Below are 55,686 nucleotides of genomic sequence, written 5' to 3'. Positions count from 1 at the left end.
TCGTGCTCGACCGGGAACACCGCGTGGCCGCCGTGTTCCTGAAGGAACTGCTCGCCGAGGACCTGAAGCCGGTGGTCGAACGGGTGGCACGGGAATCGTGAGCACCAGCACCACCCTTCTCGCCGGCGGCGTCGGCGACGCCTTCCAGTCCACCGCGGCATCCGGACCGCTGCTGCTCGCGCTCGGTGCGTGCGTCCTCGCCGGTCTGGTGTCGTTCGCGTCGCCGTGCGTCGTGCCTCTCGTTCCGGGATACCTGTCCTACCTCGCAGGTGTGGTCGGCGCGGACGCACCGGCCGTCACCGCGGAGGAGGCGGCCACCCGCACGAAGACTGCCGCCGACGGACGGCTGCGGGTCGCGGGCGCCGCGGCCCTGTTCGTCGCCGGTTTCACCGTGGTATTCGTGCTGGCCACCGCGTCCGTGTTCGGCGCCATCTCGGCCCTCGCGATCAACCGCGACGTCCTGATGCGGGTCGGTGGGGTGGTCACCATCGCCATGGGCCTGGTGTTCATCGGTCTGATCCCGGCCCTGCAGCGGGACACGAGGCTCGAGCCGCGCCGGATCTCCAGCCTGGCCGGGGCGCCTCTCCTCGGTGCCGTGTTCGCACTGGGCTGGACCCCGTGCCTCGGCCCCACCCTGGCGGGTGTTATCTCCCTGGCCGCAGGCACCGACGGTGCCACCGCCGCCCGCGGAGTGGCCCTGATCGTCGCGTACTGCCTCGGCCTCGGGCTGCCGTTCGTGATCCTGGCGCTCGGCTCGTCCCGCGCGCTGCGCGGTGTCGGCTGGCTGCGCCGCAACGCGCGCACCATTCAAATCTTCGGCGGAATCATGCTGGTGGCCGTGGGCATCGCCCTCGTCACCGGCGCGTGGGACCAGTTCGTCGGCTGGGTTCGCGACGCCTTCATCTCGGAAGTGACTCTCCCCATATGAGCGATACCCAGACCCCCGAGGCCCCGGAAGCCGCACCGGTGCCCCGTCAATCGCTGCCGGGTCGCGCGTTCGCGCTCGTCCGCAACACCTGGCGTGGCCTCACGTCCATGCGCACCGCGCTGGTGCTGCTGTTCCTGCTGGCCCTCGCGGCCATTCCGGGCGCCCTGCTCCCGCAGCGCAGCCTCAACGCGGGCAAGGTCGACGAGTACATCTCGAACCGGCCGACCCTCGGCCCGTGGATGGACAAGCTCGAGCTGTTCGACGTGTTCGGCAGCTTCTGGTTCACCGCGATCTACGTCCTGCTCTTCATCTCCCTCGTCGGCTGCATCCTTCCGCGCTGCGTCGACCACGCCAAGGCGCTGCGCACCCGTCCGGTGCCTGCCCCGCGGAACCTCGCGCGACTTCCGCACCACCACGAGGACCGTGTCGACGAGACACCGGAGGAACTCGCCACCCGCATCCGCGCTCACCTGAAGGGGTGGCGGGTCGAGACCCGCGAGGGCGGGGAACGCGCCGCACACGCCGGCGAGATCACCATCTCGGCGGAGAAGGGGTACTTCCGCGAACTCGGTAACCTCGTCTTCCACCTGTCGCTCGTCGCGTTGCTCGTCGCGATCGCCATCGGCAAGCTGTTCGGCTACGAGGGCAACGTCATCGTGGTCGCCAACAACGGTCCCGGCTTCTGCACCACGTCGCCCGCGGTCTTCGACTCCTTCAAGGCGGGCAACACGCAGGACGGCACCGGCATGACGCCGCTGTGCGTCAAGGTCAAGGACTTCGCGGCCGACTACCTCGACAGCGGTCAGGCCGAGATGTTCACGTCCAACATCGCCTACCAGGCCGGCGACGACCTCGAGACGAACACGTGGCGGGACGGACAGTTGCAGGTCAACCACCCGCTGCGCGTCGAGGGTGACCGCGTCTACCTGCAGGGGCACGGGTACGCGCCGACGTTCACCGTCACGTTCCCGAACGGGGAAACCCGCACGGAGACGCTGCAGTGGCGGCCCGACGACGCGACGACGTTCCTCAGCAGCGGCGCGATGCGGTTCGACCCGCCCGGCGGCTTGTACACGGACACCGACGAGCGCCGGAAGAATCAGATCGCGATCGAGGGACTGTTCGCCCCGACCGCGCTGTTCCACGGCAATCTGCTGGCGTCGAGTTACCCGGCCATGAACGACCCGGCCGTGGCCATCGACATCTACAAGGGCGACACCGGCCTCGACACCGGCAATCCGCAGTCGTTGTTCTCGCTGAACACCGAACTGATCAACCAGGGCCGGCTCGTGAAGCAGGACCGGGTGAATCTGAAACCGGGGGAGAGTTCGACGCTGGCCGACGGCACCCAGGTGCGGTTCGACGGTGCCGTGGACTTCGTGAACCTGCAGGTGTCGCACGACCCGGCGCAGCAGTGGGTGCTGGTGTCGGCGCTGACGATGATGGCCGGATTGCTCGTCTCGCTGCTGGTCAAGCGTCGCCGCGTCTGGGCTCGCATCTACCCCGCGGGCGCTTCCGATCTTGACCCACGACGTACTGTAGTAGAGCTTGGTGGACTCGCCCGGACCGATCAGGCCGGCTGGGGCGACGAGTTCGGCCGACTCTGCACCCGTCTGCTCACGGACGACACGAAGCCTGACGCGCAGGAGAGCCAACGATGACGACCAACGAGACACTGGCGCAGTACAGCGACTGGGCCTTCCGATCAGCCTTCACCGTGCTGGTGCTGGCACTCGTGCTGCTCATCGTGCAGTACGCGTCCACCCGGGCGCAGGCCGTGCAGGACCGGGAACTCGTGTCGGCAGGCTCCGGCACCCGCCCGGCCGATGCGCCCTCGGTTCCCGGCCGAGTGGTCGAGCAGCCGAAGAAGCCCATGTCCGAGCGCTTCGGCGGGATGGGCGCGGCCGTGCTCGTCGTCGGCACGGTGCTGATCTTCGCGTCGATCGTGCTGCGCGGATTCGCCACCGAACGGTTCCCGCTCGGCAACATGTACGAGTTCGTGACCATGGCCTGCGCGGCCGCACTCGTCGTCGGTCTCGCACTCCTGTCGAAGCCGGCGTACCGGTCGATGTGGGTGTTCCTGCTCGTCCCCGTCCTGATCCTGATGTTCCTCGCCGCCACCGTGCTGTACGCGGACGCGGCGCCCGTGGTGCCCGCACTGCGGTCGTACTGGCTGCCCATCCACGTCACCATCGTGAGCGTCGGTTCCGGTGTGTTCCTGGTGTCGGGCATCGCGAGCCTGCTGTTCCTGCTGCGCATGCGGTACCCGCGCGGCGAGGAGGGAATGGGCGTGTTCGCGCGGATCGCGGAGCGGCTGCCCGACGCGCAGACCCTGGACCGGCTGGCGTACAAGACCACCATCATCGGGTTCCCGCTGTTCGGTGCGGGCGTCATCCTCGGCGCCATCTGGGCCGAGGCCGCCTGGGGCCGATTCTGGGGCTGGGACCCCAAGGAAACGGTGTCGTTCATCGCCTGGGTGATCTACGCCGCCTACCTCCACGCCCGCGCGACGTCGGGCTGGCGCGACACCAAGGCCGCATGGATCAACGTGGCGGGCTTCGTCGCGATGCTGTTCAACCTGTTCATCATCAACATGGTGGTGTCGGGATTGCACTCGTACGCGGGCCTCAACTGACGGTAGTCACCGACTGATATCCTTCCGCCGCGACGTCTCCGACCGGTGTGAAACCGGTGGGGACGATGGAGACTTCACGAGGGGGATGTTCAGCCATGTCCGAAAACAACGCCGGCATGTGGGAGCCGGTACGGCCTGCATCGAATCCGCCCTTGGACGACCACGCATCGGCCGCCGCATGGAACGCCGCGCGGCAGGCCCCGTACGTCCAGCCGCAGGGTCCCAACCCGTTCGCGCAGCCCGGTGTCCAGGCCCCCTCCGCCGCACCCGCGCGGCCGCAGACCCAGGCCCCGGCCGCCGCACCCGTCCCGCAACAGGCGCCTGCCCCGCAGCAGGCCCCGGCTCCGCAGCAGGCTCCCGCGCAGGGAGCGTTCACGCCGCCGCAGCAGGCGCCGATCCAGCACACACCCCAGCATCCCCGCCCCCACGACACGAATGCCGATCAGCAGTACGCGGTATCGGCGCGTGACCTGTCGACGTCGCTGCTCCTCAAGCAGGTCAAGCCGGCCCCCACCACGGGGTGGCGCAAGGCGCTGTATCAACTGTCCGGCCGCTACATCAACGTCGGCAACAGTGCGAAGGAACAGCGTCGGATCGAGCTGACCAAGCAGGTCAACCAGCCGCTGCAGGGTTGCTACAAGATCGCGCTGCTGAGCCTCAAGGGCGGAGTGGGCAAGACCACCACCACCGCGACCCTCGGCTCCACGTTCGCGTCACTGCGCGGCGACCGCGTCATCGCCGTCGACGCCAACCCCGACCGGGGCACGCTCAGTCAGAAGATTCCCCTCGAGACCCCGGCCACGGTGCGCAACCTGCTGCGCGACGAGCAGAGCATCGAAAAGTACAGCGACGTCCGCAGTTACACGTCCCAGAGCAGGCACCGGCTCGAGGTGCTCGCATCCGACAGCGACCCGGCGGTGTCGGAGGCGTTCAGCGCGGACGACTACTCGCGGACCGTCACGATGCTCGAGAAGTTCTACAGCATCGTCCTCACCGACTGCGGCACCGGGCTGATGCATTCCGCCATGCAGACCATCCTCGAAGAGGCCGACGCGCTCGTGGTGGTCAGCTCGGGCTCCGTCGACGGCGCCCGCAGCGCCTCCGCGACCCTCGACTGGCTCGACGCCCACGGATACCGCGAACTGGTGTCCCGGTCGGTGGCCGTCGTGAACGCGGTGCGACCACGGTCGGGCAAGGTGGACCTGCCGAAGGTCGTCGAGCACTTCGAGCAGCGGTGCCGCCTCGTCCGGCTGATTCCGTTCGATCCGCACCTCGAAGAGGGAGCCGAAATCGAACTCGAGCGGCTGCGTCCCAAGACGCGCACCGCTCTTCTCGAACTGGCCGCCGCGGTCGCGTCGGACTTCCCGGCGTCCAGTTTCGCGCTACAGGATCGTCGATGAGGCAATGACGCCGAGGGTGCCGGGTCGACCGGCACCCCGGCTTCGGCTCACCCGGCGGGGTCCGCCGGACCGGCCTCGGGTTCGTCGGACTTCTTCCGACGGGTCTCCCGATCCACCTTCCAGAGGAAATCCGGGTCGTCGTCGGGTCCCTGCACCCGATTGCTGAGCACGGGCCTCGTGTTCGGGCCGAATGCCTTCCAGAGCAGGACCGCCACTGTCACGAGCCCGATGAGTGCCAACAGATAGATCACCGCGCACCTCCTTACACCGCTCGAGGGTAGCCGGTATCCCTGAGCGTAGCCGCGTCGGCGGCAGAGGGCACCTGCCCGGTCGCAGTGCGTCCCGGGTAGTGCGGTCGCGGTCAGCCCTGCGGCTGCCCGCCCAGCGTCAGGGTCGGCCTGCCTCCGTCGTGAGGGAGCGGAGCAGCTGCATGACCTCGGCCTCGCGGAAGCGGCGGTGCCCGCCGGGGGTGCGCAGCGATCCGAGCCGGCCCGCGTGCGCCCATCGCGTCACGGTCTTCGGGTCGACATGGAACAGGGCAGCCACCTGGCCCGGGGTCATGAGGGCTTCGTTGGATCCGCTGAATCCGGGTCCGTTGTAGGTGGGTGCGCTCATCGACGGTCCTCCACTGCTTTCGACTGGTCTGTGCTGAAGCCGGCCGCTGTTGCGACTGATCTTCGTCATCGTGGCATCTGGCACCCCGGGTACTCGAACGATCTAATGTTGGTAAAGGGGAGGTAATAGACAAATCGGATAAGTCGGACGTGTGAGGAGTGGCCTCGGCGATGGGTAACCTGGGAGCGTGAGTGAGTCATCCGAGAAGCCAGAAGACCAGGTCGAGCGCCCCGTCGCAGCCGATTCGAGCGCACCGGCGAAGCCGGACGGGCGGGTGACCAAGGGGCAGTTGGCGCGCGACGTCGCGATCTATTCGATCGCCCGGCTACTGCTGGTCGTCGTCATCGGCGCCATCATCCTCGGGGTGGCCGCACTCGTCGGAGTCGCCGTGCCGCTGCTCGTCGCGGCCATCTTCGCGGTCCTCATCGCGCTCCCGCTGTCGCTGCTCCTGTTCGCGAAACTCCGTCGGCGGGTCAACGAGGGGATCGCCGCGTTCGACGCGCAGCGTCGCGCCGACCAGGCCGACCTGCGTGCCAGGCTCCGCGGTGAGGGCACGTCCCGGTGACGGACGGCGACTGCGTCGTCATCGACCGGAGCTTTCCGCGTGACTGGGTGGACAACGCCGTCCGCCTCATCGACGCCGATGCGCAGCGCAGCGCCGACACGCACCTGCTGCGGTACCCGCTGCCCGTCGAATGGGGTGTGCAGCTCTATCTGAAGGACGAGTCGACCCACATCACGGGCAGCCTCAAGCATCGCCTGGCCCGGTCGCTGTTCCTCTACGCGATCTGCAACGGATGGATCACCGAGGGGACGACGGTCATCGAGGCGTCCTCGGGGTCCACGGCCGTCAGCGAGGCGTACTTCGCGAAGATGCTCGGTCTCGACTTCGTGGCCGTCATGCCGCGCAGCACGAGCGGCGCGAAGATCGCGCTCATCGAGGCGCAGGGCGGTCGCTGCCACTTCATCGACCGGCCGCCGGAGATCTACAGCGAGGCCCGGCGGCTCGCCGCGGAAACGAACGGTCACTTCATGGACCAGTTCACGCACGCGGAGCGGGCCACCGACTGGCGGGGCAACAACAATATCGCCGAGTCGATCTACCACCAGATGATTCGTGAAGAGCATCCGGTGCCGGACTGGCTCGTCATGAGCGCCGGAACCGGCGGCACCAGCGCGACGCTGGGCCGGTACATCCGCTACCGCAGGCACGCGACCCGTCTGCTCGTGGTCGATCCGGAGAACTCGGCGTTCTTCGGCGGCTACGACTCCAACTCCTGCGACTACGCGACGGGGATGCCCTCGCGCATCGAGGGCATCGGCAGGCCGCGGGTGGAGCCGTCGTTCGTCGGGCAGGTCATCGACCGGATGATGCGGGTGCCCGACGCCGCGTCCATCGCCACGGCTCGGCACGCCAGTTCGGTGCTGGGCCGCCGGGTCGGCGGCTCCACGGGAACGAACCTGTGGGGTGCGTTCACCGTCGTCGCCGAGATGCTCGCGGCCGGACGGTCCGGCAGTGTGGTCACGATCCTGTGCGACGGCGGCGAACGCTACGCGGACACCTACTTCGACGACGACTGGGTGGCCGGGGAGGGTATCGACCTCACGGGTCCGGCCGCGGTGCTCGACCGCTTCGCTGCGACGGGGGAGTGGCCGGGTCAGCCCGGCTGAGGCGCGGTCGCGGCGGTCCGCACCGGCGCCGTCACCGGGCGGGACATCGTGACCCGCGGCCACGCGGCGAGGCCGTGCCGGGCCTCGTCGGCGCGGATGCGCGACAGGCCCGGGGTCAGGGTGTCTTCCGGCAGGGGACGGAAACCCAGCCGCTCGTAGTAGGGGGCGTTCCACGGGACGTCGACGAACGTGGTGAGGGTGAGGGCGGGCAGTCCGCGGACCGCCGCCCACGACGAGATCTCGTCGAGGAGCAGGGCGCCGAGCCCCTGGCGGGCGTGGCCGGGGTGGACCGACACCTGCTCGATGTGGGCGGCTCCGTCGACCACGGCGACGAGTGCGTATGCGACCGGTGCGTCGTCTGCGTCGACGGCGACCCAAATGCATTCCAGCTGGAGGTATTCGGTCAGCTCGTCGAGTGTGAACGGGGGATCGTCGGCGACGGCGTCCATTCCGATGTCACGAAACGGCGCACCCGCCGCGATTTCGATGTCTTGCAGAGCGGGCAGGTCGGTGGAAATGGCCGGGCGGATCACAGGTCTTTTTTACCCGAAATCGTGCTGTTCGCACAGTTTCCCTGCACTTTCCCAAACTTACTCCACCGTAGGCTACGCAACCGTAGGTTGGTAGCCTGGCGATAGGACGACGGATCGGGGACGAGGATGGACAAGCCCGAGGTAACTCTCGAGAACTACGAAGCGGTGTACGCGTACTACCGCGACCATCAGCAGAATCGGGCGCTCGCCAAGCTGGCGTACGCGTCGCTGTATGCGAAGTACCGGCCGCGGATCACGTACGCCGACGACGCGAAGGCGCAGCTGGCCGGGCTGGTGAAGTCCGGCAGGGTGCTGATCGTCGCCGCCAATCACATCACCCACAGCGATCAGTACACGCTCGCGGCCACGGCCTGGAAGACGCCGCTGCGCCGCGCGATCGGACGCACCCGGGTGCTCGCGAAGGACGAATTGTTCGTCGATCCCGACCTGCACAAGAAGGTCGACATGATGGGCGGTATCCCGGTGTTCCGCAGCAAGAACTACGGTCTGCGGGCGGTCGCCGATGCAGGCAGGCTCATGATGGACATCTCCGCCGAACGGCTGTGCCGCGGTGACAACCTGGCGATCTTTCCCGAGGGCACGTGCAACGAGGACGACCCGACCCGCCTGCAGCACATCAACAGCGGCATCGGTCACATCGCGAAACGTGCGGCAGATCGCGGAGTCTCACCCGTGCTGCTGTCCATCGGCCTCAGTTACGGGCCGGACGCCGATGGGCCCGATACCGAGAACGTGAAGTCGGCCAGCGTCTTCGTCGGCGAGCCGCTGTTCGACCTTCCGGCGAAACCGATGGACATCGCCCATGTCGTGCAGAAGGACCTGCAGATCGCCGTCGACGGGGCGGTCGCGGCGTACTGACGACCGCCCCCGGGGATCTGTCAAGGAGGGTTGACACCCGATCGGTGTCAACCTAGATTGACATGCATGACCGAAGCAACCACGCTCGCCGCAGCAGCGGGCAGCCCAGACCCCGCCGAGGGGTTGCGGGCCGTGCGTGCGCTGCGGCGTCTCCTCGAACGGCTCGAGGCCATCCAGGTCGCCAACGCCCGCGCCCAGGGCTGGTCCTGGCAGGCGATCGCCGACTCCCTCGAGGTGAGCAGGCAGGCCGTCCATCAGAAGCACAATCGGAGAGGGAGGTAACGGCGCATGTTCGAACGATTCTCGACGGACGCTCGGGCCGTGGTGATCGGCGCGCAACAGGAAGCGCGCGTACTGAAGTCGCCACAGATCGGGCCCGAACACCTCGTGCTCGCGCTGCTGTCCGTCAAAACCGAACCCGTCCACGGCATCCTCGCCGACGCCGGCATCGAGGAGGAGAAGTCGCGATCGACCGTCGCGACGCGCGGCACGGCCTTGAGTGCCGCCGACGCGGAAGCGCTCGAATCGATCGGCATCGACCTCGACGCGGTGCGTCAGAGCCTCGAGCGGAACTTCGGCAAGGGCGTCCTCGATCCCGAGGAGCCGTCGGAGAAGCGCGGCTGGTTCGGCCGGAAGTCGGGGCACATCGGGTTCACCCGCGACGCCAAGAAGGCGATCGAACTGTCACTGCGGGAGGCGCTGGCGCGCAAGGACGATCACATCGGCGCCGAGCACATTCTCCTCGGAGTGCTGCGAATGGCCGACGGCACGACGCGGGAGATCCTCGAGGTCCAGATCGGTGTCGGCGAACTCCGCCGTCGCGTCCACGCGGCACTCGACGACCGCGCCGCCTGACCGTCCGGTCCCGGGTTATCCGGTTCCCGTTTGTCCGAACGGTGTGCCAGCATGCACCCATGACCTTCTTGGTACGCCTCGTCATCAACGCGTTCGCGATCTGGCTGGCGGCAGCCTGGGTGTCGGGCATCGACATCTCCAGTTCGGGCAACGGAACCGGATGGGACATCGTGGTGCTGCTCGGCATCGCGGCGGTGTTCACCGTCGTCAACATCTTCGTCAAACCACTGGTGAAGCTGCTGTCGCTGCCGTTGCTGATCCTGACGCTCGGCCTGTTCACCCTGGTGATCAACGCCCTGATGCTGCTGCTCACCGCATGGTTGAGCTCCCAGACCGATTACGGACTGACCGTCGACGGCTTCTGGACCGCCGTGTGGGGAGGCCTGATCATCTCGATCGTCAACTTCATCCTCGGTATCGTCCTCCCGGACGGCGACTGACCCGGCGGGCCGCTCAGGCGGCCGACAGGGCCACGGCGGTGGCGGCGCCCCAGATCAGCATCGCCAGCCCCGAATCCCGAAGCGCGGGAATCAGTGCGAGGCCCAGGCCGCCGGAGCGGACCGGCGCGTTCGCCCGGACCGCGAGAGGCAGCGCGAGCAGCCCGACGAGCGACCAGGGGGTGCGCAGCACCAGGACGAGAGTCACCACGAACGGAACCGTCAGCGTGACGAGATGCAGGATGCGGGTACGCGAGTCGCCGAGCCGGACTGCGAGCGTGCGCTTGCCGGACTCGGTGTCGGTGGGAATGTCCCGCAGATTGTTGGCGACGAGAACCGCGCTCGAGAACGAACCGACTGCGATCGCGGACACGAGACCGGCCCAGTCCACCGTCTCGGCCTGCACGTACTGGGTGCCCAGCACGGCGACGAGACCGAAGAACACGAAGACGGCGACCTCGCCGAAGCCGCTGTACCCGTACGGCTTCTTGCCGCCGGTGTAGAACCAGGCGCCCACGATGCAGAGGGCGCCGATCAGCACGAGCCACCAGGCGGTGGTGACGGCGAGGGCCAGACCGGCCACCGCGGCGACGCCGAAGCAGGCGATGGCCGCAGCCTTCACCGCCGACGGTTTCACCAGCTTCGACCCGACGAGCCGCAGCGGCCCCACCCGCTCGTCGTCGGTGCCGCGGATCCCGTCCGAGTAGTCGTTGGCGAAATTGACGCCCACGATCAACGCGAGAGAGACCACCAGTGCCAACACTGCCTTCCACCACACCGCGCCGCCGAGCGACGCCGCGGCGCCGGTGCCCACGAGCACCGGGGCGATCGCGTTCGGGAGGGTGCGCGGTCGAGCGCCTTCGATCCATTGAGCAGCCGTTGCCATGTACCGATCTTTGCACCGAGCGAGAAGACGCCCGCACCCACGCCGTGCAATACCATCGAACGCGGTGGACCAGCACATGAGCGTGGACGAGAGGGTGGCGCCGGCGAGCACACCGATCCAGGTCGCCTTGTTGGGTGAGGTATCGACGTGGCGATCGGGCGTGCTCGCACCGCTGCCCGGCACCCGCGCGCGCAGTCTGCTGGTGGCGCTCGCCCGCGATCCCGGCCGGAGTCGGTCGGCGCAGGCCCTCATCGACGAGGTGTGGGGCGACGATCCGCCGCGGTCCCCGATGAACGCGCTGCACACGCAGGTCTCCCGTCTGCGTGCGGCGTTGCCGGACGGAGCACTGGAGATCGGCCCGGCCGGTTACCGGCTGGCGGTGCCCAGGGATGCCGTCGATCTGGCGCGCGCAGAAGACGTGGCACGTCGGCTGCGGGGCCGGGGGAACGGTCGCAGCGTCGGGCCCGACGAGATCCGCGACGTCCTCGCGCTGTGGCGCGGCGACCCCGGCGCCGACCTTCCCGGCAGTGCCGCCGCAACGGAACTCGCTGCCGACGCCGCCGTGATCCGGGCGCAACTCGAGGCCGCGGAACTTGCTGCGCTGGTGAAGGTGGAGGACTGGGACGCCGCCCTCCCGAAGGCGCTGGCCCACGTCGCCGCCGAACCTCTCGACGAGCAGGCGCACGCGCACCTGATGCGGGCGCTCGCCGGGCTCGGACGGGACAACGAGGCGCTGGACGTGTTCGCGACGTTCCGCAAGCGGATGGTGTCCCGGCTGGGGTCCGATCCGTCGCAGGCGCTCGTCGCCCTGCACACCGAGATCCTGCGGGGCGGACGTTCCGATGACGTGGCGGCTCCGCACCTCGCGTCGCCGGATCGGACGGCGATCGGGCTCCGCGCGGCACCCAACGCGCTCCTGGGACGCGACTCGGACATCGAGGAGATCGAGAAGCTGCTCACATCCTCGCGGGTGGTGACCGTCCTCGGGCCCGGCGGTGCCGGCAAGACGCGACTCGCCCACGAACTGGGCGCGCGGGCAGCCGCGGGAACGTCCGTGGCTCTGGTGGAACTCGCGTCGCTGCGCAGCAGCGAGGACGTCGTGGCGGCGATCAGCAGCACGCTCGGGCTCAGCGAGGTCGACATCGCTCCGGGCCGGCTCACGGTCAGCCGCGTCCATTCGGCGCGGGAACGGCTCCGGGAAGCGCTGTCGGCAGGGCCCATGCTCCTGATCCTCGACAACTGTGAGCACGTCATCGGCGCCTGCTCCGAGGTCGTGGCCGACCTGGTGGCCGCCGGCGACCAGCTGACCGTCCTCGCCACCAGCCGGTCCCCTCTCATGCTCGCGTCCGAGGCCGTGTACCCGCTGCCGCCGCTGGCGATCGACGACGACGACGCGCCGGCCGTGCAACTGTTCACGGCGCGGGCTCGCGCCGTGCGGCCCACCGCGCGCCTCGACCCGGAAACGGTGCGCAGCGTCTGCCGCACCCTCGACGGTCTCCCGCTCGCGATCGAACTCGCCGCGGCCCGGGTGCGCAGCATGAGCGTCGAGGACATCGGCCGACGGCTCGAGCACCGGTTCGCGCTACTGCGATCCCACGACCCGACGTCGCCCGAACGGCACCGCACCCTGCACGCCGTCATCGACTGGAGCTGGCAGCTTCTGGGTGAGCAACAGCAGATCGCGCTGCGCAGACTCTGCCGGTTCCCGGCCGGGTTCACTCTCGACGCCGCCCGGACGATCGCGGAGTGGGACGGCGTCGACGACGTCGTGGACGCCGTCGAGGGCCTCGTCAACCAATCGCTGCTGTCCGTGTCGGAGACGTCGGACACACTGCGCTACTACATGCTCGAGACGGTGCGTGAATACGGCGAGGAACAACTCGCGGCGGCCGGCGAGGGAACGGAAGTGTTTGCTCGCCAAGGGGTCTGGGCAAGCCGATTCGCTTCCGATGCGCTCCGCCGGTGCCGTGCCGACCAGGTCGCGCTCGCGGACGACATCGACGCCGACCACGACAACCTGCTCGCGGTCCTCCGGTGGGCGGTCGAGCGCGACGACGCCGAGACGGTGGCGACCGTGTTCCCGGTGCTGGGCGGACTGTGGGCCATTCGGGGCGCGCACTCGGAAGTGATGAACTGGACCCCACGGATTCTCGGGTCGACGGCGGACGCCGACCTGACGGACGTCGGTTCGGAACTGGTGGCGTACACGTTCCTTCTCGCGGCGATGCACCTGGTGTTCGGTGGCCAGACACGCACGCTCGCCCGTGCCCGGATCCGGCTGCGTCACGTGCTCCGGGAGCGCCCCGACCTACCGTCGGTCACCGGGTTCGCGGTGCGACTCATCCTGTCTCTGGGTTCGGGTCGGCGCCTGGCGAGGATCGTCGCGGAAGGCGTGCGGTCCGAGGATCCGGAGACCCGCGCGGCCGCCGTCTCCGCGCGGGCCAGTATGCGGGAGAACCTCGGCGACTTCCGCGGCGCGATGAAGGATGCCACGACCGTGTCCGAACTGTGCGGGGCGATCGGTGACGTGTGGGGCACGGCGATGGCGTCGCAGTTCCTCGGTTCGCTGCAGAGCCAGTCCGGTGAGTACCGGGACGCGGTGCGGCACTATCAGGATGCTGTCGACGGCATGCGGAAGCTGGGTGCGCAGGAGGAGGCCGATCAGCTGTGGGGCTTCCAGGCCTCAGCGCTGATCGCCGCCGGTGACGTGGAGGCCGGCCGGAAGGTGCTGGCCGAGACGGTACTCGAGCATCGCGGCGCGGGCACCGGGACCGGGACCGGGACCGACGACCATCGGCCGGACGAATGGCGGGCCGCCGCCACCGGCAGTCTCGCGGAAATCGATCTCGCGGACGGCGACGTCGAACGCGGGCTCGCCCGCTACCGCGAGGCGCTGGACATGGTGTATCCCCGGATGTTGACCGAGCCGCACGCCGATCCGTTCGGAATGATGCTGGCGGCGTCGGTGGTGTGCGCCCACGTGCTGCACGGCCGGTCCGAGATGATGGTGGAGTTCGTGCCGAAGCTCGCGGAGGCGGCGCTGTCGAGGCTGGGACAGGGTGCCTACCAGGATCTGCCGGTCACCGGAACCGTCGCGGCCGGGGTGGGGTGCTTCGAGCTCGCGCACGGTGATCAGGATCGGGGCCTCGCGCTGCTGGCGCTCTCCGCGAAAGCCCGTGCCCGGCAGGACATCGCGTCGCTGCGACACCCCCGGCACGTCGCGTTCGTGCTCGAGCGCGTGGGCCAGGACCGCTGGGAGTCGGCGCAGGAGCGGTTCGGCAACTGGTCGCGTCGCGCGGTGCGCGCCGAAATCCTGGACATGCTCGCCGGTTCGAGGTGAGTGGCGGCCTCAGGCGGGGACCCGGCCGCTCACCCTGGCCGCGCACGAGCGCAGGAGGTCGGTGAGTTCGGGATCGTCGACGGCCAGGCGTCCGGTCTTGCCGATCGCCGCAAGACAACCGGCCACCGCGTTCTGCGCATCGTGCACCGGGACGGCGACCGCGCTGCGGCCCACCCGCACCTCGTCGACTTCTCGGGCCGAACCCGTGTGGCGGACGGCGTCGAGTTCGCCCTGCAGCGCGGCGATGTCGGTGATGGTCCGCGACGTGACCCGGCGCAGACTCGGCGGCACCAGGTCCGGACGGGACGCGAGGAGGATCTTGCCGATGGCGGACGCGTGCAGGTGCGCGGCAATCGTGTTCTCGCCGCTGAGTTCGTGGTCGGGGTCCCGATCGATCAGTCGTACCCGGCCGCCCGCGAACGACGCCAGATGGATCCCGAAACGCACCTGCCCCCGCAGTTCCTCGAGCACGGCGTGGTGGTCGACCGGATCCGGCGCCTCCGCCCCCGCGAGCTGCCTGGTCCGCCGGCCCAGCGCGAACCCGGACAGGTCGGCGATCCGCACCAGATAGCCGTCGGCGGTCAGGAGATTGAGCAACCGGTACGCCGTGGCCTGGGGGATCCCCGCGTGCGCGGCGATGTCTCGCGCGGTCGCCCCGGACCCGAGCTGAGCCACGGCCTCGAGCAGGGCGAGCGCCTTCTGCACGGCGCGTGGTTCGTGGCCCGCGATCTCCCCGGCTCGGGCGCCCATCACCAAGACCCGGGGGTGCGTCCAGCCGCCGTCAACGCGAGGTTTCCGGCGGCGTCCGTGGCGAACACCCCGGCTCCCGGCAGCACATCGTCCGTTTCCGCCGTGTCGAACACACCCATCGACCGCAGACTCGCCGGGTGGCGCCATCGCAGGTACAGCTGCCACGCCGAACCCGACAGCAACAGGGTCAGCACCACGGTGGGGACCATCGCGAAGCCGTGGGCCACGTTGACGAACAGCATGTAGGCCAGGACGATTCCGCCGGCGGCGCTGCCCGCCACTCCCGCCGCAAGGACGAGAGGGGTGTGTTCCCCGATGCGACTGAGGAACCGCACCGATGCCACGGCCACCAGCACGTACGCCGCGACCACCGCGGTCCTGGCGATCAACTGCACGTGAGAAAATCCGGTCGATTTGCCGACGATGCCGAACGTCGCGGCACCGACACAGACGGCGCACACGATGACCGCCAGTGCCGCGTACGGGGTGCGGTAGCTGCGGTGCACGCGGGCGAACAGACGCGGGACGACCCGTTCGATCCCCATCGAATACAGCAGGCGCGACGCGGCATTCGACGACGCCATCGCCGACGCCAGCCACGACGTGCCCAACCCGAGGTTCAGGGCGATCACCACGGCCGGGTCGACCCCGGTGCCGGTGCCGTGCAGGTACGCGTTGACCAGAGTGTCCGTGCGACCGGACCAGGCGGCCCACGCCGAGAAGATGAACAGGCCGCCGCAGATCATCGGCGTGAGCATCACGGTGCGGGTGACGGTGGCGAGCGGGCGCTTGGCCTCCGGGCCGAAGAACGTCGCGCTCTCGAAGCCGGCCAGGGCGAACACCGCGGCCAGCGTCATGAGTAGCGGCCCGTACGCGGAATCGGACGGCGGCACTGCGGCGTGCTGGCCGCCCGCGCCGGTCACGATCATCAGACCGACGATGAAGAGCAACGAGCACGATTCCACGGCGAGGATGGCGAGGGCCGCGAACCGCACTCCGCGGACCAGGCAGCCGAGGATCACGATCGCGATCCCGGCGTACACGAGGAGACGTTCGGCGGGTTCGCGCAATTCCAGCCCGAAGAGGCCGAGCGTCGCGATCACGGCCTGGCCACCGTGGTACAGCGTCATCACCGCACTGCCCACGTACTTGGTCAGCATGGCGACCCCGGCGGTCAGCGCGGCACGCGTGCCGAGGCCCTGGAACACGAAACTGTAGAGGCCGCCCGCGGCCGCCATACGTCGCGTGAACTGCGAGACGCATACCGCGATCAGGGAGACCACCACCGTGGCGATGACGATCGTGATCAGACCACTCAGCAGCATCTGGTGGGTGAACATGGTGACGGGCAGGACCACCATCGACACCGCCGGAGCCGTCGTGGCCACCGACTGGGCGAGAACCTCGAAGCCCGACAACTGCCGCCGGCCCAGCGCACGCAGCGGCGATACGGCCTGACGTTCGGGCTCGCCGGTGGCGAACGAACGCGCGATGGCGTCGGAAAGGGCTGACATGCGCGTGAAACTAGCCGCGTCGTGTTGCCGGAAAGTTTCGGTTTCGGGTCGAACTGCGCTTCGGGAGTGAGAACGGCCCGCGCCCGTTCTCGCTCGCCGGCCTCAGACTGTTTCGCCGCCGACAACTTCCCGACTCGCGTTCCTCCCAGGATGAATCCGGACAAGTTACCCGGGTCGCCGGGCGCAAGAATGGGAGCGCGAATTGGCATTCACACGTAGATCTTTCATGAAGGGCCTCGGGGCCACCGGGGGCGCGGGACTCGCGTACGGCGCGATGTCGACGCTCGGGCTCGCACCGTCGACCGCCGCTCCCGCCCGCGCGTTCCAGCCGCTCGCGGCCGGCGACCTGATCGGGAAGGTGAAGGGCAGTCACTCCGTGGTCGTGCTCGGCGGCGGCCCCGCCGGTCTGTGTTCGGCGTTCGAACTGCAGAAGGCCGGGTACACGGTGACGGTCCTCGAGGCCCGCACCCGGCCCGGCGGCCGCGTCTGGACGGCCCGGGGCGGCACCGAGGAGACCGACCTGAACGGCGAGACGCAGAAATGCACGTTCTCCGAGGGGCACTTCTACAACGTCGGCGCCACCCGCATCCCGCAGAGCCACATCACGCTCGACTACTGCCGCGAACTCGGCGTCGAGATCCAGGGCTTCGGAAACCAGAACGCCAACACGTTCGTGAACTACCAGAGCGACACGTCGCTGTCGGGCCAGTCCGTCACCTACCGCGCCGCGAAGGCCGACACGTTCGGCTACATGTCGGAGCTGCTGAAGAAGGCCACCGATCAGGGCGCCCTCGACCAGGTGCTGAGCCGGGAGGACAAGGATGCGCTGTCGGAGTTCCTCAGCGACTTCGGTGACCTGTCCGACGACGGCCGCTATCTCGGATCCTCCCGTCGCGGTTACGATTCCGAGCCCGGGGCCGGCCTGAACTTCGGCACCGAGAAGAAGCCGTTCGCGATGCAGGAAGTGATCCGCAGCGGCATCGGCCGCAACTTCAGCTTCGACTTCGGCTACGACCAGGCGATGATGATGTTCACCCCGGTCGGCGGCATGGACCGGATCTACTACGCCTTCCAGGACAGGATCGGCACCGACAACATCGTCTTCGGCGCCGAGGTGACGTCGATGAAGAACGTGTCCGAGGGCGTCACCGTCGAATACACCGCCGGCGGCGCGAAGAAGTCGATCACCGCCGACTACGCGATCTGCACGATCCCGCCGCACCTCGTCGGACGACTGCAGAACAATCTGCCCGCCGACGTGCTCACCGCACTGAAGGCGGCCAAGCCGTCGTCGTCCGGAAAGCTCGGCATCGAGTACTCGCGCCGGTGGTGGGAGACGGAGGACCGCATCTACGGCGGCGCATCCAACACCGACAAGGACATCTCGCAGATCATGTTCCCGTACGACCACTACAACTCCGACCGAGGCGTGGTCGTCGCCTACTACAGCAGCGGCAAGCGTCAGGAAGCGTTCGAATCCCTCACTCACCGCCAGCGGCTCGCCAAGGCGATCGCGGAGGGCTCGGAGATCCACGGCGAGAAGTACACCCGCGACATCTCGTCGTCGTTCTCGGGCAGCTGGCGTCGCACCAAGTACTCCGAGAGTGCCTGGGCCAACTGGGCGGGCAGCGGCGGCTCGCACGGCGGGGCGGCCACTCCCGAGTACGAGAAGCTGCTCGAACCCGTCGACAAGATCTACTTCGCCGGCGACCACCTGTCCAACGCGATCGCGTGGCAGCACGGCGCCCTGACGTCCGCCCGCGACGTCGTCACCCACATCCACGAGCGCGTGGCCCAGGAAGCCTGACCTTCCCCTCGAACAAGGAGTTGTGAACTGTGAAGTCTTTTCGTACCAAGGCCGTGACCGCCGCGCTCGCAGCATCCGCTCTGATCGCCGGGGCGACATCGTGCTCCTCCGAGGAGGCGGCGGCGGAGGCGCCCGGCAGCACCTTCGTGTCGAAGTCCGTTCTCGAAGCCGGCGAGGCGAATCCGATGATCGCGCAGGGTGTGGCCATCGGCGGCGGCACCGCCGTCTACAAGTCGAGCGGCATCGGCCCGGGCGCGTCGAACAAGACCGCACCCGAGGGCACCCCCGAGTCGTACATCGACACCGACGTGTTCGCGGGCGGCGCACTCCCGGCCGGAGTCACGATCACCGAGGCGCAGGGCATCAACGCGCTGAAGCGGATTCGCGACAATCTCGAGGCGCAGGGACTGACGCTCGAGGACGTCGTGACCATGCGGGTGTTCCTCGACAACGCCCCCGGCACCGACCGCGCCGACTACGCCGGCTGGAACCGCGCCTACCGGCAGTTCTTCGCGAACACCAACCTCGACACCGGGGACACCGAACTGGTCCCGCTCGGCACCGCGGAACCGGCCGCGCCGATGGAACGGAACTCCGCGCGTCCCAGCCGGTTCGCGCTCGAGGTCGCGAGCCTGCCCGCCGCGGGCTGGCTCGTCGAGGTCGAGGTGGACGCCGTGTACCCCGACGGTGAGGAGCCCCAGTAGTGGGGGCGCTGAGCCCGAGCCACTGGGCGATCATCGCGATCGTGCTCGTGGTGCTGTTCGGGTCGAAGAAACTCCCTGACGCCGCCCGCGGCCTGGGCCGCTCCATGCGGATCCTCAAGACCGAGGTGGGGGAGTTGCAGGCGGACGCCCCCGAACTGGAGAAATAGACGAAGCGAGCCGGTGGACCCCGCGTCCACCGGCTCGCTCCTTCTTCGGTTGTCAGGCCTTACGCATGTACGTCCGGACCGTCAGCGGAGCCATGATCGCGACGATCACGGCGGCGCCGAGCAGCGACCACACGACGTGGACACCGAAGTGGCCGTCGTTGACGAGTTCACGCACCGCGGTCACGACGTGCGACACGGGGTTGACGTTCACGAACGCCTGCATCCAGCCCGGCATCGTGTCGGCGGGCACGAACGCGTTCGACATGAACGTCAGCGGGAACAGAATGAGCATCGAAATGCCCTGCACCGAAGACGCTTTGCTCATCAGGACACCCATCAGGGCGAAGATCCAGCTGATCGAGAAGGCGCAGACGATGACGAGCGCGCCGGCCGACACCACCCCGACGACACCGCCGCCGGGCCGGTAACCCATCGCGATACCGACGGCGAACGTGATGGTCGTGGCGATGCCGTACCGCACGACGTCGGCGAGGAGCGCACCGGACAGCGGCGCGATGCGGGCGATCGGCAGGGACTTGAAGCGGTCGAAGACGCCCTTGTCCATGTCTTCCCGCAACTGGGTGCCCGTCACGATCGACGTGGTGATCACCGTCTGGACCAGGATGCCCGGGATGATGATCGGCAGATACGACGCCACGTCGCCGGAGATGGCGCCACCGAAGATGTATGTGAACATCAACGTGAAGATGATCGGCTGGACGACGACGTCGAACAGCTGCTCGGGGTTGTGCTTGATCTTGAGCAGTCCCCGGTACGCCATCGTCAGCGTGTTCGCGACGGACTGCTCGAGGCTGATCCGGTTCCGGGCCTCCGGAATCGGTTGGGGACCCGCGTGAGTGCGGGATTCGAGGGTGGTGGTCATGCGACGCTCCGTTCGGTGTCGGCCTCGGTGGCGTCTGCGCCGTGGCCGGTGATGGTGAGGAAGACCTCGTCGAGACTCGGCTTCTGGACGGTGATCTCGTCGACGGCGATCCCGTGGTCGCGCAGCCGGATCAACAGTTCCACGGTGAGCGACGGATCGGTCATCGGTGCGGTGAGGCGGCCGATCTCCGGGGTGATCGCCACCTCCACACCGAGAGTGTGTGCGATCACCGACCGCGCGTCGTCGGTCTGCCCGCGATCGACCAGGGTCAACTGCAGCGAGGAGACGCCGACGGACGCCTTCAACTCGTCGGCCGTGCCGTCCGCGATCACCTTCCCGCGGTCGATGACGGCGATCCGATCGGCCAGCTGATCCGCCTCGTCGAGATACTGCGTGGTGAGCAGCACCGTCGACCCGTCCGCGACCAGCCTGCGGATGGTGTCCCACATCTGGGCGCGCGTCCGAGGGTCCAGACCCGTCGTCGGCTCGTCCAGGAACAACAGCGGAGGGTGGGCGATCAGGCTGGCCGCCAGGTCCAGACGTCGACGCATGCCGCCCGAGAAATTCTTGAGCGGCTTCGTCGCCGCCTCGGTGAGGTCGAACTCCTCGAGCAGTGCCGTGCACTTCCGGCGGGCATCACCCCGGCTCAGGCCCAGCAACCGGGCGAAGATCACCAGATTCTCGACCGCCGACAGGTCCTCGTCGACGGACGCATACTGGCCCGTGACCCCGACCAGCGAGCGCACCGCGTTCGGTTCGCGCACCACATCGTGACCGAAGATGCGGGCCTCGCCGCCGTCCGGACGCAACAGCGTCGCAAGCATCCGCACCGTCGTGGTCTTGCCGGCGCCGTTCGGGCCGAGCACTCCGTACACCGACCCGGTCGGAACGGACAGGCTCACGCCGTCGACGGCGCGCTGACGGCCGAAGAGCTTCACGAGCCCGTCGGCCTCGATAGCTGGGGGAGTTGCAGTGAGGTTCATGCCGTAGACGATGCAGCCCACCCCTTGCAGCGGGCTTGCACGCCTCTTGCACGGGCTTGCGGACACCGTCGTCCTGAATCAGGGGCGATTGCGCCGGAATCTGGCGAATGTCTCGGCAAACGTTTGTCAACGCCGGTGCTCGGCACGCGCGCAAGCCCTGTCGAAGCGCGCCTTGACGGCAGCGAAGTCGAACAGGTCCCGCCACGTCCACCGGACGACCTCGTACCCGGCGTCGCGGATCGCGTCCTCCCGGAGCTTCTCGCGGTGGACCGCGACTGCCGCCTGGCCACCGTCGACGCCGTACCCGACCACGCCGAATTCTCTCCAGAAGACATCGACTCGGCCGAGGAAGGTACCGGTGCCGTCGTGGAGCACGTGCTGGAGTTCGGGAGACGGCAGGTCGTGCTGGCGGATCCGGATGCGGATCAGCGATTCCCCAGGGCTCTCGCTGCGACCGTCGAGGAAGCTCGCCGCCCGCCGCGCCGTCGCGAGGCCCTTGCGAGGTCCCGCTCGGCCGACCTCGTCCAGAATCTCGTCGAGCGCGACGAGTCGACGGTGCAGGGCCGAATCGCCGACGACGACGGCCTGGTCGAACGTCGAGATGCGTGCGGTGTCGACCACGGTCCGGGCGGGGGAGGTGACCGCCAGCCCGCCCAGGGTGACGACGTCGGGCGCGTCCAACGGTGTGGCGTGGACGTGGACTCCCGTGGTTCGGCCACCGCCGGAGGCGTGGTTCCTCGTCAGATGCACCCGTTCCAATGGGAGGTCGCCGAGGTCCATGCCGTGCAGCAGTGCCGCAGAGGTGTGGCTCACCACGACGCCGGGTGGGCGCGACTGCACGGCCGCCGCAATGCGGGCCCGGTGCAGCGCAGGCGCATCGAGTGCGGCGAAGTGCTCGTCGGGAACGTACGCACCCGCCGCGATTCGCACGAGACGCCCGGAATCGCGTGCACGCCGGATCTCGGAGTCGGTGAAACCGTCGGCCAGGGCTTGGCGTCGGAAGATCACGTGGTCGCTCATGGCGACATCGTGCCCCACCCCACAGCGGTGATCGGTTCGCTCACCTGGGCTTTCGCGGAGCCTGTGGATAGAGGTCGGCTTGTGGACAACAGCATCCGCGTGGATTTTGGCCAGACGCGCGGAAATTGCGGGCGCATCTGGCCAATGTCTCCGCGGGCAGGCGGACCTGCTAGCCGAACCGCGATTCCAGGGCGCGCCGGTCGACCTTTCCCGGGCCTCTGAGGGGGAGGGTGTCGACGAGGTGCAGTTCGCGGGGTGCGGCGGTGGGGTCGAGGGTGCGTTCGACGAAGGAGCGGAGTTCGGCGAGTGTCGGTGCGGTGCCGGGCTCGGCGACGACGACAGCGGTGACGCGGCGTCCCAGTCGCTCGTCGGGGAGGCCGATCACCGCGCATTCCCGGACGGCGGGGTGCGCGACGAGAGCCGCCTCGACCACTTGCGGGACGACGGTGAGACCGCCGGTGGAGATGGCTTCGTCGAGTCTGCCGGAGATGCCGAGGACGCCGTCGGTGACGGCGCCGGCGTCGTCGGTGCGGAACCAGCCGGGTTCGGCGAACGCGGGATGGTCGGGGAGTCCGCGGTAACCGGACGCGAGCATGGGCCCGCCGAGGAGGACGCGGCCGCCACCGTCGATCCGCACGCGGGCGCCGTCGAGGGGCACCCCGTCGTACACGCATCCACCGCACGTCTCGCTCATGCCATACGTACGGACGACGGTGATGCCGGCGTCGACGGCGCGCCGGAGAACCGGAGCGGGGGTGGCGGCTCCGCCGAGGAGGACGGCGTCGAGTGCGGCCAGCGACCCGACGGCGCCGGGGTGGTCGAGGGCCTTGACCAGCTGGGTCGGAACGAGCGAGGTGTAGCGGCGGGGGCCGCTCATCGACGCGACTGCGGCAGGCAGCGCACCGGGGTCGAAGCCGTCGGTCACGTCGATCACCACCGGCTCGGTGCCCGCGAGGACACTGCGCAGCAATACCTGCATGCCCGCGATGTGGTGGGCGGGAAGGGTCAGCAGCCAGGAGCCCGGACCGCCGAGCCGCGCGTGTGTCGCGTCACCGCTGGCGCGGAGGGCGGACGCGGACAGCATGGCCCCCTTCGGCACTCCCGTCGTCCCGGACGTCGCGACCACGAGGGCGACACCGTCGTCGATCGGCTCCCCGGGGCGCAGTGCGTCCGTCAGTCGGCGGGTCTCCCGCTCGTCCGAGGCGGGGACGGGGAGCGTGGCGGGGGCGGTTCCGTCGAGGATCGCCGACAGCTGCGGCAGGATGCCGAGAACCCCGACGCCCGACGGGACGGGCAGGACCTGCAGTTCGCTCACTGGGCGGGCCCGGCCAGCGGCCAGCCGCCGGCGGCGAGGTTGCTGCGCACCCGGTCGACGTCCGATTCCAGCGGCAACTCGTCGGTGACCTTGGTGATGAGCACCTGGATGTCGGTCTTCTCGATGGGAATGTCACCCTCCTCGACGAGCGCGTCGGCGACGGCGTCCACCTCGTCTTCCGACAGGCGGCGGGTGAGCAGCGCGAACAACGGAATGTAGTCCTGCTCGGGCACGCCGTTGGGGTAGCCGGCTCGCAGCCAGCCGATGATGGAGGAGAGAAACGGTGGAAGGCTCATGGCTAGCCTGCGTCGCGGGTTTCTTCCCCGTCGCCGGAGCCTTCGCCGCATTCGGCGTCGGTTCCGACCGGCCACCCTCCGGCCTCGAGGTTCTCCGTCACCCGGGCGACGTCCTCCTCGGAGGGTTCCTCGTGGGTGATCTCGCTGATGAGGCGGCGGATGTTGTCGTAGTCGACGTGGCGTTCGGGTGTCTCGTGGGCCGTCTCGATGGACAGTGCGACGACCTGTTCGATTTCCTCGTCGGTGAGACGGCGACGCAGCACGGCCAGCAACGCGAAATGGTCCTTCGCCGGGATTCCCTCGGGGTACCCGGCGCGTAGCCAGTCGAGCACGGAGCGAAGTGAATTCTTGGGCACGCGTTCGGCTTCTTTCGTCGGTGGAACGGGACTCGTGGTCGCCGCTCAGAAGATGTGGATACCGAAGCTGCTGGCCAAAAAGCCCTGCATCAAGAGAAGTATCCCAGTGATGATCGCGATCAGCACCACGGCGAAGCAGGCCCAGGCGCCGATCCGGCCTGCGGCGGTCGGCTGCGAGACGCCCTCGCCGGTGTCCGTGCCGCCGAGCGAGCGCAGTCCGAGCGCGAAGATCGCGGGTAGGCCGGCACCGAACAGCAGACCGACGAGGATGACCTGCCAGAGCGAGTTGACGGTGGTGGTCAGCAGTGTCATGGCGAGCCCCTCAGCGGCTCGTGGCGGGACCGGCGGAGTCCGCGGTCTCGGCCACACCCGGCTCGGTGGGTTCGGCGGGAACGTCGGCACCGCCCGACTCCCACTCCGCGTTGACGTTGCCGGACGTCACCGGCTGCAGGCGGGAGCGCAGGTACATGAACCCGGCGAGCACGATCAGGGCGGCGAACACGACGAGAACACCGGGCAGGCCGCCGATCATGTGGGCGATGACCCAGCACACGGCTCCCACGATCGCCGCGGACGGCAGCGTGACGAGCCACGCGACGGCCATACGTCCGGCGATGCCCCAGCGGACCTCGGCGCCCTTGCGGCCGAGGCCGGTGCCGAGGATGGAGCCGGTCGCGACGTGCGTGGTGGACAGCGGCAGTCCGAGGTGGCTGGACGTCAGGATGATTGCGGCGGACGACGACTCCGCGGCCATGCCCTGGGGAGCGGCGATCTCGACGAGTCCCTTGCCGAGCGTGCGGATGATGCGCCAGCCGCCGAGGTAGGTGCCGAGCGCGATGGCGATGGCGCAACTGAGCTTCACCCAGAACGGCATCTCGTCGTCTGCTGACAGGCTTCCGTGCGCGACGAGTGCGAGGAAGATCACGCCCATCGTCTTCTGGGCGTCGTTGGTTCCGTGGGCAAGCGATACCAGGGATGCGGAACCGATCTGGCCGATGCGGAACCCGTGCTCCTTGGTGTCCTCCGGCACGCCGGAGGTGATCCGGTAGACCAGCTTGGTGCCCGCGGTGGCGACCAGCGCTGCGACCACGGGGGCGAGGACGGCGGGAACGACGACCTTGCTGAGCACGCCGCCCCACTCGACACCGCTCATGCCGATGGACGCGATGGCCGCACCGATCAGTCCGCCGAACAGTGCGTGGGACGAGCTCGACGGCAGGCCCAGCAGCCACGTCGCCAGATTCCAGATGATCCCGCCGACCAGCCCGGCGAACACGATGAGCAGCAGATCCTCGCCGCCGACTTCTCCCAGGTTCACCACGCCCTTGGCGACGGTCGCCGCAACCTCCACGGACAGGAACGCGCCGACCAGATTCAACGATGCGGAGAGCGCGACAGCGGCCTTGGGTCGCAGAGCTCCCGTCGCGATCGAGGTGGCCATTGCATTGCCGGTGTCGTGAAAGCCGTTCGTGAAATCGAAAGCGAGGGCGGTGACGACCACCACCAGGAGAACTACGAGCTCTGCGGTCACACCCAGATTGTGCGGATTTCAACCGAGAATGTACAGCTGACGTCCGGTGTACAGGATCACTCCTGCGTATGGCCTTCCGTCAGTTCTCACCCTTCGGACGGGTGTCGCGGCGGATGGGGTGATCCTCCGGGATCTGCACCAGAACGATCGGGATTCCGTCGGGGTCCGCGATCCACATCTCGAACAGCCCCCACGGTTCCTGCCGGGCTTCGCGGTCGATCTTCACCCCGGCCAGAACCAGCTCGGTCTGCACCGCCGTGAGATCGCGAACCTGCAGCCACAGGGCGCCGTCGAAGGAGGACGACTCGCCGGTTCCCCCGTGCGCGGCAACCTCGATCAGGCCCTGACCGGCGAAGAACACCGTGCCGCCGGGGTATTCGCGGGCGGTCGCGAGTCCGAGGATGTCGCGGTAGAAGCTCAGCGTCGTCGTGTAGTCGCGGGGCCGCAGAATCGTCCTGCTGCTGAGGATCTCCACGCCTCACCCTCCTTCGCCGGGACGGGCTTCGTGCCCCGTCCGGCCGTGTGTCCGTCGATCTTCCTTCATCTCCGCCTCGAACAGGTGCCGCCGTCCGTCGGCGAGTTCGTGACGTGCGTCACGCTCGTGCTCGCGCAGCGGCGACCAGTAGTGATCGTCGAACTCCTCGACGATCTGGAACGTCCACCGGCCCTCGACGACGTTGCGTCCCACGAGTTCGGTCTCCACCCGGTCCGCGACGGCCGCGTGTCCCGCGGCGCGGAGCGCTTCGACGGCTTCGCCGAGCTGAAGATCGGCGTGTCCGATCAGCTGATGGAACGAGTAGAGGTGCCCGCGGGCACGCTCGACCGTTTCGAGGGCCTCCGACAACTTCCCGAGCGCGGCGACGGTGTCGTCGCTCACTCCGGGGGGACGGCGATGTTCCGGTGCGGGGAGCTCGCGGTCGATGCTCATGTGGGTCAGTGTGCCCGAATCGGAGACCCCGCGTGTCCTCTCCTGCCGAGGCGACGAATCGGCCCGCGTATTTCACCCTCCGTGGGTCTACTCGTGCGCGACCGCCCGATGTTGGACTGGATCGACAGCATCGGACGACGAGGGGACCGGGCCATGACATCGAGCGTGACAGGCAAGCCGATAGCGGGCGGCGAATCGTTACCGTTCCCGCCGACACCGTCGGGAAGCATCGCCGGCCGGACCATGCAGGAGTCGGTGTACAGCCCTCGTCCGAAGGAGCGGCGGCTTCCCGACGACGCCCCGAACATTCTGATCGTCCTCATCGACGACGCCGGGCCGGGCCTGCCGAGCGGCCTCGGCGGTGAGGTGAACACCCCGACGCTCGACGCGATGTTGCAGGACGGTCTCGGGTACAACCGATTCCATACGACCGCAATGTGTTCGCCGACCCGGGCGTCGCTGCTGACCGGACGCAACCACCATCGCGTCGGCAACGGGCAGATCGCCGAACTGGCCAACGACTGGGACGGCTACTCCGGCCGCATCCCGAGGTCGAGTGCGACGGGGCCCGAGGTGCTGCGCCACTACGGGTACAGCACTGCCGCTTTCGGGAAATGGCACAACACACCGGCCGAGGAGACCACTGCCGCGGGCCCGTTCGACAACTGGCCGACGGGTCTCGGGTTCGAGTACTTCTACGGCTTCCTCGCCGGCGAGGCGTCGCAGTACGAGCCGAACCTGGTGCGGAACACGACGGTGGTGCTGCCTCCGAAGACCCCGGAGCAGGGATACCACCTCAGTGAGGATCTCGCCGACGATGCCATCGGCTGGCTGCGCAGGCACAAGGCGTTCGACGCCGACAAACCGTTCTTCATGTACTGGGCCAGCGGCTGTCTGCACGGACCGCACCACATCATGAAGCCGTGGGCCGACAAGTACGCCGGGAAGTTCGACGACGGCTGGGATGCCTACCGGGAGCGGGTCTTCACGAGGGCGAAGGAGAAGGGCTGGATTCCCCCCGAAGCGGAGCTGACCGACCGGGACCCGACGATGGCCGCATGGGACGACATTCCCGAGGACGAGAAACCCTTCCAGCGCCGGCTGATGGAGGTCGCGGCCGGGTATGCCGAGCACTGCGACGTCCAGGTGGGCAGGTTGTTCGACGAGCTCGACCGTCTGGGCTACAGGGACGACACATTGGTCCTGTACATCTGGGGCGACAACGGCTCGTCGGGTGAGGGTCAGAACGGAACGATCAGTGAACTGTTGGCGCAGAACGGCATTCCCACCACAACGGCCCAGCACATCGCGGCCCTCGAGGAACTCGGTGGCCTCGACGTCCTGGGGTCGCCGAAGACCGACAACATGTATCACGCGGGCTGGGCGTGGGCGGGCAGCGCGCCGTACAAGGGGATGAAGCTGCTGGCGTCCCATCTCGGTGGCACCCGCAACCCGATGGTCGTGCGGTGGCCGGCGAAGGTGACACCGGACCCGACGCCTCGCACGCATTTCCTGCACTGCAACGACGTGGTACCGACGCTGTACGACATCGTCGGAATCACCCCGCCGCGGACGGTGAACGGTGTTCCGCAGGACCCGGTGGACGGCACCAGCTTCGCGCAGACGCTCGTCGAACGCGACGCCACCGGGGGAAAGCTCACCCAGTACTTCGAGATCATGGGCAGCCGGGCGATTTACCACGACGGTTGGATGGCGTCCGCGTTCGGGCCACGCGCACCCTGGGCGGCGGGTGTGCCGGGCGGCATCCGCGACTGGAGCCCGGACGACGACGTGTGGGAGCTCTACAACCTGGACGAGGACTGGACCCAGAACCGGGATCTCGCCGAGCAGTATCCGCAGAAGCTGGCGCAATTGCGGGAACTGTTCGCGATCGAGGCTGCGAAGAACAACGCGCTCCCCGTCGGCGGCGGGCTGTGGGTCATCGCGCTGCATCCCGAGCAGCGGATCACGACGCCGTACACGAGCTGGGAGTTCTCCGGCGACACGATCCGCATGCCCGAGTTCTGCGCTCCCGCGCTGGGGAACAAGAACAACCGGGTCACCCTCGACCTCTCCGCGCCGGACAATCCGAGCGGAGTGCTCTACGCGCTGGGGAGCAACGCCGGCGGACTCACGTGTTTCGTCGACGACGGCTACCTCTGTTACGAGTACAACCTGTTCATCCTGATGCGCACCAAGATTCGTTCGACGGTGCCGATCCCGCCGGGCACCCGCACGGTGCAGGTGGTCACGGAGTTCGTCGAGGCGCGGCCCGGTGGACCGCTGAACGTGAAGCTCTGTGTCGACGGCGATGTCGTCGGGGAGGGGCAGGTGCCGGTGAGCGTGCCGTTGCTGTTCACAGCCAACGACTGTCTCGACGTCGGCACCTGCCTCGGTTCCCCGGTGTCGCTGGACTACTACGACCGGGCGCCGTTCCCGTTCAACGGCACCATCGACCGGATGGCGGTCGAGTACACGTAGGCGCTCAGAAATACGGGATGCGGGTCGCGTCAGAAATACCAGGGGTAGGGCTTCCAGTCGGGTTCGCGCTTTTCGAGGAAGGAATCGCGGCCCTCGACGGCCTCGTCCGTCATGTACGCCATGCGGGTCGCCTCGCCGGCGAACAGTTGCTGACCGACGAGGCCGTCGTCCTGCAGGTTGAATGCGTATTTGAGCATGCGCTGGGCCTGCGGGGACTTGCCGTTGATCTTGGTGGCCCAGTCGATGGCCACGTCCTCGAGTTCGGCGTGGTCGACGACCTTGTTGACGGCGCCCATCTGGTGCATCTCCTCCGCGGTGTACGTCTCACCGAGGAAGAAGATCTCGCGGGCGAACTTCTGGCCGACCATCTTGGCGAGGTAGGCGCTGCCGTAGCCGCCGTCGAAGCTGCCGACGTCGGCGTCGGTCTGCTTGAAACGGGCGTGTTCGCGGCTGGCGAGGGTCAGGTCGCAGACCACGTGCAGGCTGTGACCGCCGCCCGCGGCCCAGCCGTTGACGAGGCAGATGACCACCTTCGGCATGAACCGGATCAGCCGCTGGACCTCGAGGATGTGGAGACGTCCGGCGCGGGCCTTGTCGACGGTGTCCGCGGTTTCCCCTTCCGCGTACTGGTATCCGCTGCGTCCGCGGATGCGCTGGTCGCCGCCGGAGCAGAACGCCCAGCCCTCGTCCTTGGGGCTCGGACCGTTGCCGGTGAGCAGCACGGCGCCCACGTCGGACGTCATCCGGGCGTGGTCGAGCGCCTTGTACAACTCGTCGACGGTGTGCGGGCGGAAGGCGTTGCGCACTTCGGGACGGTCGAACGCCACCCGGACGATTCCCTGGGTGACATGCCGGTGGTAGGTGATGTCGGTCAGGTTCTCGAAACCGGGAACCGGTCGCCAGTGCTGCGGGTTGAAAGTCACGGCTCCGAGGTTATCGGGTGCCGTTGGTGGGTGTCCGCGCGCGCACGAGTTTGCCCGGGTTTACCGTGCAGGTATGAGCGAACAGGCTGCCGACGTCACCCGTCTCGACGGCAAAGGCGACGACCAGTACGAGCACCACGGCGGGTTCCCCAAGTACGAGCCGGTGACACCCGGCCCGGACTGGCCGCGGTTCGTCGAGGGAATGCGCACGTTGCAGGACCTCGCGGTGTCGGTCGACGCCCCGGACGACGTGCTCACGCAGGCCGCGGACCAGGTGGAGAAGCTGGCCGAACTGCTCGGACCGTACGTCGTTCCCGAGGGGCGGTCGCCGGCGGGCCGCACGATCGAGTTGCCGGGCCGGGGGAGTCTCCTCATGCCGCCGTGGAATATCGAGAAGTTCGGGCCCGAGGGGGTGCGCAGCGCGGGCATGTTCCGGCGCTACCACCTCGGCGGCAACGGCGCCGCGCACGGCGGCACGCTGCCGCTGCTGTTCGACGACCTGATGGGCATGATCGTCCACGCGTACGGGCGGCCCATCAGCCGCACCGCCTACCTGCACGTGAACTACCGCGCGATCACACCGCTCGACACGCGTCTGACCGTCGAGGGCAGCGTCGACCGAGTGGAGGGTCGCAAGACGTTCATCACCGCACGGTTGATGCAGGACGACACGTTGCTCGCCGACTGCGAGGCCCTCATGCTCCAGTTGCTGCCCGGGCAGCCCTGACCTCGTGACGTCCCTGCCCTCCGTGGAGGAGGTCCTGGCCGACGCCGTCGTGGTGAGTCTGCCCATGCGCGTGCGGTTCCGCGGCATCACGACGCGAGAAGCGTTGCTGCTGCGGGGCCCCGCGGGGTGGGGCGAGTTCGCGCCGTTCCCCGAGTATGCGGACGACGAGGCGGCGCACTGGTTGCAGTCGGCGATCGAGGACGCCTGGCTGGGGCCGCCGCCCGCGGTGCGCACGCGGGTGCCGATCAACGCCACCGTCCCCGCCGTCGACGCCGCGCGGGTGCCCGCCCTGCTCGAGCGTTACCCCGGCGCGCGGACCGCGAAAGTGAAAGTGGCCGAACGTGGTCAGACCCTCGACGACGACGTCGCACGGGTGCGGGCGGTCCGCGCACTCGTTCCGAACGTGCGCGTCGACGCGAACGGGGGATGGTCGGTCGACGAGGCCGAGGCCGCGCTGCGGGCACTGACCGTCGACGGTCCGCTCGAATATGCCGAGCAGCCGTGCGCGACTGTGCCCGAATTGGTGGAGGTCCGCAGGCGGATGCCCGATGTGCGGGTGGCCGCCGACGAGAGCATCCGGCGCGCCGAGGATCCGCTGAAGGTCGTGCGGGCAGGCGGTGCCGACGTGGCCGTCGTGAAGGTCGCCCCGCTCGGGGGGATGCGGCGGCTGCTGTCGCTCGCGGACGAGTTGTCTTCGTACGGTGTGCCGGTGGTCGTGTCGAGTGCCTTGGACACCGCTGTCGGCATCGCCGCCGGTGTCGCCGCTGCCGCCGCCCTCCCCGAATTGCAGTTCGCGTGCGGTCTGGGTACCGGGGGACTCTTCGAGGCGGACGTGGCCCGCCCCCGCGAACCCGTCGACGGCGAACTCACCGTCGAAGCGGTGGTACCCGACGTCGAACGCGTCACGGCTCTCGCCGCGTCCGCGGAGCGTTCACGCTGGTGGATCGAGCGGGCACGCCGGTGCCATGGCCTGCTCGAACAACGCGGAGTCCGGTTTTTCGTATAGTGTCTGGCCGGACCTGATCGCTCAGTCAATACGGAGGCATTGAAAGTGGTTGCAGCTCTGAACGAAACCCTGCTCGACGAGTCGCGCGTTCCTGCGGTCATCGCAGACGTCCAGGCTCTCATCGACGCGGAGGTTTCGGACAAGTCGGGGGCTTCGGGACTGGCACTCAAGGGTGGATACGGCGCCGTCAAGAAGGTGGGACCGTCGATCGTGCCGGACGCCATCGAGGGCCTGCTGCCGGCATTCGTCACCAAGCTCGAGCCGTACTGGCAGGCCTTCACCGCCAGTGGTGAGGCCGGATTCTCCGAGTACCTGGTCGCGCGTGGCGACGAGGTCGCGGACTCGCTCCTCGGCGTGACCGACGAGCGCATCGCGGGCAGCGACCGCGGTGCTGTCAAGAAGGTGTACTCGTCGCTGCGTCCGTCGGCGAAGAAGAATGTGATCGAGGCACTTCCGCGTCTGGGCGCCCTCGTTCAGAAGCACGCCAACTGAGAAGCCGGGTGAGTGGCACGGCGCGCCCCGGGCGTGCCGTGCCACTCACCTGTGGTCAGTTGGCAGCGTGGCCGTGGCGCCAGTACCCGGTGAACGCGATATCGGACTTCGGGATGTGGCGCTCGTTCACGAGGTGGCGCCGCAACGCCGTCGTCAGCTCGCTCTCGCCGGCCACGAACGTGTAGGACGGCCCGGCCGGCAACTCCGCCTGTTTCACGGTGTTCAGCGCGAGCACTCCCGGACGGGCATCGGCGTCCTCGCGCACCAGCCAGTGCACGTTCACGCCGTCACCCACCGAAACCTCCTGAGCGTCTTCGGCATCGGGAATCTCGACGAACACTTCGGCCCGCAGGTCCCGCGGCGCCGACCGCAGGATCCCGACGATGGCGGGAAGCGCGCTCTCGTCACCGACGAGCAATTGCCACTCCGCATCCGGCGTCGGGTTGTAGATCAGCCCCTCGTCGAGGATTGCCGCCTCGTCACCGGCCGCGGCCGAGTTCGCCCACGCCGACGCGGGACCGAGGTCGCCGTGCGAGGCGAAGTCGATGTCGATCTCGGTGGTGTCGCCGAACGTTCCCGTTCCCGCCACGCGGATCTCGCGGATCGTGTAGTTGCGCACGACCGGCCGGGTGTCCTTGGACATCAGCTTGTACTGCGCGTACCAGAGGTTGCTCGCGCTGGTCGGAAGGCGCAGCGTGCTCTGTCCCCGCTGGGGGATGAACATCCGGAACCACTGGTCGAACCCCATCGGGCTGACGGAGTCGAGTTCCTCGCCCGCGATGGTGACGCGGACGAAGTTCGGGCTGATCTGCTTGCCCGCGACGACGCGTGCGGACGCGATCCGGCGACTCCGAGGTTTGACGAACTTGCTGCGTTGAGCCATGGCGTTGGTTACTCCCCCGGTAGCGGTGCGATTTGTCAGGTAAGCCTAACCAATCGATCGGTCATGCGGGTCGATGCGGCCGGTCGAGCATCACGACCTTCGGCGGCAGACCCCACTCGTTGCGGCCGAGCCGGCTGAGCGGGGCGAGTTCCGCGAAGTCCGGAAGCCCGTCGTCGGCGAGCGCCTCGGGCCGCACCGCGACCGTGACGACGTCGCCCATCACCACGAACGAATCACCGACAGGTATCACCTGGTGCAGGGTGCACTCGATGGCGACCGGCGAACCCGCGACCCGCACGGGACGGACCCGCTCGCTGGGTTCGGTGTCGATGCCCAGCGCGGCGAACTCGTCGACCTCGCTGTCGAACGGGGCAGAGCTGGCGTTCACCGTCGAGATCAGCGGCTCCGTCGCCACGTTGATCACGAACTCTCCCGTCGCCTCGATATTGCGGAGGCTGTCCTTGCGGGTCACCGAGGTGAACTGCACCACCGGCGGGTGCGTGCTGGACACCGAGAAGAAGCTGTACGGGGCCAGGTTGGCCACCCCGTCCGCCGAGACGGTGGACACCCACGCGATCGGCCGGGGCACGATCGACGCGGTCAGCACCTGATACATGCGGTGTGGGGGAAGCTCGGCGGGATCGAAGACAGTGCGCATGCGTTCATGGTGTCAGCGCCCGCGATGTGGCCGTGAACTCACCCGGCGAGGTCGCCGGACGGACCTGCCGGAGTATCTGACACTCTTGATGTCGTGAACCCGTCCACTGCACAAGCCACCGCGGTCGTCGACGAACTGGTCCGCGGGGGAGTACGCGAGGTCGTGCTCTGCCCGGGTTCGCGCAACGCGCCGCTGGCGTTCGCCCTGCAGGCCGCCGACCTCGAGGGCCGGCTGCGTCTGCACATGCGCATCGACGAACGCACCGCGGGATTCCTCGCGCTCGGCCTGGCCGTGGCCGGCAAGCGCCCCGTCCCGATCGTCATGACGTCCGGCACCGCGGTCGCCAATCTCGGACCCGCGGTGCTCGAGGCGAACTACGCCCGGGTGCCGCTCGTGGTGCTCAGCGCCAACCGCCCGTACGAGATGCTCGGCACGGGCGCCAACCAGACCATCGAGCAACTCGGACTGTTCGGCAGCCAGGTGCGCGCAACCATCAGCCTGGGCCTGGCCGAGGACGATGCCGGGCAGAACAGCCAGTGGCGTTCGGCCGTGTGCCGGGTCCTCGCCGCAGCGCGCGGCACGAGGTCGGGCAACGCCGGTCCCGTGCACTTCGACATCCCGCTCCGCGAACCGCTCGTTCCCGACGTCCACGCGCAGGGACCGGTCCCGCAGGGACGACCGGGTGGGGCGGCGTGGACCACCACCCAGCACGCGACCCTCGACGTGCCGATGGACCTCGACCTCACCCCCGACACCATCGTGATCTCCGGGCACGGGTCCGCGCTGCGGCCGGAGCTCGCCGGACTTCCCACGGTCGCCGAGCCGACCGCGCCGCTGCACGGCATCCCGGTGCATCCGATGGCGTTGCCGCAGCTCAAACCGCGGCAGGCCGTCATCACCGGGCGCCCCACCCTCCACCGGTCCGTGTCGAAGGTCCTCGCCGATCCGTCGGTGGCCGTCTACGCGCTCACCACCGGCCCCCGCTGGCCCGACGTGTCCGGCAATGTGCTGGCCACCGGCACCCGCGCGGTCGTGTCCGGTGAACCCGACCGGGCCTGGATCAATCGGTGCCGCACGCTGTCCGAACACACCGACAAGGCGGTGCGCGCGCAGCTCGCCGCGCACCCGAAGGCGACGGGACTGCACGTGGCGGCCGCCGTCATGGACGCCCTGACCGACGGTGACCAGTTGCTGCTCGGGGCATCCAACCCCGTGCGGGACGCCGCGCTCGTCAGCTATCCGGCGCCGAAGATCCGGGTGCTGTCCAATCGGGGTGTCGCCGGCATCGACGGCACCGTGTCCGCCGCCGTCGGGGCGGCCCTGGCCTACGAGGAGGGGCGGACGGTGGCCCTGCTCGGCGACCTCACGTTCCTGCACGACGCGTCCGGGCTGCTCATCGGTTCGGGCGAACCGCGGCCCCGGGACCTGACCATCGTGGTCGCCAACGACGACGGCGGCGGCATCTTCGAACTGCTCGAACAGGGCGATCCCCAGTACGCGGGGGTGTTCGAGCGTGTCTTCGGCACCCCGCACGGGATGGATCTCGCCGCACTCTGCGCTGCCTACCGGGTGGAGCATCACCTGGTGGGGCTGGGTGAGCTGTCGACGCGGCTGAGCGCGCCGGAGGCGCCCGGCGACCGCGGCATCCGGGTGCTCGAGGTGACCACCGAACGTTCCGGGCTGCGCGAACTGCACGCCGCGGTGCGGGCACAACTGTGAATACGCGGGTGTCGCGGCGCGTCCGGCGGGGGGTGCTGGTGACGGCGATCGGCATCTCGGTCCTCGCCGTGCTCCTCGTGCTGGCCGCCTGGCGCAACGACCACACCATCCAATCCGACCGGGGCGTGGCCACGGCGGAGGTGCTGTCGGCGGGATCGCTGCGGTCCGCCATCAGCTTCGTCACGCCCGACGGGGTGACGCACAACCCCGAACTGGGCGTGCTGTACCCGACCAAGCTCACGGTGGGGCAGCGGATCGACGTCGAGTACGCGCGCAGCGACCCCGACCTGGTGCGGGTGTCCGGACGCGACGCCAGCGTGGCCGTCGTCCCCGCCGGTTCGCTGATCGTCGTGACCTGGCTGATCGCGGGACCGGTGATCTGGTACCTGCGGCGGCGGGAGAGTTCGCCGGAGGCCCAGCCGGCAGTGTCATCCTGAGTTTCCCGGAACTTCGCGCGACGGTCACGTCGATCTCGCTGCTGTGACCACGAGCACTGCCACGCTGAGCGCGTGAGAGTAGCCATCGTCGCGGAATCGTTTCTTCCCAACATGAACGGTGTGACCAACTCGGTGCTGCGGGTCCTCGACCACCTCCAGCGCACCGGACACCAGGCGATGGTCGTCGCCCCGGACACGGTCGGATCGCTGACGTCCGCGCCGACCGAACACGACGGTGTGCCGGTCCACCGGGTGCCCGCGGTGATGGTGCCGAAGGTCAGTTCACTCCCGGTCGGTCTGCCGCAGCCCGGACTCACCGCCGCGCTGCGGGCGTTCGACCCCGACGTCGTGCATCTGGCGTCGCCGTTCCTCCTCGGGGCGGGCGGGCTCGGTGCGGCGCACCGGCTCGACGTCCCCACCGTCGCGGTGTACCAGACGGACGTGGCGGGTTTCGCCGAGAGCTACGGCCTCGGCATCACCAGCCGTGCGGCGTGGGCCTGGACGCGTCGCATCCACCGGGGCTGCACCCGCACCCTCGCGCCGTCCACGTCGGCGGTCGAGGCGCTCGCCGAGCAGAGGATTCCGAGGGTCCACCGCTGGGCCCGCGGCGTGGAGACCGCTCGGTTCGCGCCGTCCCGCCGCAGCACCGGTCTGCGGGACTCCTGGCTGGACGGCTCGGACCGGCTGGTCGTCGGATTCGTGGGCAGGCTCGCACCCGAGAAACACGTCGAGCGGCTGGCCGCACTCGCCGGCGACCAGCGGGTCCGGCTGGTAATCGTCGGCGACGGTCCGGAGCGGGCGCGCCTGCAGCGGTTGATGCCCGATGCGGTGTTCACCGGTCAGCTCGGCGGTGTGGAGCTGGCCGAGGCCTACGCGAGCCTGGACGTCTTCGTCCACCCGGGCGAGCACGAGACGTTCTGCCAGGCGGTGCAGGAGGCGCTGTCCAGCGGGGTGCCGGTGATCGGACCGGATGCCGGGGGGCCGCGCGATCTGGTCGCGCACTGCCGCAACGGCTACCTGCTTCCGGTCGACCGGTTCGGCGAACTGCTGCCGAGCGCCGTCGAGGCGCTGTGCGACCGCCGCATGCGGGCCCGCTTCGGGGAGGCCGCCCGGCAGTCGGTGCTGCACCGCACGTGGCCCGCGATCTGCGACGAGCTGCTGGGCCACTACGCGGCGGTCGTCGGCGGGGAGGGCTTTCGCGAGACGCGAGCGGCCTGACCACCGCATCGATACCGGTGGGGAATTCGAGAGGTCGTCTCGTGGTTGCCCGGAGTATGGCCAAGTACAAGACTGTCAATCCCGCGACCGGTGAAACCGTCCGGGAATTCACGACCTTGGACGATGCAGGAGTGGAGTCGGCGCTCTCCCGCGCCCACAACGGATATCTCGACTGGCGGACGACCCCCGCCGAGGAACGCGCCCGGGTCCTGAGCCGAACCGCCGATCTCTACGCGGAACGTGAAGACGAACTGGCGCGGATGATCGCCCTCGAGATGGGCAAACCCGTCCGCGAGGCCAAAGGCGAAGTCAAGCTCTCCTCGGCGATCTACCGCTACTACGCGGACAACGGCCCCGCACTGCTCGAGGCGGAACGGCTCGACGTGCCGGGCGCGGACGAGTCCGTGGTCTACCGCAGGCCGATCGGTGCGCTCGTCGGCGTGATGCCGTGGAACTACCCGTACTACCAGGTCGCCCGCTTCGCGGCGCCGAACCTCATGCTCGGCAACACGGTGCTGCTCAAGCACGCCCCGAACTGTCCGCAGTCGGCACTGCTGATGGAGGAGATCTTCCGGCAGGCCGGTCTCCCCGAGGATGCGTACATCAACGTGTTCGCCACCAACGAGCAGATCGCCGACATGATTGCGGATCCGCGTGTGCAGGGCGTCTCCCTCACCGGCAGTGAGCGGGCCGGGACCAGCGTCGCCGAGACGGCGGGCCGCAACCTCAAGAAGGTGGTGCTCGAGCTCGGCGGGTCCGACGTGTTCGTCGTCCTGGACACCAACGACATGGACGCCACGGTCAAGACCGCGACCCGTGCCCGCCTGTCCAACGCGGGCCAGGCCTGCAACTCGCCCAAGCGATTCATCGTGACCGAGCCGAACTACGACGAGTTCGTCTCGAAGCTCGCCGAGTCGTTCAAGGCCACCCCGACCGGCGATCCGCTCGACGCGAAGACCGTCCTCGGGCCGCTGTCCTCGCAGAGCGCCGCGGATTCGCTGATCGAGCAGATCGAGGACGCCGTCGCCAAGGGTGCGACGCTCCTCGCGGGCGGGAAGAAGATCGACGGCCCCGGCTCGTACGTCGAACCGACACTGCTCGTCGACGTGACCCCCGAGATGCGGGCGTACAGCGAGGAACTGTTCGGACCGGTCGGCGTCGTCTACAAGGTCGCCACCGCCGACGAAGCCGTGGAACTCGCCAACTCCTCCTCTTACGGGCTCAGCGGTTCGGTGTGGAGCACCGACCTCGACGGGGCGCGGGAAGTCGCCGACCGGCTCGACGTCGGCATGGCCTTCGTCAACGAACACGGCACGACGCTTCCCGGGTTGCCGTTCGGTGGCGTCAAGCGCTCCGGCGTCGGTCGCGAACTCGGTCCGTGGGGGATGGACGAATTCGTCAACAAGAAGCTGGTGCGGGTCTCCAAGAAATAACCGCCTCGCCCCCGCGCCCGGCGCCGACATCGGCGCCGGGCGCGGTTGGTAGCGTTTCGGGCGTGGCAACTACACACGGTTCGCGGGCGTCGCTCGAAAAGGATCCGCACGAGGTCGCGTCGATGTTCGACGGCGTCGCGAAGCGCTACGACCTCACCAACACGATCCTGTCGTTCGGTCAGGACCGCAGCTGGCGCAAGGCGACGCGCTCGGCCCTGGCACTGAAGCCGGGGGAGCGCGTTCTCGACCTCGCGGCGGGGACCGGCGTCTCGACTGTCGAGCTCGGACGGTCGGGTGCGTGGTGTGTGGCCACCGACTTCTCCAAGGGAATGCTGCAGGCAGGCAGCGGGCGCCACGTCCCGATGGTCGCGGGCGACGCCATGCACCTGCCCTACGCCGACGCCGTGTTCGACGCCGCAACCATCTCCTTCGGGCTGCGCAACGTCTCCGACTTCGACGCCGGTCTCCGCGAGATCGCCCGCGTCACCAAGCCCGGCGGACGCCTCGTCGTGAGCGAGTTCTCGACCCCGGTGTTCGGGCCGTTCCGCACGGTCTACATGGAGTACCTGATGAGGGCGCTGCCGCGGGTCGCGCGCGCCGTCAGCAGCAACCCCGACGCCTACGTGTACCTCGCGGAATCGATCCGCGCCTGGCCGACCCAGCAAGAACTCGCGCTGCGCATCGAGGCGGCCGGATGGCGGAACGTGCAGTGGCGCAACCTCACCGGCGGTGTGGTGGCCCTGCACCGCGCCACCCGCTGAACCTCAGCCGAACAGCGGCCGCGAGTCGACCTTCGTCGACAGCAGACCGGACGCCCGCCACGCGCGGGCGGTGAGGTCGCTGTCCTCCTCGGTGACGAGGTTGCCCATGACCCGGACCGCGATGGTCATCAGCGCACGGGACCGCATCGCCACCGGACCGGAGGCGGGCAGAACCCGGGGGACGGTCAGCAGTCCGGCGAGTCGCCGCGCCACGGAGAACGCCCGGCCGTACCGCTCCCGGAGGATCGCGGGCCACAGCTCCGTCAGGTCGTCGGAGTCGAGGATCTCCGCGACCAGGCGCCCCCCTTCGAGCCCGTAGTCGATGCCCTCGCCGTTCAGCGGATTCACGCACGCCGCCGCGTCGCCGATGATCGCCCAGTTCCGGCCCGCGATGTGCGAGACCGCACCGCCCATCGGCAGCAACGCCGACGCCACCGCGCGCAGCTCGCCGTCCCACTTCCACTCGTCGCGCCGCTGCGCCGTGTACAGGTCGAGCAGCGGTCGCAGCGCACCCGGGGCCGGACGTTTGGCGGTGGCGAGGGTGCCGACGCCGATGTTCACCTCTCCGGTGCCGAGGGGGAACACCCAGCCGTAGCCCGACTGCAGCGTCCCCGCACCGTCCCGCAGTTCGAGGTGCGAGGTGATCCACGGGTCGGCGCTGCGGTCGGTGGCGATGTACGCGCGGGCGGCAACACCGTATGCCGTGTCCCGGTGCCATTCACGGCCCAGCTGCTTGCCCAGCGTGGACCGGACGCCGTCCGCGACGATCAGCGTCCGGCAGCCGATGGTGTGGGCTCCGTCGGAGGTCTTCAGGGCCACCGCCGTCACCCGGTCGCCGTCCCGTTCGACTCCGATCGCCTTGGCGCCCTGCACCATGACGGCCCCCGCGTCGACGGCGGTCGCACGGATCCTGTCGTCCAGCTCGGTGCGGGCCACCGCGCTGCCGACGGCCGGGAACGACCGTCCCGGCCACTCGAGTTCGAGCTCCTGGCCGAACCCGCTGAGCCTCAGCCCGCGGTTGGTCCCCTTCGACCGCACCCAGTCGCCGAGACCCAGATGATCGAGCTCGGCGACGGCACGCGGAGTGAGTCCGTCGCCACACGTCTTGTCACGGGGAAACACCGCCGCGTCGGCGAGCACCACGTCACGTCCGGCGCGCGCCGCCCACGCGGCAGCCGAGGAACCGGCCGGACCAGCACCGATGACCAGGACATCGGTGACGGTGGGAAGCGGGGATCCCGCGGGCGACTGTTCTGCTGCGACCACACCTACATCCTGTCAGGCTTCGCTATGCGACCGCGGCGAGGCCGACGGGCAGCGGAACCGCTAGGTTCACTACCGTGGTAGCCGAGCCGCCACCGACGGCGCGGGAACCGAGCCGTCACTGACGACAGGAATGGGTACTGAGAACGTGAGCACCGAGGGCGCAGCACACACCGCTGCCGACGCTGTAGTGGGCACTACGGTCGCCGGGATCGATCTCGGCGACCCGCAGCTCGCTGCCACGGTCCGTGAAGGACTGAAGCAAGTCGAGGAACTGCTGGTCAGTGAGCTCTCCGACGGGGAGGACTTCCTCACGGAGGCGGCGTTGCATCTCGCGAAGGCGGGAGGCAAGCGTTTCCGCCCGCTGTTCACGGTGCTCACCGCCCAGCTCGGACCGAAGGCCTCCGACCCGTCGGTGGTCACGGCGGCCACCGTCGTCGAGCTGGTCCACCTCGCCACGCTGTACCACGACGACGTGATGGACGAGGCGTCGATGCGCCGCGGTGCACCCAGCGCGAACTCGCGGTGGGGCAACAGCGTTGCGATCCTCGCCGGCGACTATCTGTTCGCGCACGCGTCCCGTCTCGTCTCGACGCTGGGACCCGAGGCGGTGCGCATCATCGCCGAAACGTTCGCCGAACTCGTCACCGGCCAGATGCGCGAGACGATCGGGCTTCGCGGCGAGCAGGATCCGGTCGAGCACTACCTCAAGGTCGTGTGGGAGAAGACGGGCTCACTCATCGCGGCGTGCGGACGCTTCGGCGGCACCTTCTCCGGCGCGGACGCCGACCACGTGAAGCGGCTCGAACGCCTCGGCGACGCCGTGGGCACCGCTTTCCAGATCTCCGACGACATCATCGACATCTCCTCGGTGTCCGCGCAGTCCGGCAAGACACCCGGAACCGACCTGCGTGAGGGCGTCCACACGCTGCCCGTCCTGTACGCACTGCGCGACGAGGGACCCGACGCCGATCGCCTCCGGGTGCTCCTCGACGGCCCCGTCACCAACGACGACGACGTCGCGGAGGCGCTCGCGCTCCTCGAACGGTCGCCAGGCATGGCCGCCGCCAAGGCGAAGCTGGAGGAGTTCGCGGTCCAGGCGCGCGCGCAGCTCGCCGAACTGCCGCAGGGCCCCGCCAACGACGCCCTCGTGAAGCTCGTCGATTACACGATCGAGCGCGTCGGCTGAGCCGTATCGTCAGTACCTGAACTCGTCTTCACCCGATTCTCGTCGTCCGTGCGGGAACCGTCCCGCCAGGGTGTTTCGTTGAATGATCAAGATCCCGAAACTCGGGTGACGTGATCGGGTGACAACGACAAGGAAGGCGTGACGTGCGCTACGCAAACGGGGCGAAGACTCTGGTTCTGTTGGTCGGCATGTCGGCGCTGATCGTGTTCATCGGCGCGTTGTTCCGCAACCCCACCATCCTGCTGCTGGCGATCGTGTTCGCGGTCGGAATGAACGCGTACGTGTACTTCAACAGCGACAAGATGGCGCTCAAGGCCATGCACGCCCAGCCGATCACCGAGGTGCAGGCGCCGGTCATCTACCGCATCGTCCGGGAACTGGCCACCACCGCGCACCAGCCGATGCCGCGGCTCTACATCAGCCCCACGTCCGCGCCCAACGCGTTCGCCACCGGGCGCAGTCCGCGCCACGCCGCGGTGTGCGTCACGAGCGGCATTCTGCAGATCCTCAACGAACGAGAGTTGCGGGCCGTGCTCGGACACGAGCTGTCGCACGTCTACAACCGCGACATCCTGATTTCCTCCGTCGCAGGCGCCATGGCCGCCGTCGTGTCGGGACTTGCGAACTTCGCCATGTTCGCCAACATGTTCGGCGGACGCGGCGGGGGACAGGGCGCCAACCCGATCGCGCTGCTGCTGGTGTCGCTGCTCGGGCCCATCGCCGCGACCGTCGTCAAACTCGCGGTGTCGCGGTCCCGGGAGTACCAGGCCGACCAGTCGGGCGCAGAACTCACCGGAGACCCCCTGGCGCTGGCGTCCGCGCTGCGGAAGCTGGAGCAGGGCACCCAGGCTGCGCCGCTGCCGCCGGAGCCTCAGCTCGCCGCGCAGTCGCACCTGATGATCGCCAACCCCTTCCGCACCGGCGAGAAGATGAGCCGGATGTTCTCCACCCACCCGCCGATGGCCGACCGGATCGAGCGGCTCGAGCGGATGGCGGGGATGTAGGCGGCTTCGCCGCCCGTGCGTGGTCAACGAGTGCAGGGACTCGTCAACCGCGCACGGGCGCGGAGCGCCTCTACCGGTAGTTCACGAACTGCAGCGCGATCCCGAAGTCCTCGCCCTTGAGCAGGGAGATGACGGCCTGCAGGTCGTCGCGCTTCTTGCTGCTCACCCGCAGTTCGTCGCCCTGGATCTGCGCCTTGACGCCCTTGGGGCCCTCGTCGCGGATCTTCTTGGTGATCTTCTTGGCGTTCTCCGTGGTGATGCCCTGGACGAGGCTGCCCGACAGCTTGTAGATCTTTCCGGACTGCGCCGGCTCGCCCGCGTCGAACGCCTTCAGGGAGATGTCACGCCGGATCAGTTTCTCCTTGAACACGTCCAGGGCGGCGAGCAGTCGCTCCTCGGTGTCGGCCGTCAGGGTGATGGTTTCCTCGCCGGACCATTCGATCGATGCTCCCGTGTTCCGGAAGTCGAACCGGGTCGACAGCTCCTTGCCGGCCTGATGCAGGGCGTTGTCCACCTCTTGACGCTCCACCTTGCTCACCACATCGAAGGACGAATCAGCCACTTCACACTCCCGGTTTCGTCTAGTTCTCCCCGCCGCGACCCGGCCGGGGGCCCGCCGAATGCCGGCGAGCAGATTCGACGCTATCGGTTCGCAACCGCCCGTATCCACCCGGTTTGCAAAACGGGGGGCCGTTCGTTGTATTCTTCTTTCCGCAGCGGAGAGCGATTTCGCACAGATTTCGCGCTCCTCGTGCAACCCCGGCAGATTGCCCGAGCGGCCAATGGGAGCGGACTGTAAATCCGTCGGCTTATGCCTACGTAGGTTCGAATCCTACATCTGCCACACACAGAACCCCGGTGAGCGACAGCTCACCGGGGTTCTGTCGTTCGTGGCCGGGACCGGTTTGTCCGGCCGGTACCCCGGTCTACGTGGGTTTGCCGACCCGAACTGTCGGGTGCAGCGACATACGAAAGCCACTGACCAGGCAATTTGGTTCTGGACGCGAACTCTGTGTAATCTCGTCAAGGCTTCAGCGCGCAGCGATGTGCGAGCGAAGCACGCCCCCTTAGCTCAGTCGGCAGAGCGTTTCCATGGTAAGGAAAAGGTCAACGGTTCGATTCCGTTAGGGGGCTCGCTGGATTGAAGTGGAGCGCCTAGTGCGCGACACTCGACACCGAGGCGGTGTAGCTCAGTTGGTAGAGCAAACGACTCATAATCGTTGCGTCGCCGGTTCAAGTCCGGTCACCGCTACACAATATGCATGATCCACCCTGATTGTTCGTAATCAGATTCACCCGAAAGAAGGCATCCCGTGGCCTCCTCGACTGACGTTCGGCCCAAGATCACTTTGGCCTGCGAGGTATGCAAGCACCGCAACTACATCACCAAGAAGAATCGGCGCAACGACCCCGATCGCCTGGAGCTCAAGAAGTTCTGCCCGAACTGCGGAACTCACCAGTCGCATCGCGAGTCCAAGTAACACGGTCCGGAACTAGGACTGCGTTCGCGAAGGGAGTCCTCTAGGCTGCCCTCACGCGCTGACGCCAAGGGTAGAAGAGGTTCTTTCGCGTGACTGACACTGTGACAGAGACAGAGGCATACGTGCCCGAGGCTGTTCCTGCTGATCCTGCCGCGCACGCACTGGCAATGGTCGGGCACCACTACCGCGTCGACGACTTCTACGAGGTCGGACGCGAGAAGGTGCGAGAGTACGCGCGTGCCGTGCAGGACTGGCACCCCGCTCACCACGACGAGGAAGCCGCGAAGGGCCTCGGCTACGACGGTCTCCTCGCTCCTCTGACGTTCATCTCGCTCGTCGGCATCATCGCCCAGGGACGTCTCTTCAAGGAGATCGTCACGGGCTACGACCCGAGCCAGATTCTCCAGACCGATCAGCGGCTCGAGTTCCACAAGCCGATCAAGGTCGGCGACCGCCTGGTCTGTGACGTGTACCTGGAGTCGTTCCGTCAGATGGGCGGCAGCGACATCATCGTCACCAAGAACATCGTCACCGATCAGTACGACGAACTGGTCCAGACCACGTGGACGACGCTCGTCGCGCGCACCGGTGGCGAGGTCGACGAGAACATCGCTCACGCAGTCAAGGACGTGATCATGCATGGCGCTTCGTAAGTTCGAGGACGTCTCGGTGGGTGAAGAACTCCCCGAGCGCATCGTGAAGCTCACGCGTGGCGACCTGGTCAACTACGCGGGCGTGTCCGGCGATCCCAACCCGATCCACTGGAGCGACGAGGTCGTCAAGCTTGCCGGTCTGGACAACGTGATCGCGCACGGAATGCTCACCATGGGTCTCGGCGGCGGCTTCGTCACGTCGTGGCTCGGCGATCCGGGTGCCGTCAAGGAATACAACGTTCGTTTCACGAGCTCGGTCTACGTCCGCGAGGACGAGGCCGCGCAGGTCGAGTACACCGGTAAGGTGAAGTCGCTCGACGAAGAAAGCAAGACAGCAGTAGTCGCGATCGTGGCGCGTTCCGAGGGAAAGAAGATCTTCGGTCGCGCCACCGCAACGGTCCGTCTGGCCTGACAGCCGGGTGGATTGGGTTTGTTCCGGGGCTTTGAAGTACACTGAGATTTCTGGGATTACTCAGCGCTGCGCGCTGCCCTACGGTGCTGTACGGCCGGCAAGGGTGGCGCGCGTGTCATGTAATCACAGAGAGGTCGGTCAAGTATTGGTCCGAGGCTAGTTTCGGACCAGGTCTCCCGACCAAAGGGGCGTAGCTCAACTGGCAGAGCAGCGGTCTCCAAAACCGCAGGTTGCAGGTTCAAGTCCTGTCGCCCCTGCCCCCGGATGCCAGCGACTGAGAGGAACGACGTGAGCGAGGAGCGCGCCAAGCGCGACGGCGACACTTCAGGGTCGACGCGCCCGGACGGTGCCGACGACACCGCGGCCGACGCCACCACCACGCGTTCCGCCACTCCCTCGGGAAAGCCCAGCGGTAAGCGCCAGGGCCGTCGTTCGCAGGCAGGTACCGAAGTCGCCGCGAGTTCCGTGAAGTCACCGGAACTCTCGAAGTCGGACACGACCACCAAGGTCAGGCCGGCAAAGAAGGATCGCGCCGACAAGCCGCGCAAGGAAAACATCTTCAAGCGCCTGCGCCGGTTCCTCCGCGAGGTCATCGCCGAGCTGCGCAAGGTCATCTGGCCCAATCGCAAGCAGATGATCACCTACACCAGCGTCGTCCTGGTCTTCGTGGTGTTCATGGTGACGTTCATCGGCGTGCTGGATCTGGTGGTCATCAAAGGCGTCACCTGGTTGTTCGGTTGACGGAATCCGCCCCGGTGGATCCGAAGTATGTGAGTGACGAGAGGAAGCGAGTGCCCCAGTGAGCACCCCCGAGAACGACACGAATGAGGCTTTGGCCGAAGAGCGTGTTTCTGCCGAGGCGGCAGCCGAAGTGGATGTCGAGGCTGCCGACGAGGGCACCGAAGCCGCGGAAATCGTCGGTGACGACGGTGCAGAGGACGCCCCGGCCGACGAGATCGTCGAGGACGAGGCGACCGCCGAAGAGGCTGTGACCGCTGACGAGGCTGTGTCCGCCGACGAGGCAGTGACGGCCGAAGAGCCCGAGGACCCCGTTGCGGAACTCAAGGCCGCTCTGCGTCGCGCACCCGGTGACTGGTACGTCATCCACTCCTACGCGGGTTACGAGAACAAGGTCAAGGCCAACCTCGAGACCCGTGTCCAGAACCTCGACGTCGGCGATTACATCTTCCAGGTGGAAGTTCCCACCGAAGAGGTCACCGAGATCAAGAACGGACAGCGCAAGCAGGTCAACCGCAAGGTTCTGCCCGGCTACATCCTGGTCCGCATGGATCTCAACGACGAGTCCTGGGGAGCTGTGCGCAACACGCCCGGCGTCACCGGATTCGTCGGTGCGACGTCGCGCCCGTCCCCGCTTACCCTCAACGAGGTGATCAAGTTCCTGCTCCCGCAGCAGGAGCAGAAGAAGCAGGCCGCCGCGGCAACCGTCTCGGCAGGCGAGACCGGCGGAGAAAGCTTCGCGAAGCCGCTCATCGAGGTCGACTTCGAGGTCGGCGAGTCGGTCACCGTCATGGACGGCCCGTTCGCCACGCTGCCCGCCAGCATCAGCGAGGTCAACGCCGAGCAGCAGAAGCTCAAGGTCCTGGTCTCGATCTTCGGTCGCGAGACCCCGGTCGAGTTGTCCTTCACGCAGGTCGCGAAGATCTAGCGCCACATACTTGCACTGCAGTAGCAAGAAACACACCCAGCAAGAATTAGGAAATCGAGATGCCCCCCAAGAAGAAGAAGCTCGCAGGGCTCATCAAGCTTCAGATCCAGGCCGGTCAGGCTAACCCTGCACCGCCCGTGGGTCCCGCGCTTGGTCAGCACGGCGTGAACATCATGGAATTCTGCAAGGCCTACAACGCGGCGACTGAGTCCCAGCGCGGCAACGTGGTGCCGGTCGAGATCTCGGTCTACGAAGACCGGACCTTCGATTTCAAGCTGAAGACCCCTCCGGCTGCCAAGCTGCTGCTCAAGGCTGCAGGCGTGCAGAAGGGCTCCGGCGAGCCGCACAAGACCAAGGTCGCTTCCGTGACCATGGATCAGGTGCGCGAGATCGCGAAGACCAAGCAGGAAGACCTCAACGCGAACGACATCGAGCAGGCCGCGAAGATCATCGCCGGCACCGCACGCTCGATGGGTATCACGGTCGACGGCTGAGTCAGCCCTGATCGATCGGCGGCACCGCCGTCGGCGATCGACTGACGGCACCGCCGTCGAAGAAAGCGTGGGAGGGCCGGCCAGGCCCAGACCACTACTGAACCATTCACCATCGCAGACAAGACACACACTGCGGTGAGAAGTTAGGACAGAAGAAATGGCAAAGCGCAGCAAGGCGTATCTCGCCGCCGCTGAGAAGATCGACTTCGACAAGCTGTACAGCCCGCTGCAGGCTGCGAAGCTGGCGAAGGAGACGTCGTCGAGCAAGATGGACGCGACCGTCGAGGTTGCAGTCCGCCTGGGCGTCGACCCCCGCAAGGCGGACCAGATGGTCCGCGGCACGGTCAACCTGCCGCACGGCACCGGTAAGACCGCCCGCGTCATCGTGTTCGCAGTCGGAGAGAAGGCCGCCGAGGCCGAGGCAGCTGGAGCCGACGCCGTCGGTGCCGAGGACCTCATCGAGCGGATCCAGGGTGGATGGCTCGATTTCGACGCCGCCATCGCGACTCCCGATCAGATGGCCAAGGTCGGCCGCATCGCCCGCGTCCTCGGACCGCGTGGCCTGATGCCGAACCCGAAGACCGGCACCGTGACGGCTGACGTCACGAAGGCTGTCGCGGACATCAAGGGCGGAAAGATCAACTTCCGCGTCGACAAGCAGGCCAACCTGCACTTCGTGATCGGCAAGGCGTCGTTCGACGACGCCAAGCTGGTGGAGAACTACGGCGCCGCGCTCGACGAGATCCTGCGTGCGAAGCCGTCCTCCGCGAAGGGCCGCTACGTCAAGAAGGTCACCGTTTCGACCACCACCGGCCCGGGCATCCCGGTGGACCCGAACCGCACCCGCAACCTTCTCGAGGATGCCGACGCGTAAGTCATGCTTCACACAGTTCGGCCGGTACGGAAATCTCCCGTACCGGCCGAACTGCTTTTTCCGGGATCAGTCTTCGTCGCCCGTGCCCGATTCGGACTTCTTCCGCCACGCCAGCATCACGGAATCCGTGCGTGCCGGCGCCCAGGGCATGAAGATCGCGACGACGACCGCGCAGACCACCACCGCGCCCGCCGCGACGAGCGACGCAGTGTGCGACCCCTGCAACACCGTTGTCTTCATGGTGAGGATGAGATTTTCACGCTGCTGTTCGAGGAACGGCGGGATCTCCCGTTTCCGGATCTCGAGCACACTCAGGACCGTCGCACGTGCGAAGCCCTTCTCGTCGTCGTTCATCAATGTGGCAGGAATCCTGTCGAGCACCGGACTTATCGTCGTCGCGTAGTACGACGCGACGATCGATCCGAGCACGGCGACACCCAGCGTTCCACCGATTTCCCTCGTCGTGTCGTTCACGGCGGAGCCTGCTCCTGCCTCGTCGAGAGGCAGCGATGCCATGATCGACTCGGTGGCGGGCCCCTGCACGATGGCCAAGCCGAGCGCCATCGACACCATCGACGGGAGGACGTCCGTCAGGTAGCTGCTGTCGACGGCCACCTGACCGCCGAGGTACAGCCCGACACCGGTGAGGAGGAGGCCGAACACGATGACCGGGGTCGTCCCGACTCGCTGCGCCAGAAGTGTGGCGACGGGGGCGCCGACCGCCACCGACACCGCGAACGGCAGCGACGCGACACCGAACTCGAACGGCGTGTACTCCCGGACGCCCTGGAAGTACTGCGTGATGAGGAACAGGAAGCCGAACATCGAGAAGTACCCGATGGCGATCGCGAGGGCGGGCAGGGAGAACCTGCGGTTGCGGAACAGCCGCAGGTCGAGGATCGGGTGCTCGGTGCGCAGTTCCCAGAGGACGAACCCGACCAGGACCGCGATCGACACGGCGATGGCGCCGACGGTGACGGACGACGTCCACCCGTGGTGAGGGGCCTCGATGATGGCCCACACGAGGACGGTGATTCCGGTGATCGAGGCGGCGATTCCGACGAGGTCCATGCGTCCGATGACGGAGGCGCGTGATTCCGGCACCAGGAGCAGCGTCGCTGCTGCCACGACCACCGCAATCGGAACATTGATCCAGAAGACGGAGTGCCAGCTGAAATGCTCGAGCAGCCACCCGCCGGCCATCGGCCCGATGGCGATCGCGAATCCGGCCATCGCAGTCCAGGCGGCGATGGCCAGCGCCCGTTCGCGGACGTCGGTGAAGATGTTGATGACGAGGGCGAGGGTCGCGGGGAAGACTGCGGCCGCGAAGACACCCATCGCCGCGCGGGCCGCGATGACCTGCCCCAGACTCTCGGCGTTGGCGCCGGCGATCGACATGACGGCGACGCCGATCAGCCCGATGACCATGACGCGTCGACGACCGTAGCGGTCGCCGAGGTTGCCGAATGCCAGGAGCAGGCCCGCGAACGTCAGCGTGTAGGCGTCGACGACCCACTGCAGGCCGCTGACACTGGTGCGGAGTTCGACACCGATCGACGGGAGAGCGACGTTGACGATGGTGTTGTCGAGCACGACCAGCAGTTCGGCCAGGCAGATCACGGCGAGCGCGAGGAAGCGGCGTGTCCGGGATCCGGTCGCGACGGCCCGGGCTTCGAGGATTGTCATGAGGAAAAGCTAGCTCATATATGTTACGTCTCGTAACAGATAATGGGCGCAGCGGCAGTCTGATGAACCACACCCCCGCATGCCGAGTGACGCCGGTTACTATGACGGTCGGGGTCCGGCCGCGATTTGGCGGTTGTGCAGGCCATGCCGTAATCTGTCCTGCGGAGTTCAATGCAGTAGTTGAACTTCACCCCAAATCATGTTCTACCCAAGACCGTTGGTGATCACTCCCGCAAGGGTGTGATTGAAAGTCCGGGAATGTCCGGCGGCCCACGCAGGAGGACGAGGTAGGGGGATGCGTATCGGTTGAGGGCTCGCGCCCTGACCGTATCGTTTCCTTTCACGCCCCGTGTGCCCTGCACCGGGGCGTTTTGCATGTCGTGGATTGTGTGCTCCGGGATTCCGGCGGTGCGCAGCGGTTCCGAAGTGGGATAACGACTGTCATGAGAGGAGGCGAAGTATGGCAAAGCCTGAGAAGGTTTCCGCGGTTGCGGAGATCACCGAGCAGTTCAAGGGTTCGACCGCTGCTGTGATCACGGAATACCGTGGTCTGACGGTGGGCAACATCACGACACTGCGACGCGCTCTCGGAGAAGGTGCCACCTACTCCGTCGCCAAGAACACCCTGGTCAAGCGTGCCGCTGCTGAAGCGGGCGTCGAGGGCCTTGATGACCTTTTCGTCGGTCCGACCGCCATTGCATTCATCAAGGGCGAGCCCGTCGATGCTGCGAAGGCTCTGAAGAACTTCGCTAAGGACAACAAGGCGCTCATCATCAAGGGCGGCTACATGGACGGCGCTGCGCTGTCCGTGGACGAGGTCAACAAGATCGCGGACCTCGAGTCCCGCGAAATCCTGTTGGCCAAGCTTGCCGGCGCGATGAAGGGCAACTTGGCAAAGGCCGCAGGCCTGTTCAACGCTCCTGCTTCGCAGGTGGCCCGACTGGCTGCTGCACTGCAGGAAAAGAAGGCCGCAGAAGGCGGAGCTGCCGAAGCTCCCGCCGAGGCTGCAGCCGAAAGCTGATCCGCACCCGCGCATCACTGCTATAACCCCGCCCGGTCGCGGATCAGCGACATGGGACTTACAGGAAGGACCGCCACAATGGCGAAGCTCAGCACCGAAGAGTTGTTGGACCAGTTCAAGGAGCTCACCCTCCTCGAGCTCTCGGAGTTCGTGAAGGCATTCGAGGAGACCTTCGAGGTCACCGCCGCTGCCCCGGTCGCCGTTGCCGCTGCAGGCGGAGCACCGGCTGCCGCCGAGGCTGCTGAGGAGCAGGACGAGTTCGACGTCGTCCTCGAGTCGGCCGGCGACAAGAAGATCCAGGTCATCAAGGTCGTCCGTGAGGTCGTTTCCGGCCTCGGCCTGAAGGAAGCCAAGGACCTCGTCGAGGGTGCTCCGAAGGCGATCCTGGAGAAGGTTGCCAAGGACGCGGCCGACGCCGCCAAGGAGAAGCTCGAGGCTGCCGGCGCGAAGATCACCGTCAAGTAAGACGGTCTCTTCCGCGCTGCTCACCGAGCAGACGAAGAGGGCCACTCCCCATCCGTGGGGAGTGGCCCTCTTTTGCGTCCGCGGACGGCTTCGGAGTGTCGAGATTCCTGGCCGAAAGCTGGACGCGCGCCCAGAAATTTCGCTACCGTTATCCCAGTTCAGACGCGTTGTTTTGCATAGTGGGACCCGCTGTTGGCATGCTTCCTTACTCATGAGTAGCATCCCTTGTCACAGGTAACACGTCGATGCGATAGAGTGACCCAACCCACACGGGGTGAGTGCATCGAACGGTCGCGGAGGTAATGGTGGGAGTCGAGGTATCCGTCGAGGGACTGACCAAGTCGTTCGGCTCGCAGAGGATCTGGCAGGACGTCACGTTGACCCTTCCCGCCGGTGAGGTCAGTGCGTTGCTCGGGCCGTCGGGTACGGGTAAGTCGGTGTTTCTGAAGTCGCTGATCGGTCTGCTCCGCCCGGAGCAGGGCTCGATCGTGATCGACGGCACCAACATTCTCGAGTGCTCCAGCAAGGAGCTCTACGAGATCCGCAAGCTGTTCGGTGTGCTGTTCCAGGACGGCGCCCTGTTCGGCTCGATGAACCTGTTCGACAACGTGGCGTTCCCGCTGCGCGAGCACACCAAGAAGTCCGAGTCCGAGATCCGCAAGATCGTCATGGAGAAGATGGAGCTCGTCGGCCTGCTCGGGGCCGAGGACAAGCTGCCCGGTGAGATCTCCGGTGGTATGCGCAAGCGTGCCGGCCTGGCCCGCGCCCTGGTGCTGGACCCGCAGATCATCCTGGTCGACGAGCCGGACTCGGGTCTGGATCCGGTGCGTACCACCTACATCTCGCAGACGTTGATCGACATCAACGCCGAGATCGACGCGACGATCCTGATCGTCTCGCACAACATCAATCTGGCGCGCACGGTGCCGGACAACATCGGCATGCTGTTCCGTCGTCATTTGGTGATGTTCGGTCCGCGGGAGGTGCTGCTCACCAGTGAGGAGCCGGTGGTCAAGCAGTTCCTCAACGGCACCATGATCGGTCCGATCGGCATGTCCGAGGAGAAGGACGAGGCCACCATGGCGCAGGAGCAGGCGATGGTCGACGCCGGTCACCACGCCGGTGGTGTCGACGACGTCGAGGGCATCGTCCCGCAGATGAAGGCGACGCCGGGGATGCCGTTCCGGCAGGCGGTCGCCCGCCGGCAGGAACGCGTCCGGCACATCATGCACACCCTGCCGGAGAATGCCCAGATCGCCATCCAGGAAAGTCTCGACGAGACTTCCGGCGGAAACGGCGGCGGCGGCTACGACTACGCATACAGCCAGGAAGACACTCAGGTCATCCCCGCATACCGGGGCGAAGGATACGAAAACACCACTCACGGGCAAGGGTAGGCATATCGGATGGGGGTTACCCGCAGCTCGGTCTTGCGGCCGGTCAACGGTGCGCTGACACAGGCCGGAAACATCGTCGAGCTCTTCGTCGACGTTGCACGAAACACGTTCAAGCGGCCGTTCCAGTTCCGCGAGTTCATCGAACAGGCCTGGTTCATCGCCAGCGTCACGATCCTGCCGACAGCAATGGTCGCAATTCCGTTCGGCGCAGTGGTGTCACTGCAGACCGGATCGCTCATCAAGCAGCTCGGTGCAGAGTCGTTCACGGGAGCGGCCAGCGTGCTCGCCGTCATCCAGCAGGGTTCCCCGCTGGTCACGGCACTACTGGTGGCCGGGGCTGCGGGCTCGGCCGTCACGGCGGATCTCGGTGCGCGGACGATCCGCGAAGAGATCGACGCCATGGAAGTTCTCGGTATCAACCCGATCCAGCGACTCGTCGTGCCTCGGGTGCTTGCCATGGTTCTCGTCGCGATCCTGCTCAACGGCCTCGTGTCCGTGGTCGGTATCGCCGGCGGGTACTTCTTCAACGTCATCCTCCAAGGGGGTAATCCCGGTGCGTACCTGGCATCGTTCTCGGCCTTCGCGCAGCTTCCCGACATCTGGGTCGGTGAGCTCAAGGCGGCCGTCTTCGGTGTCATCGCCGGTGTCATCGCCGCGTACAAGGGGCTCCATCCGAAGGGTGGACCCAAGGGCGTCGGTGACGCGGTGAACCAGTCGGTGGTGATCACGTTCCTGCTGCTGTTCTTCGCGAACCTGATCCTGACCATGGTGTACCTCCAGATCGTTCCGGCGAAGGGATCGTGACCCCATGACAATCGCCAAGGGACGCGGTGACCGGACTCTGATGGCGGCACGCCGAGTCGGTCGTGCGCCGCTCAACGTGCTCGACCGGGCCGGCGAGCAGATGTCGTTCTACGCCAGGGCAATCGCCTGGTCGCCCCACACTCTCGTGCACTACCGCAAGGAAGTGCTCCGGCTGCTCGCCGAGGTCACGTTCGGCAGCGGCGCGCTCGCCGTCATCGGCGGCACCATCGGCGTCATCGCGATGATGTCCGGCTTCACCGGCGTCGTCGTCGGACTGCAGGGTTTCGCCGCGCTCGAACAGCTGGGCAGCTCGGTGCTCACCGGCTTCCTGTCGGCCTACGTCAACACCCGTGAGATCGCGCCGATCGTTGCGGCACTCGCGCTGTCGGCAACCGTCGGTTGTGGTTTCACCGCGCAGCTCGGCGCCATGCGGATCTCGGAAGAGATCGACGCGCTGGAGGTCATGGCGGTGCCGAGTGTGCCGTTCCTCGTCACCACCCGCATGATCGCGGGATTCGTCGCCGTCATCCCGCTGTACATCGTCGGTCTGCTCGCGGCCTACCTCGCGTCCCGCATCATCAGTACCGTGTTCAACGGCCAGTCGACCGGCTCGTACGACCACTACTTCAACTTGTTCCTGCCACCGCAGGACGTCCTCTATTCGTTCGCGAAAGTGCTGGTCTTCGCGTTCGTGCTGATCCTGATCCATTGCTACTACGGCTATCACGCCTCCGGCGGTCCCGCCGGTGTCGGTGTGGCCGTGGGTCGGGCGGTTCGCACCGCGATCGTCACCATCGCCGTTCTCGACTTCTTCCTGAGCCTCGCCATCTGGGGCACGACGACCACAGTGAGGGTGGCCGGATGAGCAACACGACATCTGTTGTGGGCCGACGGGTGCTGGGGCTGGTGTTCTTCCTCGTCCTCGCGTTGTTCCTGGCCTTCACCATCGGCATGTTCAACAAGACGTTCACCAAGGTCGTCAAGATCGACCTCCTCACCGATACCGCCGGAAATGCCCTGCCGCCCAACGCTGACGTGAAGGTCCGTGGCCTCATCGTCGGCGAGGTGCGCTCCGCGTCCTCCCAGGAGGGCGAGGTCACCCTGGCTCTCGCGATCCAGCCGGACAAGGCGCCGCTGATTCCGTCCAACGCGACGGCGCGGTTGCTGCCCAAGACGCTGTTCGGTGAGCGTTATGTGTCGCTGATCGTTCCCGAGGGCGACACCGCTCCGCCGATCCAGGCCGGCGACACGCTGCGTCAGGACAAGAGTGGCAACGCCGTCGAGGTCGGTCAGGTTCTGGACGGTCTGCTGCCGCTGCTGCAGGCGATTCCGCCGCAGGACCTGGCGAACACGCTCGGCGCGCTGTCCCAGGGACTGAGCGGCCGCGGCGCCGAACTCGGCCTGACACTCGACCGTCTCGAGGAGATCTTCGGCGGGCTGAACACCGAACTTCCTGCCATCCAGGAGGATCTGCGCGGTCTGGCGGACTTCTCGCAGACGTATTCCGAGGCGGCACCCGACCTGGTCAACGCCCTCGACAACCTGCGTACCACCGGAAACACCGTGGTGGAGAAGCAGGGCGAGATCTCGACGCTGCTGGCGTCGCTGACCGGAACCGCGTCGAGCACCGCGGACCTCCTGCAGACCAACGCCGAATCGATCGTCAGTATTGCCGCCGATTCGCGTGAGGCGCTGCAGATCCTGGGCCGTTACTCGCCGAGCTTCGGCTGCACGTTCGCGGGCTTCGCGAAATCCGCTCCCGTCGCCCGTGAACTGCTGGCACCGGACGATCCGTACCCGGGAGTGCGTGCCAGCGTGCAGTTCGTCAATCCGAAGGGTCGCTACGTGCCCAACCAGGACGAGCCGCGGCTGCTCGACAACCGCGGACCGGCTTGCTACGACAACGTCACCGCTCCGGGTGGAAAGTTTCCGCAGTACCCGGGCGGGTCGTCCTACAACGACGGCGCCTACCAGGTGCCCTCGCGGAATCCCGGCCCGTCGACCATCGACTTCCTCCCGGCGCCCGCCGGGGTCCCCGATCAGGTCCCGGGGTACGGAGCCGAGGTCACGCCCGCAAGTTACGCGGGTTCGAAGATGGAGCAGGAC

Annotated in this window: 61 protein-coding genes and 4 tRNA genes (2 of these 65 cut by a window edge); 43 read left to right on the top strand and 22 right to left on the bottom strand. The window is 67.6% G+C overall.

Annotated elements, in window-relative coordinates:
- The 5 genes from PSR88_RS10275 to PSR88_RS10255 all read left to right on the top strand — a co-directional run.
- A protein-coding gene (locus PSR88_RS10275; protein WP_016882776.1) for a TlpA disulfide reductase family protein crosses the window boundary here: on the top strand, window positions 1–101 show its final stretch. 499 nt of this gene lie to the left of the window's left edge; 101 of the gene's 600 nt are visible here — the last part of the coding sequence; its start codon lies beyond the left edge, outside the window; its stop codon occupies window positions 99–101.
- A complete protein-coding gene (locus tag PSR88_RS10270; RefSeq protein WP_009474713.1) occupies window positions 98–928 on the top strand; it encodes a cytochrome c biogenesis CcdA family protein in 831 nt (276 codons plus the stop codon). The genes PSR88_RS10275 and PSR88_RS10270 overlap by 4 nt, the downstream gene beginning before the upstream one ends.
- Complete coding sequence (locus PSR88_RS10265) at window positions 925–2,589, top strand: cytochrome c biogenesis protein ResB (protein WP_016882779.1); 1,665 nt, start codon at window positions 925–927, stop codon at window positions 2,587–2,589. The genes PSR88_RS10270 and PSR88_RS10265 overlap by 4 nt, the downstream gene beginning before the upstream one ends.
- Window positions 2,586–3,563 carry a c-type cytochrome biogenesis protein CcsB gene (ccsB, locus tag PSR88_RS10260; RefSeq protein ID WP_016882780.1) on the top strand — a complete coding sequence of 326 codons (978 nt, stop codon included), beginning with the start codon at window positions 2,586–2,588 and terminating at the stop codon, window positions 3,561–3,563. The genes PSR88_RS10265 and ccsB overlap by 4 nt, the downstream gene beginning before the upstream one ends.
- A 95-nt stretch (window positions 3,564–3,658) precedes the next feature.
- The gene (locus tag PSR88_RS10255) at window positions 3,659–4,963 is read left to right on the top strand and encodes a MinD/ParA family protein (RefSeq protein ID WP_016882781.1); all 1,305 of its coding nucleotides are present in this window, start codon (window positions 3,659–3,661) and stop codon (window positions 4,961–4,963) included.
- Between the two features lie 47 nt (window positions 4,964–5,010).
- On the opposite strand, the gene PSR88_RS10250 is transcribed toward PSR88_RS10255, so the two are convergent.
- On the bottom strand, window positions 5,011–5,214 hold the full coding sequence (locus PSR88_RS10250) for a hypothetical protein (protein WP_009474708.1): 204 nt from the start codon (window positions 5,212–5,214) through the stop codon (window positions 5,011–5,013).
- A gap of 136 nt (window positions 5,215–5,350) precedes the next feature.
- Complete coding sequence (locus tag PSR88_RS10245; RefSeq protein ID WP_005252019.1) at window positions 5,351–5,578, bottom strand: BldC family transcriptional regulator; 228 nt, start codon at window positions 5,576–5,578, stop codon at window positions 5,351–5,353.
- A gap of 187 nt (window positions 5,579–5,765) precedes the next feature.
- Here PSR88_RS10245 and PSR88_RS10240 point away from each other — a divergent pair, with 187 nt between their 5' ends.
- Window positions 5,766–6,143: a DUF4229 domain-containing protein gene (locus PSR88_RS10240; RefSeq protein WP_009474707.1), complete on the top strand. Its 378-nt coding sequence runs from the start codon at window positions 5,766–5,768 to the stop codon at window positions 6,141–6,143.
- Window positions 6,140–7,249: a PLP-dependent cysteine synthase family protein gene (locus PSR88_RS10235; protein WP_009474706.1), complete on the top strand. Its 1,110-nt coding sequence runs from the start codon at window positions 6,140–6,142 to the stop codon at window positions 7,247–7,249. Before PSR88_RS10240 ends, PSR88_RS10235 begins: the two co-directional genes overlap by 4 nt.
- On the opposite strand, the gene PSR88_RS10230 is transcribed toward PSR88_RS10235, so the two are convergent.
- Window positions 7,237–7,782 (bottom strand): GNAT family N-acetyltransferase, encoded by a 546-nt coding sequence (locus tag PSR88_RS10230; RefSeq protein ID WP_009474705.1) that lies wholly within the window; start codon window positions 7,780–7,782, stop codon window positions 7,237–7,239. The two genes, PSR88_RS10235 and PSR88_RS10230, sit on opposite strands and share 13 nt — an antisense overlap.
- A 126-nt stretch (window positions 7,783–7,908) precedes the next feature.
- Between PSR88_RS10230 and PSR88_RS10225 the strand changes: the two genes are divergently transcribed.
- The 4 genes from PSR88_RS10225 to PSR88_RS10210 all read left to right on the top strand — a co-directional run bounded on the left by PSR88_RS10225 (window position 7,909) and on the right by PSR88_RS10210 (window position 9,956).
- Window positions 7,909–8,661 carry a lysophospholipid acyltransferase family protein gene (locus tag PSR88_RS10225; RefSeq protein WP_009474704.1) on the top strand — a complete coding sequence of 251 codons (753 nt, stop codon included), beginning with the start codon at window positions 7,909–7,911 and terminating at the stop codon, window positions 8,659–8,661.
- Window positions 8,662–8,727: 66 nt separating this feature from the next.
- Entirely contained in the window at window positions 8,728–8,943 is a 216-nt protein-coding gene (locus PSR88_RS10220) for a hypothetical protein (protein ID WP_005258323.1), read from the top strand.
- A gap of 6 nt (window positions 8,944–8,949) precedes the next feature.
- Complete coding sequence (locus PSR88_RS10215; RefSeq protein ID WP_016882782.1) at window positions 8,950–9,516, top strand: Clp protease N-terminal domain-containing protein; 567 nt, start codon at window positions 8,950–8,952, stop codon at window positions 9,514–9,516.
- Between the two features lie 59 nt (window positions 9,517–9,575).
- Entirely contained in the window at window positions 9,576–9,956 is a 381-nt protein-coding gene (locus PSR88_RS10210; protein WP_009474702.1) for a phage holin family protein, read from the top strand.
- Between the two features lie 13 nt (window positions 9,957–9,969).
- Here PSR88_RS10210 and PSR88_RS10205 read toward each other — a convergent pair whose 3' ends face one another.
- Window positions 9,970–10,839, bottom strand: coding sequence for a 1,4-dihydroxy-2-naphthoate polyprenyltransferase (locus PSR88_RS10205; protein ID WP_011594886.1), 870 nt, complete (start codon window positions 10,837–10,839; stop codon window positions 9,970–9,972).
- A 76-nt stretch (window positions 10,840–10,915) separates the two neighbouring features.
- Between PSR88_RS10205 and PSR88_RS10200 the strand changes: the two genes are divergently transcribed.
- Window positions 10,916–14,179, top strand: coding sequence for an AfsR/SARP family transcriptional regulator (locus PSR88_RS10200; RefSeq protein WP_051004172.1), 3,264 nt, complete (start codon window positions 10,916–10,918; stop codon window positions 14,177–14,179).
- A 9-nt stretch (window positions 14,180–14,188) separates the two neighbouring features.
- On the opposite strand, the gene PSR88_RS10195 is transcribed toward PSR88_RS10200, so the two are convergent.
- Window positions 14,189–14,929 carry an IclR family transcriptional regulator gene (locus PSR88_RS10195; RefSeq protein WP_016882784.1) on the bottom strand — a complete coding sequence of 247 codons (741 nt, stop codon included), beginning with the start codon at window positions 14,927–14,929 and terminating at the stop codon, window positions 14,189–14,191.
- Window positions 14,929–16,443, bottom strand: a complete 1,515-nt coding sequence (locus PSR88_RS10190) for an APC family permease (protein ID WP_016882785.1) — start codon at window positions 16,441–16,443, stop codon at window positions 14,929–14,931. The genes PSR88_RS10195 and PSR88_RS10190 overlap by 1 nt, the downstream gene beginning before the upstream one ends.
- Before the next feature lie 226 nt (window positions 16,444–16,669).
- On the opposite strand from PSR88_RS10190, the gene PSR88_RS10185 reads away from it, so the two are divergent.
- Genes PSR88_RS10185 through tatA form a run of 3 tightly spaced genes read left to right on the top strand, consistent with a single transcriptional unit; the run spans window position 16,670 to window position 19,121 of the window.
- Complete coding sequence (locus PSR88_RS10185) at window positions 16,670–18,250, top strand: flavin monoamine oxidase family protein (RefSeq protein ID WP_009474696.1); 1,581 nt, start codon at window positions 16,670–16,672, stop codon at window positions 18,248–18,250.
- Between the two features lie 29 nt (window positions 18,251–18,279).
- Window positions 18,280–18,954 (top strand): Rid family hydrolase, encoded by a 675-nt coding sequence (locus tag PSR88_RS10180; RefSeq protein ID WP_011594881.1) that lies wholly within the window; start codon window positions 18,280–18,282, stop codon window positions 18,952–18,954.
- Window positions 18,954–19,121, top strand: a complete 168-nt coding sequence (gene tatA, locus PSR88_RS10175; protein WP_011594880.1) for a Sec-independent protein translocase subunit TatA — start codon at window positions 18,954–18,956, stop codon at window positions 19,119–19,121. The genes PSR88_RS10180 and tatA overlap by 1 nt, the downstream gene beginning before the upstream one ends.
- A 52-nt stretch (window positions 19,122–19,173) precedes the next feature.
- On the opposite strand, the gene PSR88_RS10170 is transcribed toward tatA, so the two are convergent.
- The 10 genes from PSR88_RS10170 to PSR88_RS10125 form a co-directional block, all read right to left on the bottom strand.
- A complete protein-coding gene (locus tag PSR88_RS10170; protein ID WP_009474694.1) occupies window positions 19,174–20,004 on the bottom strand; it encodes an ABC transporter permease in 831 nt (276 codons plus the stop codon).
- The gene (locus PSR88_RS10165; RefSeq protein ID WP_011594878.1) at window positions 20,001–20,987 is read right to left on the bottom strand and encodes a daunorubicin resistance protein DrrA family ABC transporter ATP-binding protein; all 987 of its coding nucleotides are present in this window, start codon (window positions 20,985–20,987) and stop codon (window positions 20,001–20,003) included. The genes PSR88_RS10170 and PSR88_RS10165 overlap by 4 nt, the downstream gene beginning before the upstream one ends.
- A gap of 126 nt (window positions 20,988–21,113) precedes the next feature.
- Window positions 21,114–22,007: a hypothetical protein gene (locus PSR88_RS10160; RefSeq protein ID WP_016882787.1), complete on the bottom strand. Its 894-nt coding sequence runs from the start codon at window positions 22,005–22,007 to the stop codon at window positions 21,114–21,116.
- Between the two features lie 169 nt (window positions 22,008–22,176).
- A complete protein-coding gene (menE, locus tag PSR88_RS10155) occupies window positions 22,177–23,322 on the bottom strand; it encodes an o-succinylbenzoate--CoA ligase (protein ID WP_011594876.1) in 1,146 nt (381 codons plus the stop codon).
- Window positions 23,319–23,618, bottom strand: coding sequence for a DUF3349 domain-containing protein (locus PSR88_RS10150; protein WP_009474690.1), 300 nt, complete (start codon window positions 23,616–23,618; stop codon window positions 23,319–23,321). Before PSR88_RS10150 ends, menE begins: the two co-directional genes overlap by 4 nt.
- Before the next feature lie 2 nt (window positions 23,619–23,620).
- On the bottom strand, window positions 23,621–23,974 hold the full coding sequence (locus PSR88_RS10145) for a DUF3349 domain-containing protein (RefSeq protein ID WP_011594875.1): 354 nt from the start codon (window positions 23,972–23,974) through the stop codon (window positions 23,621–23,623).
- 45 nt (window positions 23,975–24,019) lie between these two features.
- Complete coding sequence (locus PSR88_RS10140) at window positions 24,020–24,286, bottom strand: hypothetical protein (protein ID WP_009474688.1); 267 nt, start codon at window positions 24,284–24,286, stop codon at window positions 24,020–24,022.
- Window positions 24,287–24,296: 10 nt separating this feature from the next.
- A complete protein-coding gene (locus PSR88_RS10135; protein WP_009474687.1) occupies window positions 24,297–25,505 on the bottom strand; it encodes an inorganic phosphate transporter in 1,209 nt (402 codons plus the stop codon).
- 79 nt (window positions 25,506–25,584) lie between these two features.
- Window positions 25,585–25,980 (bottom strand): VOC family protein, encoded by a 396-nt coding sequence (locus PSR88_RS10130; RefSeq protein WP_009474686.1) that lies wholly within the window; start codon window positions 25,978–25,980, stop codon window positions 25,585–25,587.
- Window positions 25,981–25,983: 3 nt separating this feature from the next.
- On the bottom strand, window positions 25,984–26,433 hold the full coding sequence (locus PSR88_RS10125) for a hypothetical protein (protein ID WP_011594874.1): 450 nt from the start codon (window positions 26,431–26,433) through the stop codon (window positions 25,984–25,986).
- Between the two features lie 153 nt (window positions 26,434–26,586).
- On the opposite strand from PSR88_RS10125, the gene PSR88_RS10120 reads away from it, so the two are divergent.
- Window positions 26,587–28,914, top strand: coding sequence for an arylsulfatase (locus tag PSR88_RS10120; RefSeq protein ID WP_037197096.1), 2,328 nt, complete (start codon window positions 26,587–26,589; stop codon window positions 28,912–28,914).
- Window positions 28,915–28,943: 29 nt separating this feature from the next.
- Here PSR88_RS10120 and PSR88_RS10115 read toward each other — a convergent pair whose 3' ends face one another.
- Window positions 28,944–29,837: a 1,4-dihydroxy-2-naphthoyl-CoA synthase gene (locus tag PSR88_RS10115; protein ID WP_009474683.1), complete on the bottom strand. Its 894-nt coding sequence runs from the start codon at window positions 29,835–29,837 to the stop codon at window positions 28,944–28,946.
- A gap of 73 nt (window positions 29,838–29,910) precedes the next feature.
- Here PSR88_RS10115 and PSR88_RS10110 point away from each other — a divergent pair, with 73 nt between their 5' ends.
- The 3 genes from PSR88_RS10110 to PSR88_RS10100 are packed head-to-tail and all read left to right on the top strand — an operon-like array spanning window position 29,911 to window position 32,062.
- Window positions 29,911–30,564, top strand: coding sequence for a PaaI family thioesterase (locus PSR88_RS10110; protein WP_009474682.1), 654 nt, complete (start codon window positions 29,911–29,913; stop codon window positions 30,562–30,564).
- Between the two features lie 4 nt (window positions 30,565–30,568).
- On the top strand, window positions 30,569–31,570 hold the full coding sequence (locus PSR88_RS10105; RefSeq protein ID WP_011594872.1) for an o-succinylbenzoate synthase: 1,002 nt from the start codon (window positions 30,569–30,571) through the stop codon (window positions 31,568–31,570).
- A 45-nt stretch (window positions 31,571–31,615) separates the two neighbouring features.
- Entirely contained in the window at window positions 31,616–32,062 is a 447-nt protein-coding gene (locus PSR88_RS10100; RefSeq protein ID WP_009474680.1) for a DUF6918 family protein, read from the top strand.
- 55 nt (window positions 32,063–32,117) lie between these two features.
- Here the strand turns inward: PSR88_RS10100 and PSR88_RS10095 are convergent, their stop codons facing one another.
- Together PSR88_RS10095 and PSR88_RS10090 are read right to left on the bottom strand one after the other, a co-directional pair.
- A complete protein-coding gene (locus tag PSR88_RS10095; RefSeq protein ID WP_016882789.1) occupies window positions 32,118–32,945 on the bottom strand; it encodes a siderophore-interacting protein in 828 nt (275 codons plus the stop codon).
- Between the two features lie 61 nt (window positions 32,946–33,006).
- Entirely contained in the window at window positions 33,007–33,603 is a 597-nt protein-coding gene (locus PSR88_RS10090; protein WP_009474678.1) for a flavin reductase family protein, read from the bottom strand.
- A gap of 93 nt (window positions 33,604–33,696) precedes the next feature.
- On the opposite strand from PSR88_RS10090, the gene menD reads away from it, so the two are divergent.
- From menD to PSR88_RS10065, 5 genes are all read left to right on the top strand, one after another.
- On the top strand, window positions 33,697–35,322 hold the full coding sequence (gene menD / locus PSR88_RS10085) for a 2-succinyl-5-enolpyruvyl-6-hydroxy-3-cyclohexene-1-carboxylic-acid synthase (RefSeq protein ID WP_009474677.1): 1,626 nt from the start codon (window positions 33,697–33,699) through the stop codon (window positions 35,320–35,322).
- Window positions 35,319–35,759, top strand: coding sequence for a DUF3592 domain-containing protein (locus PSR88_RS10080; RefSeq protein WP_011594869.1), 441 nt, complete (start codon window positions 35,319–35,321; stop codon window positions 35,757–35,759). Before menD ends, PSR88_RS10080 begins: the two co-directional genes overlap by 4 nt.
- Window positions 35,760–35,831: 72 nt before the next feature.
- Window positions 35,832–36,977 (top strand): glycosyltransferase family 4 protein, encoded by a 1,146-nt coding sequence (locus PSR88_RS10075; RefSeq protein WP_009474675.1) that lies wholly within the window; start codon window positions 35,832–35,834, stop codon window positions 36,975–36,977.
- A 56-nt stretch (window positions 36,978–37,033) separates the two neighbouring features.
- Window positions 37,034–38,410: an NAD-dependent succinate-semialdehyde dehydrogenase gene (locus PSR88_RS10070; protein WP_016882790.1), complete on the top strand. Its 1,377-nt coding sequence runs from the start codon at window positions 37,034–37,036 to the stop codon at window positions 38,408–38,410.
- Window positions 38,411–38,472: 62 nt separating this feature from the next.
- Window positions 38,473–39,171, top strand: a complete 699-nt coding sequence (locus PSR88_RS10065; protein ID WP_009474673.1) for a demethylmenaquinone methyltransferase — start codon at window positions 38,473–38,475, stop codon at window positions 39,169–39,171.
- A gap of 3 nt (window positions 39,172–39,174) precedes the next feature.
- On the opposite strand, the gene PSR88_RS10060 is transcribed toward PSR88_RS10065, so the two are convergent.
- Window positions 39,175–40,437: a geranylgeranyl reductase family protein gene (locus PSR88_RS10060; RefSeq protein WP_011594866.1), complete on the bottom strand. Its 1,263-nt coding sequence runs from the start codon at window positions 40,435–40,437 to the stop codon at window positions 39,175–39,177.
- A gap of 130 nt (window positions 40,438–40,567) precedes the next feature.
- Here PSR88_RS10060 and PSR88_RS10055 point away from each other — a divergent pair, with 130 nt between their 5' ends.
- Together PSR88_RS10055 and htpX are read left to right on the top strand one after the other, a co-directional pair.
- Entirely contained in the window at window positions 40,568–41,623 is a 1,056-nt protein-coding gene (locus PSR88_RS10055) for a polyprenyl synthetase family protein (RefSeq protein ID WP_016882791.1), read from the top strand.
- A gap of 143 nt (window positions 41,624–41,766) precedes the next feature.
- Window positions 41,767–42,627, top strand: coding sequence for a zinc metalloprotease HtpX (htpX, locus tag PSR88_RS10050; protein ID WP_005252087.1), 861 nt, complete (start codon window positions 41,767–41,769; stop codon window positions 42,625–42,627).
- Between the two features lie 70 nt (window positions 42,628–42,697).
- Here the strand turns inward: htpX and PSR88_RS10045 are convergent, their stop codons facing one another.
- A complete protein-coding gene (locus PSR88_RS10045) occupies window positions 42,698–43,189 on the bottom strand; it encodes a YajQ family cyclic di-GMP-binding protein (RefSeq protein ID WP_007298080.1) in 492 nt (163 codons plus the stop codon).
- 199 nt (window positions 43,190–43,388) lie between these two features.
- Between PSR88_RS10045 and PSR88_RS10040 the strand changes: the two genes are divergently transcribed.
- From PSR88_RS10040 to rplA, 11 genes are all read left to right on the top strand, one after another.
- Window positions 43,389–43,471, top strand: a tRNA-Tyr gene (locus PSR88_RS10040).
- Between the two features lie 217 nt (window positions 43,472–43,688).
- A tRNA-Thr gene (locus tag PSR88_RS10035) sits at window positions 43,689–43,761 on the top strand.
- 45 nt (window positions 43,762–43,806) lie between these two features.
- A tRNA-Met gene (locus PSR88_RS10030) sits at window positions 43,807–43,879 on the top strand.
- Window positions 43,880–43,940: 61 nt separating this feature from the next.
- The gene (rpmG, locus tag PSR88_RS10025; protein WP_003941903.1) at window positions 43,941–44,108 is read left to right on the top strand and encodes a 50S ribosomal protein L33; all 168 of its coding nucleotides are present in this window, start codon (window positions 43,941–43,943) and stop codon (window positions 44,106–44,108) included.
- An 89-nt stretch (window positions 44,109–44,197) separates the two neighbouring features.
- Complete coding sequence (hadA, locus tag PSR88_RS10020) at window positions 44,198–44,761, top strand: (3R)-hydroxyacyl-ACP dehydratase subunit HadA (protein ID WP_009474668.1); 564 nt, start codon at window positions 44,198–44,200, stop codon at window positions 44,759–44,761.
- Complete coding sequence (gene hadB, locus PSR88_RS10015) at window positions 44,748–45,173, top strand: (3R)-hydroxyacyl-ACP dehydratase subunit HadB (RefSeq protein ID WP_005252091.1); 426 nt, start codon at window positions 44,748–44,750, stop codon at window positions 45,171–45,173. The genes hadA and hadB overlap by 14 nt, the downstream gene beginning before the upstream one ends.
- A gap of 184 nt (window positions 45,174–45,357) precedes the next feature.
- Window positions 45,358–45,430 (top strand) — tRNA-Trp (locus PSR88_RS10010).
- Window positions 45,431–45,461: 31 nt separating this feature from the next.
- Window positions 45,462–45,914 (top strand): preprotein translocase subunit SecE, encoded by a 453-nt coding sequence (gene secE, locus PSR88_RS10005; RefSeq protein ID WP_009474667.1) that lies wholly within the window; start codon window positions 45,462–45,464, stop codon window positions 45,912–45,914.
- Between the two features lie 58 nt (window positions 45,915–45,972).
- Window positions 45,973–46,839, top strand: coding sequence for a transcription termination/antitermination protein NusG (gene nusG / locus PSR88_RS10000; RefSeq protein WP_016882792.1), 867 nt, complete (start codon window positions 45,973–45,975; stop codon window positions 46,837–46,839).
- Window positions 46,840–46,898: 59 nt separating this feature from the next.
- On the top strand, window positions 46,899–47,333 hold the full coding sequence (gene rplK, locus PSR88_RS09995; protein ID WP_005252095.1) for a 50S ribosomal protein L11: 435 nt from the start codon (window positions 46,899–46,901) through the stop codon (window positions 47,331–47,333).
- A 157-nt stretch (window positions 47,334–47,490) separates the two neighbouring features.
- On the top strand, window positions 47,491–48,207 hold the full coding sequence (gene rplA, locus PSR88_RS09990) for a 50S ribosomal protein L1 (RefSeq protein ID WP_005252097.1): 717 nt from the start codon (window positions 47,491–47,493) through the stop codon (window positions 48,205–48,207).
- A gap of 66 nt (window positions 48,208–48,273) precedes the next feature.
- Here the strand turns inward: rplA and PSR88_RS09985 are convergent, their stop codons facing one another.
- Window positions 48,274–49,893 (bottom strand): MFS transporter, encoded by a 1,620-nt coding sequence (locus tag PSR88_RS09985; protein ID WP_016882793.1) that lies wholly within the window; start codon window positions 49,891–49,893, stop codon window positions 48,274–48,276.
- Between the two features lie 460 nt (window positions 49,894–50,353).
- Between PSR88_RS09985 and rplJ the strand changes: the two genes are divergently transcribed.
- The 6 genes from rplJ to PSR88_RS09955 form a co-directional block, all read left to right on the top strand.
- Window positions 50,354–50,914: a 50S ribosomal protein L10 gene (gene rplJ / locus PSR88_RS09980; RefSeq protein ID WP_005252102.1), complete on the top strand. Its 561-nt coding sequence runs from the start codon at window positions 50,354–50,356 to the stop codon at window positions 50,912–50,914.
- A 78-nt stretch (window positions 50,915–50,992) separates the two neighbouring features.
- On the top strand, window positions 50,993–51,379 hold the full coding sequence (gene rplL / locus PSR88_RS09975; RefSeq protein ID WP_005252104.1) for a 50S ribosomal protein L7/L12: 387 nt from the start codon (window positions 50,993–50,995) through the stop codon (window positions 51,377–51,379).
- 302 nt (window positions 51,380–51,681) lie between these two features.
- Window positions 51,682–52,776 carry an ABC transporter ATP-binding protein gene (locus PSR88_RS09970; protein WP_005258257.1) on the top strand — a complete coding sequence of 365 codons (1,095 nt, stop codon included), beginning with the start codon at window positions 51,682–51,684 and terminating at the stop codon, window positions 52,774–52,776.
- A gap of 9 nt (window positions 52,777–52,785) precedes the next feature.
- Window positions 52,786–53,580: an MlaE family ABC transporter permease gene (locus PSR88_RS09965; protein ID WP_005252107.1), complete on the top strand. Its 795-nt coding sequence runs from the start codon at window positions 52,786–52,788 to the stop codon at window positions 53,578–53,580.
- A 4-nt stretch (window positions 53,581–53,584) separates the two neighbouring features.
- On the top strand, window positions 53,585–54,445 hold the full coding sequence (locus PSR88_RS09960; RefSeq protein WP_016882794.1) for an MlaE family ABC transporter permease: 861 nt from the start codon (window positions 53,585–53,587) through the stop codon (window positions 54,443–54,445).
- On the top strand, window positions 54,442–55,686 hold the 5' portion of the coding sequence (locus tag PSR88_RS09955; RefSeq protein ID WP_011594863.1) for an MCE family protein. 114 nt of this gene lie beyond the right edge of the window; the window shows 1,245 of its 1,359 coding nt (coding positions 1–1,245); it begins with the start codon at window positions 54,442–54,444; its stop codon lies off the right edge, out of view. Before PSR88_RS09960 ends, PSR88_RS09955 begins: the two co-directional genes overlap by 4 nt.

This window comes from Rhodococcus sp. DK176, assembly GCF_038447315.2.
GTDB classification, from domain to species: Bacteria; Actinomycetota; Actinomycetes; order Mycobacteriales; family Mycobacteriaceae; genus Rhodococcus_F; species Rhodococcus_F jostii_A.
The sequence above is the reverse complement of the archived record's forward strand: the minus strand, read 5'-3'. Positions and strand labels throughout refer to the sequence as shown.

Coding starts and splice junctions, on each gene's coding strand:
- PSR88_RS10265 (WP_016882779.1), top strand. CDS start 925: ATGAGCGATACCCAGACCCCCGAGGCCCCGGAAGCCGCACCGGTGCCC.
- ccsB (WP_016882780.1), top strand. CDS start 2,586: ATGACGACCAACGAGACACTGGCGCAGTACAGCGACTGGGCCTTCCGA.
- PSR88_RS10255 (WP_016882781.1), top strand. CDS start 3,659: ATGTCCGAAAACAACGCCGGCATGTGGGAGCCGGTACGGCCTGCATCG.
- PSR88_RS10245 (WP_005252019.1), bottom strand. CDS start 5,578: ATGAGCGCACCCACCTACAACGGACCCGGATTCAGCGGATCCAACGAA.
- PSR88_RS10225 (WP_009474704.1), top strand. CDS start 7,909: ATGGACAAGCCCGAGGTAACTCTCGAGAACTACGAAGCGGTGTACGCG.
- PSR88_RS10220 (WP_005258323.1), top strand. CDS start 8,728: ATGACCGAAGCAACCACGCTCGCCGCAGCAGCGGGCAGCCCAGACCCC.
- PSR88_RS10215 (WP_016882782.1), top strand. CDS start 8,950: ATGTTCGAACGATTCTCGACGGACGCTCGGGCCGTGGTGATCGGCGCG.
- PSR88_RS10210 (WP_009474702.1), top strand. CDS start 9,576: ATGACCTTCTTGGTACGCCTCGTCATCAACGCGTTCGCGATCTGGCTG.
- PSR88_RS10205 (WP_011594886.1), bottom strand. CDS start 10,839: ATGGCAACGGCTGCTCAATGGATCGAAGGCGCTCGACCGCGCACCCTC.
- PSR88_RS10200 (WP_051004172.1), top strand. CDS start 10,916: ATGAGCGTGGACGAGAGGGTGGCGCCGGCGAGCACACCGATCCAGGTC.
- PSR88_RS10195 (WP_016882784.1), bottom strand. CDS start 14,929: ATGGGCGCCCGAGCCGGGGAGATCGCGGGCCACGAACCACGCGCCGTG.
- PSR88_RS10190 (WP_016882785.1), bottom strand. CDS start 16,443: ATGTCAGCCCTTTCCGACGCCATCGCGCGTTCGTTCGCCACCGGCGAG.
- PSR88_RS10185 (WP_009474696.1), top strand. CDS start 16,670: ATGAAGGGCCTCGGGGCCACCGGGGGCGCGGGACTCGCGTACGGCGCG.
- PSR88_RS10170 (WP_009474694.1), bottom strand. CDS start 20,004: ATGACCACCACCCTCGAATCCCGCACTCACGCGGGTCCCCAACCGATT.
- PSR88_RS10165 (WP_011594878.1), bottom strand. CDS start 20,987: ATGAACCTCACTGCAACTCCCCCAGCTATCGAGGCCGACGGGCTCGTG.
- PSR88_RS10160 (WP_016882787.1), bottom strand. CDS start 22,007: ATGAGCGACCACGTGATCTTCCGACGCCAAGCCCTGGCCGACGGTTTC.
- PSR88_RS10150 (WP_009474690.1), bottom strand. CDS start 23,618: ATGAGCCTTCCACCGTTTCTCTCCTCCATCATCGGCTGGCTGCGAGCC.
- PSR88_RS10140 (WP_009474688.1), bottom strand. CDS start 24,286: ATGACACTGCTGACCACCACCGTCAACTCGCTCTGGCAGGTCATCCTC.
- PSR88_RS10125 (WP_011594874.1), bottom strand. CDS start 26,433: ATGAGCATCGACCGCGAGCTCCCCGCACCGGAACATCGCCGTCCCCCC.
- PSR88_RS10120 (WP_037197096.1), top strand. CDS start 26,587: ATGACATCGAGCGTGACAGGCAAGCCGATAGCGGGCGGCGAATCGTTA.
- PSR88_RS10110 (WP_009474682.1), top strand. CDS start 29,911: ATGAGCGAACAGGCTGCCGACGTCACCCGTCTCGACGGCAAAGGCGAC.
- PSR88_RS10095 (WP_016882789.1), bottom strand. CDS start 32,945: ATGGCTCAACGCAGCAAGTTCGTCAAACCTCGGAGTCGCCGGATCGCG.
- PSR88_RS10090 (WP_009474678.1), bottom strand. CDS start 33,603: ATGCGCACTGTCTTCGATCCCGCCGAGCTTCCCCCACACCGCATGTAT.
- PSR88_RS10070 (WP_016882790.1), top strand. CDS start 37,034: ATGGCCAAGTACAAGACTGTCAATCCCGCGACCGGTGAAACCGTCCGG.
- PSR88_RS10055 (WP_016882791.1), top strand. CDS start 40,568: ATGGGTACTGAGAACGTGAGCACCGAGGGCGCAGCACACACCGCTGCC.
- hadB (WP_005252091.1), top strand. CDS start 44,748: ATGGCGCTTCGTAAGTTCGAGGACGTCTCGGTGGGTGAAGAACTCCCC.
- rplK (WP_005252095.1), top strand. CDS start 46,899: ATGCCCCCCAAGAAGAAGAAGCTCGCAGGGCTCATCAAGCTTCAGATC.
- rplA (WP_005252097.1), top strand. CDS start 47,491: ATGGCAAAGCGCAGCAAGGCGTATCTCGCCGCCGCTGAGAAGATCGAC.
- PSR88_RS09985 (WP_016882793.1), bottom strand. CDS start 49,893: ATGACAATCCTCGAAGCCCGGGCCGTCGCGACCGGATCCCGGACACGC.
- rplJ (WP_005252102.1), top strand. CDS start 50,354: ATGGCAAAGCCTGAGAAGGTTTCCGCGGTTGCGGAGATCACCGAGCAG.
- rplL (WP_005252104.1), top strand. CDS start 50,993: ATGGCGAAGCTCAGCACCGAAGAGTTGTTGGACCAGTTCAAGGAGCTC.
- PSR88_RS09970 (WP_005258257.1), top strand. CDS start 51,682: ATGGTGGGAGTCGAGGTATCCGTCGAGGGACTGACCAAGTCGTTCGGC.
- PSR88_RS09965 (WP_005252107.1), top strand. CDS start 52,786: ATGGGGGTTACCCGCAGCTCGGTCTTGCGGCCGGTCAACGGTGCGCTG.
- PSR88_RS09960 (WP_016882794.1), top strand. CDS start 53,585: ATGACAATCGCCAAGGGACGCGGTGACCGGACTCTGATGGCGGCACGC.